50 protein-coding genes (2 of these 50 cut by a window edge) are annotated in these 57,671 nt (G+C 51.5%); 23 read left to right on the top strand and 27 right to left on the bottom strand.

The genetic code is table 11. The features are described from left to right. Positions 1–738: the 3' portion of a hypothetical protein gene (locus tag ACZ520_RS12325; protein ID WP_374033532.1), read on the top strand. Its footprint begins 522 nt before the window's first position; 738 of the gene's 1,260 nt are visible here — the last part of the coding sequence; its start codon lies off the left edge, out of view; its stop codon occupies positions 736–738. A gap of 78 nt (positions 739–816) precedes the next feature. Here ACZ520_RS12325 and gltS read toward each other — a convergent pair whose 3' ends face one another. The 5 genes from gltS to ACZ520_RS12300 all read right to left on the bottom strand — a co-directional run bounded on the left by gltS (position 817) and on the right by ACZ520_RS12300 (position 6,079). Next, positions 817–2,001, bottom strand: coding sequence for a sodium/glutamate symporter (gltS, locus tag ACZ520_RS12320; RefSeq protein ID WP_464125790.1), 1,185 nt, complete (start codon positions 1,999–2,001; stop codon positions 817–819). 39 nt (positions 2,002–2,040) lie between these two features. Beyond that, complete coding sequence (locus ACZ520_RS12315) at positions 2,041–3,573, bottom strand: methyl-accepting chemotaxis protein (RefSeq protein ID WP_464125788.1); 1,533 nt, start codon at positions 3,571–3,573, stop codon at positions 2,041–2,043. 108 nt (positions 3,574–3,681) lie between these two features. Then, positions 3,682–4,428, bottom strand: a complete 747-nt coding sequence (locus tag ACZ520_RS12310; RefSeq protein ID WP_417868665.1) for a ZIP family metal transporter — start codon at positions 4,426–4,428, stop codon at positions 3,682–3,684. Between the two features lie 34 nt (positions 4,429–4,462). Then, positions 4,463–4,969 (bottom strand): Dps family protein, encoded by a 507-nt coding sequence (locus tag ACZ520_RS12305; RefSeq protein WP_088564763.1) that lies wholly within the window; start codon positions 4,967–4,969, stop codon positions 4,463–4,465. 153 nt (positions 4,970–5,122) lie between these two features. After that, a complete protein-coding gene (locus ACZ520_RS12300; RefSeq protein WP_464125785.1) occupies positions 5,123–6,079 on the bottom strand; it encodes a hydrogen peroxide-inducible genes activator in 957 nt (318 codons plus the stop codon). A 43-nt stretch (positions 6,080–6,122) separates the two neighbouring features. Between ACZ520_RS12300 and ACZ520_RS12295 the strand changes: the two genes are divergently transcribed. Then, positions 6,123–6,800, top strand: a complete 678-nt coding sequence (locus ACZ520_RS12295; protein ID WP_464125783.1) for a protein-L-isoaspartate O-methyltransferase family protein — start codon at positions 6,123–6,125, stop codon at positions 6,798–6,800. Between the two features lie 28 nt (positions 6,801–6,828). Here ACZ520_RS12295 and ACZ520_RS12290 read toward each other — a convergent pair whose 3' ends face one another. From ACZ520_RS12290 to ACZ520_RS12240, 11 genes are all read right to left on the bottom strand, one after another. Further along, a complete protein-coding gene (locus ACZ520_RS12290; protein ID WP_088564766.1) occupies positions 6,829–7,152 on the bottom strand; it encodes a transcriptional regulator in 324 nt (107 codons plus the stop codon). 10 nt (positions 7,153–7,162) lie between these two features. After that, entirely contained in the window at positions 7,163–8,485 is a 1,323-nt protein-coding gene (locus ACZ520_RS12285) for an OmpA family protein (RefSeq protein ID WP_416480340.1), read from the bottom strand. A 174-nt stretch (positions 8,486–8,659) separates the two neighbouring features. Beyond that, a complete protein-coding gene (locus tag ACZ520_RS12280; RefSeq protein WP_374030674.1) occupies positions 8,660–9,301 on the bottom strand; it encodes a sulfite exporter TauE/SafE family protein in 642 nt (213 codons plus the stop codon). Next, a complete protein-coding gene (gene ccoG, locus ACZ520_RS12275; RefSeq protein ID WP_464125780.1) occupies positions 9,298–10,704 on the bottom strand; it encodes a cytochrome c oxidase accessory protein CcoG in 1,407 nt (468 codons plus the stop codon). The genes ACZ520_RS12280 and ccoG overlap by 4 nt, the downstream gene beginning before the upstream one ends. Before the next feature lie 3 nt (positions 10,705–10,707). Then, positions 10,708–11,277, bottom strand: a complete 570-nt coding sequence (locus tag ACZ520_RS12270) for a cbb3-type cytochrome c oxidase N-terminal domain-containing protein (RefSeq protein ID WP_464125778.1) — start codon at positions 11,275–11,277, stop codon at positions 10,708–10,710. Between the two features lies 1 nt (position 11,278). Beyond that, the gene (locus tag ACZ520_RS12265) at positions 11,279–11,443 is read right to left on the bottom strand and encodes a cbb3-type cytochrome oxidase subunit 3 (RefSeq protein ID WP_464125776.1); all 165 of its coding nucleotides are present in this window, start codon (positions 11,441–11,443) and stop codon (positions 11,279–11,281) included. Then, entirely contained in the window at positions 11,440–13,560 is a 2,121-nt protein-coding gene (ccoN, locus tag ACZ520_RS12260) for a cytochrome-c oxidase, cbb3-type subunit I (RefSeq protein WP_464125774.1), read from the bottom strand. Before ccoN ends, ACZ520_RS12265 begins: the two co-directional genes overlap by 4 nt. After that, entirely contained in the window at positions 13,557–13,712 is a 156-nt protein-coding gene (gene ccoS, locus ACZ520_RS12255) for a cbb3-type cytochrome oxidase assembly protein CcoS (RefSeq protein WP_041577808.1), read from the bottom strand. The genes ccoN and ccoS overlap by 4 nt, the downstream gene beginning before the upstream one ends. Further along, positions 13,709–15,979, bottom strand: a complete 2,271-nt coding sequence (locus ACZ520_RS12250) for a heavy metal translocating P-type ATPase (RefSeq protein ID WP_464125772.1) — start codon at positions 15,977–15,979, stop codon at positions 13,709–13,711. The genes ccoS and ACZ520_RS12250 overlap by 4 nt, the downstream gene beginning before the upstream one ends. Before the next feature lie 162 nt (positions 15,980–16,141). After that, positions 16,142–16,843, bottom strand: a complete 702-nt coding sequence (locus ACZ520_RS12245) for a Crp/Fnr family transcriptional regulator (RefSeq protein WP_374030662.1) — start codon at positions 16,841–16,843, stop codon at positions 16,142–16,144. A 41-nt stretch (positions 16,844–16,884) separates the two neighbouring features. Then, on the bottom strand, positions 16,885–17,877 hold the full coding sequence (locus tag ACZ520_RS12240) for a hypothetical protein (protein WP_464125770.1): 993 nt from the start codon (positions 17,875–17,877) through the stop codon (positions 16,885–16,887). 116 nt (positions 17,878–17,993) lie between these two features. Here ACZ520_RS12240 and ACZ520_RS12235 point away from each other — a divergent pair, with 116 nt between their 5' ends. The 10 genes from ACZ520_RS12235 to ACZ520_RS12190 all read left to right on the top strand — a co-directional run bounded on the left by ACZ520_RS12235 (position 17,994) and on the right by ACZ520_RS12190 (position 35,471). Beyond that, positions 17,994–18,842, top strand: a complete 849-nt coding sequence (locus ACZ520_RS12235; protein ID WP_464125768.1) for an HNH endonuclease family protein — start codon at positions 17,994–17,996, stop codon at positions 18,840–18,842. 98 nt (positions 18,843–18,940) lie between these two features. Next, complete coding sequence (locus ACZ520_RS12230) at positions 18,941–19,672, top strand: hypothetical protein (protein WP_464125766.1); 732 nt, start codon at positions 18,941–18,943, stop codon at positions 19,670–19,672. Beyond that, a complete protein-coding gene (locus tag ACZ520_RS12225; protein WP_374030658.1) occupies positions 19,669–19,962 on the top strand; it encodes a hypothetical protein in 294 nt (97 codons plus the stop codon). Before ACZ520_RS12230 ends, ACZ520_RS12225 begins: the two co-directional genes overlap by 4 nt. An 83-nt stretch (positions 19,963–20,045) precedes the next feature. Beyond that, positions 20,046–21,335 (top strand): putative Na+/H+ antiporter, encoded by a 1,290-nt coding sequence (locus ACZ520_RS12220; protein ID WP_464125764.1) that lies wholly within the window; start codon positions 20,046–20,048, stop codon positions 21,333–21,335. Between the two features lie 85 nt (positions 21,336–21,420). Next, the gene (locus ACZ520_RS12215) at positions 21,421–23,229 is read left to right on the top strand and encodes a sensor histidine kinase (protein ID WP_464125762.1); all 1,809 of its coding nucleotides are present in this window, start codon (positions 21,421–21,423) and stop codon (positions 23,227–23,229) included. A 249-nt stretch (positions 23,230–23,478) separates the two neighbouring features. Next, positions 23,479–27,165 (top strand): ABC transporter transmembrane domain-containing protein, encoded by a 3,687-nt coding sequence (locus ACZ520_RS12210; protein WP_464125760.1) that lies wholly within the window; start codon positions 23,479–23,481, stop codon positions 27,163–27,165. Between the two features lie 123 nt (positions 27,166–27,288). Next, the gene (locus ACZ520_RS12205; RefSeq protein WP_464125759.1) at positions 27,289–28,407 is read left to right on the top strand and encodes a Gfo/Idh/MocA family protein; all 1,119 of its coding nucleotides are present in this window, start codon (positions 27,289–27,291) and stop codon (positions 28,405–28,407) included. Between the two features lie 148 nt (positions 28,408–28,555). After that, positions 28,556–32,551 (top strand): tail fiber domain-containing protein, encoded by a 3,996-nt coding sequence (locus ACZ520_RS12200; protein ID WP_464128421.1) that lies wholly within the window; start codon positions 28,556–28,558, stop codon positions 32,549–32,551. 4 nt (positions 32,552–32,555) lie between these two features. Beyond that, positions 32,556–33,983 carry a fibrinogen-like YCDxxxxGGGW domain-containing protein gene (locus ACZ520_RS12195; protein ID WP_464125757.1) on the top strand — a complete coding sequence of 476 codons (1,428 nt, stop codon included), beginning with the start codon at positions 32,556–32,558 and terminating at the stop codon, positions 33,981–33,983. Between the two features lie 18 nt (positions 33,984–34,001). Next, a complete protein-coding gene (locus tag ACZ520_RS12190) occupies positions 34,002–35,471 on the top strand; it encodes a fibrinogen-like YCDxxxxGGGW domain-containing protein (protein WP_464125755.1) in 1,470 nt (489 codons plus the stop codon). Positions 35,472–35,550: 79 nt separating this feature from the next. On the opposite strand, the gene ACZ520_RS12185 is transcribed toward ACZ520_RS12190, so the two are convergent. From ACZ520_RS12185 to ACZ520_RS12165, 5 genes are all read right to left on the bottom strand, one after another. Further along, entirely contained in the window at positions 35,551–35,769 is a 219-nt protein-coding gene (locus ACZ520_RS12185; RefSeq protein WP_374033497.1) for a hypothetical protein, read from the bottom strand. Between the two features lie 86 nt (positions 35,770–35,855). Beyond that, positions 35,856–37,313, bottom strand: coding sequence for a sensor histidine kinase (locus ACZ520_RS12180; protein ID WP_088564783.1), 1,458 nt, complete (start codon positions 37,311–37,313; stop codon positions 35,856–35,858). Next, on the bottom strand, positions 37,291–37,974 hold the full coding sequence (locus ACZ520_RS12175; protein WP_088564784.1) for a response regulator transcription factor: 684 nt from the start codon (positions 37,972–37,974) through the stop codon (positions 37,291–37,293). The genes ACZ520_RS12180 and ACZ520_RS12175 overlap by 23 nt, the downstream gene beginning before the upstream one ends. Further along, entirely contained in the window at positions 37,955–40,072 is a 2,118-nt protein-coding gene (locus ACZ520_RS12170; protein WP_464125752.1) for an LTA synthase family protein, read from the bottom strand. The genes ACZ520_RS12175 and ACZ520_RS12170 overlap by 20 nt, the downstream gene beginning before the upstream one ends. 35 nt (positions 40,073–40,107) lie before the next feature. Next, the gene (locus tag ACZ520_RS12165) at positions 40,108–40,518 is read right to left on the bottom strand and encodes a hypothetical protein (RefSeq protein WP_088564785.1); all 411 of its coding nucleotides are present in this window, start codon (positions 40,516–40,518) and stop codon (positions 40,108–40,110) included. A gap of 92 nt (positions 40,519–40,610) precedes the next feature. On the opposite strand from ACZ520_RS12165, the gene ACZ520_RS12160 reads away from it, so the two are divergent. From ACZ520_RS12160 to ACZ520_RS12130, 7 genes are all read left to right on the top strand, one after another. Then, positions 40,611–40,853 (top strand): Sec-independent protein translocase subunit TatA/TatB, encoded by a 243-nt coding sequence (locus ACZ520_RS12160; protein WP_088564786.1) that lies wholly within the window; start codon positions 40,611–40,613, stop codon positions 40,851–40,853. Further along, positions 40,850–41,902: a selenide, water dikinase SelD gene (gene selD, locus ACZ520_RS12155; protein ID WP_088564787.1), complete on the top strand. Its 1,053-nt coding sequence runs from the start codon at positions 40,850–40,852 to the stop codon at positions 41,900–41,902. Before ACZ520_RS12160 ends, selD begins: the two co-directional genes overlap by 4 nt. Continuing rightward, a complete protein-coding gene (gene mnmH / locus ACZ520_RS12150) occupies positions 41,892–43,031 on the top strand; it encodes a tRNA 2-selenouridine(34) synthase MnmH (protein WP_464125749.1) in 1,140 nt (379 codons plus the stop codon). Before selD ends, mnmH begins: the two co-directional genes overlap by 11 nt. Positions 43,032–43,134: 103 nt before the next feature. Beyond that, positions 43,135–43,830, top strand: coding sequence for an FKBP-type peptidyl-prolyl cis-trans isomerase (locus ACZ520_RS12145; RefSeq protein ID WP_088564789.1), 696 nt, complete (start codon positions 43,135–43,137; stop codon positions 43,828–43,830). Between the two features lie 3 nt (positions 43,831–43,833). Further along, positions 43,834–44,421 (top strand): pyridoxamine 5'-phosphate oxidase, encoded by a 588-nt coding sequence (gene pdxH / locus ACZ520_RS12140; RefSeq protein WP_464125747.1) that lies wholly within the window; start codon positions 43,834–43,836, stop codon positions 44,419–44,421. Positions 44,422–44,667: 246 nt separating this feature from the next. Next, entirely contained in the window at positions 44,668–45,999 is a 1,332-nt protein-coding gene (locus ACZ520_RS12135) for a serine hydrolase domain-containing protein (protein ID WP_464125745.1), read from the top strand. Positions 46,000–46,186: 187 nt separating this feature from the next. Continuing rightward, the gene (locus ACZ520_RS12130) at positions 46,187–49,285 is read left to right on the top strand and encodes a tail fiber domain-containing protein (RefSeq protein ID WP_464125743.1); all 3,099 of its coding nucleotides are present in this window, start codon (positions 46,187–46,189) and stop codon (positions 49,283–49,285) included. A 30-nt stretch (positions 49,286–49,315) separates the two neighbouring features. Here ACZ520_RS12130 and ACZ520_RS12125 read toward each other — a convergent pair whose 3' ends face one another. The 4 genes from ACZ520_RS12125 to ACZ520_RS12110 form a co-directional block, all read right to left on the bottom strand. Next, positions 49,316–49,882 (bottom strand): GNAT family N-acetyltransferase, encoded by a 567-nt coding sequence (locus tag ACZ520_RS12125; protein WP_374030639.1) that lies wholly within the window; start codon positions 49,880–49,882, stop codon positions 49,316–49,318. Beyond that, on the bottom strand, positions 49,854–50,162 hold the full coding sequence (locus ACZ520_RS12120) for a hypothetical protein (protein ID WP_038449787.1): 309 nt from the start codon (positions 50,160–50,162) through the stop codon (positions 49,854–49,856). Before ACZ520_RS12120 ends, ACZ520_RS12125 begins: the two co-directional genes overlap by 29 nt. 115 nt (positions 50,163–50,277) lie before the next feature. After that, the gene (gene apaG, locus ACZ520_RS12115) at positions 50,278–50,667 is read right to left on the bottom strand and encodes a Co2+/Mg2+ efflux protein ApaG (protein WP_088566801.1); all 390 of its coding nucleotides are present in this window, start codon (positions 50,665–50,667) and stop codon (positions 50,278–50,280) included. Between the two features lie 51 nt (positions 50,668–50,718). Continuing rightward, positions 50,719–51,687: an endonuclease/exonuclease/phosphatase family protein gene (locus ACZ520_RS12110; RefSeq protein WP_464125740.1), complete on the bottom strand. Its 969-nt coding sequence runs from the start codon at positions 51,685–51,687 to the stop codon at positions 50,719–50,721. A gap of 117 nt (positions 51,688–51,804) precedes the next feature. Here ACZ520_RS12110 and ACZ520_RS12105 point away from each other — a divergent pair, with 117 nt between their 5' ends. Beyond that, on the top strand, positions 51,805–53,349 hold the full coding sequence (locus ACZ520_RS12105) for a M17 family metallopeptidase (protein ID WP_464125738.1): 1,545 nt from the start codon (positions 51,805–51,807) through the stop codon (positions 53,347–53,349). 160 nt (positions 53,350–53,509) lie between these two features. Next, positions 53,510–54,064 carry a hypothetical protein gene (locus ACZ520_RS12100; RefSeq protein ID WP_038449782.1) on the top strand — a complete coding sequence of 185 codons (555 nt, stop codon included), beginning with the start codon at positions 53,510–53,512 and terminating at the stop codon, positions 54,062–54,064. Between the two features lie 66 nt (positions 54,065–54,130). On the opposite strand, the gene ACZ520_RS12095 is transcribed toward ACZ520_RS12100, so the two are convergent. Then, the gene (locus tag ACZ520_RS12095) at positions 54,131–55,204 is read right to left on the bottom strand and encodes a hypothetical protein (protein WP_464125736.1); all 1,074 of its coding nucleotides are present in this window, start codon (positions 55,202–55,204) and stop codon (positions 54,131–54,133) included. After that, entirely contained in the window at positions 55,201–55,986 is a 786-nt protein-coding gene (locus ACZ520_RS12090; protein WP_464125734.1) for a TIGR02147 family protein, read from the bottom strand. Before ACZ520_RS12090 ends, ACZ520_RS12095 begins: the two co-directional genes overlap by 4 nt. Positions 55,987–56,185: 199 nt before the next feature. Between ACZ520_RS12090 and ACZ520_RS12085 the strand changes: the two genes are divergently transcribed. Together ACZ520_RS12085 and ACZ520_RS12080 are read left to right on the top strand one after the other, a co-directional pair. After that, a complete protein-coding gene (locus ACZ520_RS12085; RefSeq protein ID WP_011164950.1) occupies positions 56,186–56,407 on the top strand; it encodes a hypothetical protein in 222 nt (73 codons plus the stop codon). Then, a protein-coding gene (locus ACZ520_RS12080) for a tail fiber domain-containing protein (RefSeq protein WP_464125732.1) crosses the window boundary here: on the top strand, positions 56,400–57,671 show its beginning. It continues 2,892 nt past the right edge of the window; 1,272 of the gene's 4,164 nt are visible here — the first part of the coding sequence; it begins with the start codon at positions 56,400–56,402; its stop codon lies beyond the right edge, outside the window. Before ACZ520_RS12085 ends, ACZ520_RS12080 begins: the two co-directional genes overlap by 8 nt.

The raw sequence follows: 57,671 nt of genomic DNA, 5'->3' as shown, positions 1-57,671 counted from the left end.
TTGCAGCCGGAAAACAACTTCCAGACTTCCAATGGTGTCCGTCTGATGAACGGCTTCCTGCATTCCACGATGATGCGCGATGTGACCGTGCCTCAGTATATCGATCTGTTGCAAAGATCGGGTCTGCAATTGGCGGACGTGAATGGCTACCACATCTTCCTGCATTCTGGTCAGGAACTGGGGCGTGGCCAGTCCTACAGGGTTTCCTACAATGACATGGGTGTCGTTACCTCCGCGACTCTGGCCAGATCCTTCAATATGTCCGGTCCGGGAGGGCGCACCATGCCGGTTCACTGCGGGGAGTCCACGCCGGTAGAAAAGGGCGGGGGGATTATCAACTTCTGGCCGAATGGAAAAGTAAAGCATATTCAAATGGGCTGCACTTCCGCTGGATTTGTTCTGCGTTCAAAAGAGGCCATTGGTCAGGCGACGGCTACGGAACTGTTTTATAACGAGCAGGGCTTGCTGACTCAGATCAAAACTCTTCAGTTGGAATTCAATCATGTTGATTACAGCCTTCGTTCGACTCGTCCGGGTGGTTTTATCAACTTCTATCTCACCGGAGAGCCGGCTCAGATTTGCATCGGTAATTACTATGCCGATCACCAGCGCAGTTGGATGCGTGATGCAAATGGCGAGGGCGTGATCGTCGCTCAGTCCGGACATGACACCTTCGGTTTGACTTTGGATGGTCGCATCTTTGAGTCTGCAAAGTCCCGCTGCGGTTTTGAGCAGTAGATCCTTCAGACAGAAAAGCTCAATAAAAAAAGCCCGCTGGATTCAGCGGGCTTTTTTATTTGATGTTTTGCAGTCGTATTAGTTGCCAAACATATTGATACAGAAGGTGACCAGCGCTGCGTTGATAAAATCGATGAAGCAGGAGCCCACCAGCGGCACCACCAGGAAGGCCTTGTAAGCGTGGCCATAGCGCTGACTGAGCGAATGCATGTTGGCCATGGCATTGGCCGTGGTTCCCATCATAAATCCGACATAGCCGGCACTCATCACGGAAGCCTCATAGTCCTTGCCAGCCACCCAAAACGCCGGCCCCAGGGCCGTGACCGCGACCAGAATGGCCTGCACCGTCAGGAAAACCAAAATAGGCAATGCCGCGTTTTTCAGTTCTTCCAGCCGCAGGCTCATGATCGCCATGGCAATGAACAGGGTCAGGGCCACGGAGCCGATTTCCTCAATCCATTCCGGAGAGATTTTGAAAACTGTTTTGGCGTCTTCGATATTGCGGAAGATCGCCGCCACCACCATGGAACCAATATAGATCGGCAGGGTGATTTGCAAAGAGCTGATCCAGGAGCTGATCGTAGTGCCAATCCCCATGATCAGAGTCAGCGCCAGAAGGTGCATCAGCAGATCGCGGCCCGCGAAGGATTTTAGCATCATCGATTCCTGATGTGCACCGCTGTCCTGATCCACCGGATGCTTTAGTTTTTTCTTATTGATAAGATATGTGGCCAGCGGAGTTCCGATCAGGCCGCCCAGCACAATACCACCCATGGCCGTGGTCACACCAATCACCGAAGCTCCTTCGACACCAGCAGCTTCAAAGACCGGTCCGAACGCCAGGGCGGTGCCCGGGCCACCTGTCAAAGACACAGCGCCGGTCAGAACTCCCATCAGGGGGTGTTCACCCATCATTTTTGCAAGACCAATTCCTGCGATAATCTGCACCAGCAGGCCGCCGATGGTCAGAAGCAGGAAGAACACAACGGCGCGACCGCCTTCTTTAAGCAGGCGCACAGAGGCGGAATAGCCGACCGAGGTGAAGAAGGTGATCATCAAAGCTTCTTCAAAGGCTTTGTTGAATGTCAGCACGAAAAGGCCCTGGGCCTTCAGGGTTGAAATGATGATGGCGACAATAAATCCGCCGATGACCGGAGACGGCAGGTTGTACTTATCCAGAATCTGGATTTTGCTTTTAATAAACCGGCCGAAATACACGACCAGAGCTGCCAGGGCGACGGTTTGAAATGCTGTTAATGTCATGCCCAAAGCCTAGCGTGGCCCGTCGCCGCTGTCCACCCTTTAGCTGGCTTTCGGGCGTCCGTTAAGAACGCCTTCCACGGATTCCACCATCATATCGAGCTGCTGGGACTGACTGGACAGCTCCACCGAGGCCGCCGCGGTTTCTTCAGAAGAGGCGGCGTTGTTCTGGGTCACTTTGTCCAGATCGTGCAGAGCGCGCGAGATCTGGTCGATACCTGTCGACTGCTCCTGACTGGCCTGGGCAATTTCATTGTTTAAAGTCGAAACTTTTTGTGACTCTTGCACAATTGTCTGCAAAGTTTCACCGCCTTGCAGAGCGGATTTGTAACTGACTTCGATCTGGCTGACACTTTCAGAAATCAAACCCGATATTTCCTTCGCGGACTGCGCGGATTTCAGTGCCAACTGGCGCACGGCTTCGGCAACAACCGAGAAACCCCGTCCATTTTCACCGGCACGGGCGGCTTCCACGGCTGCATTCAGGGCCAGCAGATTTGTCTGAAAGGCAATATCGTCAATCAGACCGGTGATCTCCTGCACCTTTTTGGCCGTGACCGAAACGGTTTGCATTGAAGTGATCAGTTCCTGCATGTTTTGTTCGCCCCGCACCGCCGCCTCCATGGCAGAAGTGGACAGCAGTCGGGCATTCTGGGCATTGTCAGAATTCATTTTCACCATGCTGGTCAGTTCTTCGATGGAAGCGGATGTTTCCTCCAGGGCCGCAGCCGCTTCTGTGGCCGATGTGCTGAGGCCTTGTGAAGCATTGGATATCTCAGAACTTGTGGCGGAAAGGTGCTGGCTGGAGTTTCTGATGCTGTTGACTGCGGTGCGCAGGTTTTCCAGCGGCTTGCGCAGGACAACCCACGCGAAAAGAACGCTCAGAATAAGTCCGAAGAAAGAAAAAAGAAGGATCTTCTTCACTGAAGCCTGGCTGGCGGCATTGGTGGTGGCCAGGCTGCTGGTGATGGCAAAGACTCCGTGAAGTTTTCCATCCGACCAGTTTTCCATGTCATGTCCCAGCACATCTTTCCCATTGCCAAAAGGGCTTTGAGACGGCTGGCCGTGACATATTAAGCAGCCTTGTTTTTCAGACAGCCGTACTGGGCGATAGACGATGACTGATTCATCGCTGGTGGTGACGATTTCCTTCAGGGTCGGTTCATTGAGAAAGCGATTGTAGATCTGCATTTCATCAGTTCGAGCCAGGTTTTCCTCCCGGCGAGGCTCTGGAGAAAAGACCCTGAACTTATAACCACTGCGCTCGGACTGCTCCTGACCCACTTTGATCGAAGCGAAAATCGGAACCCGTCGCAGAATGTTCATCTTTAAATCCTTCGGGACATTTCCATCAGGATAGCGACTGCCAATATCATTGATATATTCAGCAAGCCCTCCTTGGGAGGCGACGTAATCGCGCGTGCCCTCCAGTTGATCCAGGATGGCCCGGCTCTTGTCGATCAGGTCTTTTTCGCCCTGATCGTGGACCTCGGAGCGGGAGACTTGAGTGGCGGCAACAACTGAGACAACAGCGGCAAGGGAAACAATGGCAGTAATTTTTGTGATCAGCTTCAAGCACAACCTCCTGTGCCCTTTCAGTGTAAGATGGGCCGGGGGAGAGCAATGATGATGCAGATCATAAAATAAATTATTATTCACAAGGATGATTCAGACTGAAACATCCTAGGACTGACCGATGATCCAGTTCATTACAATAACGGACAAGGCCCCGGCGACAAACTGCTTTTGCCACAGGTAAGTCATGCGGGTCTCTTTCATTTTGGCGAAGATTTCCTCCAGGGTCACACTGATCATCGCCCCACCCGCGAAAGCCAGGATGAAAGGAAGGGATGCCGATGTGATGCCGGTGAAAATGCCGCCCAAAGCACCGCCCAGAATTTCCATGACACCGGTTAATGCGGCACCAAAGAAGGCCACTTTGCGGGACATGCCAATTGAAAGGAAAGCTGCGGCAGTGGCAAGTCCTTCCGGGAAGTTCTGAAACACGATGGCGCCCACGACTGTCCAGCCGTTGGCGGCGGAAATGGAATCAGCGCTCAGCGCAGCTCCCGAAGCCAAACCTTCGGGGAGGTTGTGCAGCATCATAGCCGTCACGAAAAGCCAGGCTCTTCGGTGAACAGACCATTCGGAGGGCGACACGCTATGGATCAGATGACTCAGTCCATAGATGGAAGCCACACCGAGCGCCAGGGCAAGAGACACCCCGAAGGAGCTGTGTGTGCTTGAGTAAGCAGGGCCGATCAGATTAAAGGCCGCCGCCGCCAGCATCATCCCGATGGCAAAGTCCAGATTCAGACTGCGCCATGGATTCCAGCCGGTGGTTTTGTTTTTAAGAATGGGAAGGGCACCGAGCATTGTTGAAAGCCCGGTGATCCCTCCTGCCAATAATCCCATCAGTGCGCTGCCCATGTTCTACATCCTTTCTCGATAATTCAAATCGGGATCAGGATCTGTGACTGCGGATCATCCAAGCGGCTTTTTCATGGAAGCCGATCAGGTCCTCGTACAAAGTCACAGCACTGGTTTCTTCCGCATCCTCTGCGGTTTCCAGTCGGGATTTCAAAGCGATGGCCAGATTTGTGTGGTCCTGGCTGAGCATTTCGATCATTTGGCTGGCAGTCAGTTTGTCAGAAGCCTCCTGAATGGAGGACAGTTCTCTGAACTCTTTGAAGCTGCCCGGAGCTTTGACTTTCAAAGCGCGGATCACTTCCGCCGTGCGATCGACGAATTCAGCCAACTGGCCGTATTGTTCTTCAAACAGTTTGTGCAAAGAGAAGAACATTGGACCTTCCACGTTCCAGTGGAAGTTTTGGGTTTTAAGTTGCAGCAGATATTCCTCAGCCAAAGATTTTTTCAGCGTTTCAACAACAGCACTGGTGCCGGTTTCGACCGATTTTATATTGCTGACGGATTTGTTTTCATTCAGTGAATGGGCGTTTTGTGATCTCATAAATTCCTCCTTGTCACTGTCAGAGGGGTGCCTTACAGGAACCCCGCTCTTGCCTGTAAACAGGATAAGCCCGGTGAGGGGAGGTGAACAGTTCTCTTTTTCTATGGGACATATAGATTTTGTCTATATGCTGTCTATAGGCATAGATGAAAACTATTTGAGATAACCTAAAGGGTTGTCGATTTTCAGTTGGTTTTTACCTCGGGTGGCAGACAGTCCTTCGGGCAGGTTTTTCTTTATGGTTTCAATAAGAGCCTTTAAAAGGGCCTTCCTTTGGAAATGAGGTCCATGAACCAGGCTCACTTCCCGGGTTGGGACCGGATCCGAGAAAGATCGCAGTCGCTTTTTGTCCTGCACGTCGAGCGCGGCCAGATAAGGGAGCAGTGTAAAGCTTTCCCCCTGATCCACCAGTTTTTTCAAGGTCTCAAGACTGCCACTTTCAAAGGTGAAACTGCGATCCATCACCGCCGGACTTTTTTTGTTGCGGCAAAGGGAAAGGCTTTGCTCGCGGAAGCAGTGGCCTTCGTTCAGCAGCAGGACATCTTCTGATGACAGGTCTTTTTCATCCAGCGATTTCTGGCTTAGAAGGGGATGCCCCTTGGACAGATAAACATTGAACGGCTCATAGAACAAAACGTGATTGGCGATATTCAGATCATCAATCGGCGTGACGATGATGCCCAGATCCAGGCTATGATTGCGGATCTTTTCAATCATCACCTCGGTTTGCAGTTCTTCAAAAGTCAGATGCAAACTGCTGTGGGCGTCCTTGATTTTTTTCAGGAACAGCGGCAGCAGATACGGGGCCAGCGTGGGAATGATTCCGATGCGCAGTTCGCCGCGCAGAGATCCTTTAGCATCGTCGACGATTTCTTTCAGGTGCTGAGAGCCTTTGACTACCAGACGGGCCTGCTGCAAAACCTCTTCGCCGACGGAGGTGGCGCGGATGGGTTGTTTGGTGCGATCAAAAAGAATCACGCCCAGTTCTTCTTCCAGCTTTTGAATCTGCATACTCAGTGTGGGTTGGGTGACATGGCATTGGCGGGCAGCGTGGCTGAAACTGCCCGTGTCGGCGACGGCAAGAATATATTCGAGTTGAGTCAGTGTCATGATACAAGCTTGCCGTTCGGGAAAAAACCTTGCAAGCTTAATCATGGGCTTGTCACTGGAACACTATCAACAAAGTGTCTTGAAGCGCGCATTGCCACTGTCTGAAAAAGTGGTGGAAGCTTTTTATAGCCAGCCCCGGCACATCTTCGTGCCGGAATACACGGTCGAAGAGGCCTACGAAGATCATCCTCTGGTGTTGTTCAACAGTCCTCCTTTTGTCTCAACTATTTCTCAACCCAGTTTTGTTCTGCGCATTCTAGATTTGCTCAAACTCGAGCCCGGACAAAAGGTTTTTGAGCTGGGCACGGGCAGTGGCTGGAACACCGCCATGATGGCTGATATTGTTGGTAAAAGCGGCAAGGTGGTCTCTGTGGAAGTGATCAGTGAGCTTGCCGGCAGAGCCCAGAAAATCCTGGCGGAGCGCCATCTTTCCCAGGTCATTGTCAAAGCCGGGGACGGTTTTGAAGGGGATGCGGCGAACGGACCCTATGACCGGGTGATATTCACGGCCGGCTCTTCTGAGTTTCCACAAAAGGTTTTTGCGCAGTTAAAGGAGTCCGGTTGGATGGTGTTTGTGCGAAAGGCGCATGGTTCGCCGGATATGCTGGAGCTGATTCATAAAGTGAACTCTGAACCCCATGTGGTGACGTCAGTGCCTTGCTCTTTTGTCAGTGTGGTGCGGGAAAAAGCGGGGCCTGATTCGAAAGAAACAAATCCTTGAATCAAGCCTCCGGTGGGTGAGCAGGGTCTCATCCCAGGTAATCATCTTTTGGTTTTCGGTCACGATTCGCCGGAGCTTTGGGTTTCAGCTCCATCACACGTTCTTTCTTTTCCTCGTCAGCCTTGACCGGCTTTTCCTCGGGTTCATCATAAAGATGATAGTGTGATGCTATCTCGGCGAACTTTTCACTGGCTTCGTCGATGGCCATTCCCACTTTGCGTTCCAGCAGATCGACGATGGACTGGGCATTGCCTTTGGTGCTTTCAAGGTCATTGTCCGAAAGCTCACGCCATTTCTGCATGAGCTCCCGTTTCAGTTCCTGCCAGCCTTGACCAGGAATTTGTGATGCCATAGGCACCTCCTTACTCAGTTTCGATCACAAGATCAATACGACGATTTTGTGCTCGTCCTGCAGCCGTGTTGTTGTTACCAATTGGATTGTCATAACCCATTCCCACGGACTCGACTTTATCCGCTGGCAGAGTTCCCTGGGATACCAGGAAGTTCTGAACGGATTGAGCGCGTTTTTCTGACAACACGCGGTTGGCTTCAGCGCTTCCCACGTTGTCCGTGTGACCTTCGACGATCACTTTGGAAGGGGTGACTCCGGCCAATGCGCCTTCAACTTTTTTCAGCAGGGCCTGGTTTTTTGGTCCCAGATTGGACTGCGCAGTGGGGAATTGCAGACCTTTCAGGCGCACCATCAGCTTGCCATTTTCGGTGAAGACTTCCGCCTCGTTGGGCTTCAGTTGACTGCGCAGGGCTTGAGCGCGACTCAGCAAAGCTTGCTGGCGTTCCAGCTCCATGCGCTGACGTTCAGCTTCGCTTTGAACTGTTTGCAGTTCTTGTTCCGCACTGGAGTATTCATTACGCAAAGTGGAGATGGTGCGCTGCTGGCGTTCTGCCATCAACACCAGGTCTTCAGAATTGCCTGCATTGACTTTGCGGGTGACGTCCATCAAGTGCTGGGATTCACGGGTGGCATCCTGGGAGGCGCGGGCGATGACGGCCGGATTGCGCGGATCAGCCTTGATCAGCTTCTCGGCATTTTCATATTTCATCGCTGCCATGCCAAAGGACTTGGGTGCATTTTTGTCAGCACCGGCTTTTTTCGCAGTGTCCAGATTGTCTTTGGCTGTTCCCAGATAGGCTTTGGTGACGGACATGATTTCAAGGTCCCGGTAACGGCTGATGATTTCATCGCCGCGTTTGTCCGCCGGACTCAAGTTCCCTTTTTCAATCGCCACGGTGATCTTTTCCAGATCCTTTCCAGCCTTGTCCCATTCTTTAGGGTAAAGTTTGGGGGCTCCGGCTTTCATTGCGCCTTCGCGTGCATCGGTGATCTGTCTCATCGACGTTCGTGCGATTTCTGCGCGGGTGTTGGCTTCATTCAGCCACGCGCGGGAATAAGCAACCTGTTCCAGAATGTCAGCATTGGGTTTGTCTTTTTCTTTTTTCTGCTTGGCTTTTTCCAAAGCTTTGGTGGCGTCGGTGAAGTTCTCAGGTGAAAGAACGTCAATTTGTTTGGATCGCGCCTCGCTGATCATGGCTTCGGTTTTTTCAATCTCGGCCGTCGGATTGGCACTGGAAGAAATCGGCTGCACATTGGGTGGTTTGCTCGCGCAACCTGCGATAAATCCGGCAACAGCCACAGATGCTAGTATCTTATGAGTCCGGGAAACCATAGAACGCCTCCTTCGTAGACGTGAACGAACGTGTTAAACTCTTGATTTAACGCTAAGCCCGCGGAAGGAAGGCGCACAAGGAAAACAACCTTGGACGGTCGAATCGTTGCGATCTAACAACGGGGCTCGTCCAAAGAAAGGTCGGGTTTGTTGCGAAGCGGAAATAACTAAAAACTAATGCATCAGCATGAAGCTGCCCAAAGAATACAAACCGGCCACGATCAGCACGCCCCCGGCAATGCGTTGCTGGCGAAGGCCGGCTTGCTGCAGGCCCTGACGAATCATCATGGGAACGGCACTCAGTGCCGGCAAACCACCCAGCCAGAACAACGCCAAAGTCAGACCACCGGCCCACGGGCTTTGCGTGGCAATCGCGGCAGTCACATAAGTGTAAAGCCAGCCGCAGGGAAGAAGGGCGGTTAAAAGCCCCACGACAAAACCTGATTTGCCCACATGAAACGCCTGCAGTCGTTTAATGACACCCAAGATGGAATGAGAAATCCTGTTTGCAGACAGACGCTGCTGCCAGGACACCGGCAGAATCAAACGAGCGCCCGAACCCACAAGCACCAGTGCCAAAAGAATGGCCGAAATCCAGCGCAGGGTCACAAACTGACTGTTCAGAAAGAACTGCCCCAAAGAACCGGCCAGCACACCCAAAAGGACATAGGCACACAAGCGGCCCAGGTGATAGGAGAGCAAGCTTTTACGTGCGCTCATCAGCGTCGCAACAGGTCCACACATTCCCGCACAATGCCAACTGCCGAAGAAGCTGGAGGAAAGTATTCCCAATGCCAGAAGGGCGGAGGACATCATTGTGACCTCGGTCCCACAAGAATCAGTTCGCGGTGGGTTTTAAAGCCTTGCGGCGCCAGTTCGTCCTGCACATTCACTTCTGTTTTTAACTGTCCGCTGGCCGGGATCACAGAAACCGGAATTCTGACAAAGAAATACCATTCACGGGATTCGCCTGGAGCCAGGTGAATCGGATTTTCCGCGACCTGCACCTGAATGCCCTGATCCAGAAGTTGCTGGGGCAAAGTCAGGATATAACGCGCACGCAGAGCGCCTTGATTCTGGATATGAAGGCGGAACTGATTCAGCAAAACTTCCTGGCCGTCACTGTTTTTGACGTAAGAGTACGGTAAACCCGCCCCGCGCAAAACGGCGATGTGCACAGGCTCGCGCGTGCTGACCGCGTAAGCCAATCCGCCGATCAAAGCCACGATCGCGAGGATGTAGATCATAGAGCGCGGTTTGGTCAATGAGATCCGGCTGCCATCCAGAGTGTCGTAGCGAATCAGCCCTTTGGGCTTTTTCACTTTTTCCATGATTTCATCGCAGGCATCAATGCAGGCCGTGCAGGTGATGCATTCCATCTGCAGGCCGTTGCGGATGTCGATGCCGGTCGGGCAGACCTGCACGCAGCGATTGCATGAAACACAGTCGCCGGCTTTTTGGTGGGGTTGAGTGGTGCCTTTGCGAGGTTCGCCACGGTTGACATCGTAAACGACAGCCAGGGATTTCTGATCCAGCAGCACGGACTGGATGCGTCCGTAAGGGCACATGATCACGCAGAACTGTTCCCTGAACCAGCCGAAGTCAAAAAGAATGACGGCGGTGAAGAACAGCACCAAAATAAAATATGTCATGTTCTGGGCCGGTGAGCCTTGGGTCATTGCCAGCAGTTCACTTGCGCCCACGAAGTAGGCGATAAAGCTGTGGGCAATCACAGAAGACACGGCAAAAAACAGGAACCATTTCAAAGAAACTTTGCGGATCTTGGTCAAAGTCATCGGCCCGTCACGCAACTGACGGCGCTGAATGTAAGTGCCTTCCACCCATTTTTCAATGCGGCGGTAAACGGCATCAATGAACACCGTCTGCGGGCACGCCCAGCCGCACCAGACACGGCCCCAGATGGAAGTCACAAAAGCCAAGCCCAGCGTCAGTGTGCCGACGATATAAAACAACATCGGGGCATCGTGGGCTTTGAACAAAACCCCAAACAGAGCGAATTCCCGTTTGGGGATGTCCAGCAGAATGGTCTGATGACCATTGAAGGTTGTCCAGGGCAGAATCAGGAACACAATCAACAGAACGATCTGAGTCCAGTCACGATGACGGCGGAAACGGCCCCGCACTTCGGCGGGGATGATGTTCAGCCGGTCACCATGCTCATCAACACTTGTCAGCTTGCCTGAATCCAACCCGGACATAACTTACTCCACTGTCTCGACAGCCTCACCTTGAGGCTCTTTCGCTCCTGCCGGATTGCTGCCTTTTTTTGAAAGGATAAATGCAGACACGGCATAGATTTCATCTTTCTTCATGACCGGCCCCCAGGGCGGCATCCCTTTTTCAGGAACACCGTCACGGATAACCTTCACCACATCCATCCGCGTGGCTTTGCCATGCATCCAGAATTTATCAGTCAGATTCGGTCCGATCAAACCCTGCAGCTCCTGGCCATGGCAGGAAGCACATTTCGATGTGAACTGGGCGGCGCCCAAAGTCAGCACGCCGTCTTTATCAAATGCGGCTTGCAGGGACTCCTCCGTTTCCATCGGCGAAGCAGTTGCGGCTTTCGCCTGAACCTGCTCGATCTCGGTCATCGCCACTTTCAGTTCATCCTGCAAAGACGGGCCACCGCCCAGCTCATAGTGGATGTAATAGATAAAGGCGAAAATGATGGTGAGGAAGAAGGTCCACAGCCACCAGGTTGGCAGGGGATTATCGTGTTCGATAATCCCGTCGTATTCGTGGAATTTTTCCTTGTTGTCTTCGCTCATTTTATTCTCCGTCTTTCAAAGGAATCTGTTCCATGTGGGCATAAATCTCTGTGCTGTGTTTGCGGTAAACCCAGATCATCACTCCTATAAAGAAGAGGAAGAAGATCAAAAGGCCCATCGCAGTCAGGTGCGTGTCAGTGAAATATTTCAGTCCTTCCGATTTCATTGTGTTTTTCCTTTCTGACCCAGGGACTGCAGGTAAGCAATCAGGGCCACGATTTCCTTGTCTTCAAGACCTTTGGGCGCACCGTTGGACTCCAGATCCGCCGCGATTTCCTTGGCCTGTTTCTGAGCATGGATGTCGGCATTTGCCACAACATCGTCTGCATAAGGAACATCCAACTGTTTCATGACGGACATTTTTTTACGCAGAACCAGGAAGTCGGTTTTTTTCTCTGCCAGCCAAGGATAGTTCGGCATGATACTTTTCGGTGTCACAGCGCGCGGATCCAGCATGTGACTGTAGTGCCACAGATTCGGATACTTTTTGCCCAGGCGGGAAAGATCCGGACCAGTGCGTTTGGAACCCCATTGGAACGGACGATCGTACATGGACTCTTCCACTGTGGACGCGGCCCCGTAGCGCATCACTTCTGAGGCGATCGGACGGATCTGCTGGGAATGGCAGACGTAGCAGCCTTCCTTGATATAGACATCACGACCGGCCAGTTCCAGTGGTGAATACGGATCCACGATGTTGTTCGGATTCACATAGCGGTGCAGGGACAGGGTTGGATAGATTTCAATCACAGACCCCACGGCAATCGCCAGGAACGCCAGAACCGAGAATACCGCACCCATGCCCTCCAGTTTACGGTGACCCTTGGTCAACTCGTCATAACCGGAACGGGAGACTTCGATGTAAGCGTCATGTTGTTCTTTGGGAGCCAGCTTGATGGTTTTATAGATGTTGTAACACATCATCAGGAAGCCCACGATGAACAGGAAGCCACCCAAAGCGCGCACCCAGTACAGAGGAACGATGCGAACCACAGTTTCGATAAAGTCCGGATACACCAAAGTACCGTCTTCACCAACTGCCAGCCACATCAAACCTTGAGTGATACCCGCCACAACCATGGAAGTGTAGTACAGAAGCACACCGGTCAAACCGATCCAGAAATGGTTTTCCAAAAGTTTTTTGGAGTACAGTTCAGTTCTCCACAAACGCGGCACCAGATAGTAAACCATACCGAAAGTCAGGAAACCATTCCAGCCCAGAGCGCCAGAGTGAACGTGACCCACGATCCAGTCCGTGTAGTGACCCACGGCAGAGATCGATTTGATGGACAGAAGTGGTCCTTCGAAGGTGGACATACCGTAGAAAGTCAAAGCCGCCACGAAGAACTTGATCAGCGGTTCTGTTTTCAGCAGATGCCAAGAGCCTTTCAAAGTCAGAAGACCGTTGATCATACCGCCCCAGGACGGAGCCCACAGCATGATGGAGAAGATCATTCCCAAAGTCTGCGCCCATTCAGGCAGGGAAGTGTAAAGCAAGTGGTGCGGACCGGCCCAGATATAGATGAATACCAGCGCCCAGAAGTGAATGATACTGAGGCGGTATGAATACACTGGACGGTTCGCCGCTTTTGGCACGTAGTAGTACATCAGACCCAGGAACGGCGTGGTCAGGAAGAAGGCCACGGCGTTGTGCCCGTACCACCACTGAACCAGCGCATCCTGAATGCCCGCATAAACCGGGTAGGACTGCAGGAAAGTCACCGGGATCTCGATGGAATTCACGATGTGCAACACCGCCACCGTGATGATCGTTGCGATATAGAACCAGATCGCCACATACATGTGTTTTTCACGGCGTTGGCGCAGGGTCATAAAGAAGTTGATGGCGAAGATCACCCACACCACAGTGATGGCGATATCAATCGGCCATTCCAGCTCGGCGTATTCTTTGGACTGGGTGTAGCCCAGAGGCAAAGTGATCGCCGCTGCCAGGATGATCAGTTGCCAGCCCCAGAAGTGCATTTTGGAAAGGACATCAGAAAACATTCTGGTTTTCAGCAGTCTTTGGCTGGAATGATAAATCCCGGCAAAGATCGCATTTCCGGCAAAGGCAAAGATCGCGGCATTGGTGTGCAGCGGTCTCAAACGCCCGAAGGTGATCCATTCCAGATTGGCGTTCATGGGCCAATAAGCCAGTTGCAACGCGGCGATCAAGCCAAAAAGAAACGCAGCCCCGGCCCAGATCAAGGTCGCCAGGACGAACTTTTTGACAATATCGTCATCGTAGTAAATTTTTTCGATGAGATTTCCCGATGTGTTCACGATTTTTTCCTTTCGTTTTCGTCATCTAAAATACGGTGTGCTGGTGTCTCGAGGTCATCGAACTGACCTTTGTTGGTGGCCCAGAGAAAGGCAGAGACAAAGCCTATTCCCAGAATGAGCGCCATGGGGATCATCAATAAAATGATGTTCATCGGAAACCCCACAATGAAGAAAGAATGATGATGATGGAACTGATCGGCATCAGAATCGCGGCCATCAGCGGGTCAATAAAGCCCGCCAGGGCCAGCAGGCCGCCGACAGTATTATAAACCAATGAAATACCCAGGTTTCTTTTCAGAACTTTCTGAGTCTGCAAAGATATCTGCAGCAGATCAAAGAACGGGGAAAGCCCGCCGCGGGTGAAGTACACATCCGCGCTGTTGAGGCTTAAATCCACACTGCCTTTCACCGCAATGCCAACATCCGCGGCCTGCAGGCTGAGGGAATCATTAGCACCATCGCCGATCATGCAGGTGTTTTTATGGCGGATCAGAATTTCTTTTTTGTCTTCAGGGAACAGTTCGCCGTGGGCGTTTTCCTTGGCGATGCCACACTGGACAGCAGCCTGATAAACGCGGCTTTTTTTGTCGCCGGAAAGCAGGAAGCAGTTCATGCCACGGGCTTTCAGTGCCTGCACGGCCTGGGCAGAGTCTTTGCGCAGTTCATCCAGGAAATACAAACGACAGACACTGTGACCGTCGCACAGAACTTCAATCGCCGTTTCATCCTCGTGAGTGCTTTCCGAAAGATGACGGATTTCATAAAGCTTGCCGTCGATAAGGCCTTTGACACCTTTACCCAGAATCTCTTGAGCCTGGTCCACAGCGGGAAGGCTGGCCGGATGCGGCCATGCTTTGCGCAGAGCAAAGGCCAGCGGATGATACGAGCGGGCCTCTAATGCCAGGATGCCGGCCTGCAGACGCGGGGAGATGATCGCAGGTTCGGAGTGGGACAAAGAAAGATGTCCTTCAGTCAAAGTGCCGGTTTTATCAAAGAAAATGTTTTTAACTTCCAGCATGCGCTCAAGGCTGGTGGCATCCTTTAGTAAAATACCCAGCCGCTGGGATTTTTTCAGTGCCAGTCCGAATGTCAGCGGAGAGCCAAAGGCCAGTGCACACGGACACGCCAGAACTATCAAAGCCAAGGAGCGATTGAACGCTTCAGACATATCGACCCGGGCATAAATCAGGAAGAACAGCACCGCGATCGAGAACACAGTGATAATCAGATACTGCGCCAGACGATCGGTCAATGCGATGAAACGGCTTTTTTGCAAGGCGCCCTGATCCAGTTGTTGTAAAAGCTGACCCAGTTTGCTGTCGGCAAAAGGAACATTCATACGGATCAGGACACCGTCATCCAGAACCTTGGTGCCCGCAAAAAGAGTCATGCCGGAAGAAAAAACCTTGGGCAGGGATTCACCATTAAACAAGGACATGTCCAGAGTCGCATGAGACGACATCAAAGTGGCATCCGAAGGCAGGCTTTGACCCTGCTTCAGTTTCAGGACATCGCCCGCCTGGACGGAGGACCACGGGATCACAGCAGCTTTATTGCCGTCCACGCGCTCGTATTTTTCCATCTGGAAGAAGGACTTCATACGGGACGGGGACAGATAGTTTTGCTGCACGCGTTTCAGCAGATAGCGCGCTGACAGAATAAAGAACATGAAACTTGCCGTACTGTCGAAATAGATGTCGCCGTCACCACGGATCAGATTGGCAGTGGACAGGGTAAAACCGGAAAGCATCGCAATAGTGATCGGCAAATCGACGTTGATGACTTTATATTTCAGTGAATTCCATGCGCCTTTATAGAACGGAACGGCAGAGAACAGCAGAATCGGCAAAAACAGCATGAAGCTAAGCCAGTTAAAGACGGTGGCCCAGTTGCCGGCAAGTCCTGCATAGACCGGGATCACAAACAGCATGGTGTTTCCGGCGCAGAAGCCGGCCACGGCAATTCTTTTCAGGAAGCTGCGGTTTTCATTTTGATATCTGGCCGCCAGATTGTCCTGCGCCGCCAGCGGGGAGGGTTTGTAACCCAGTTCCGCAATGACGTGGGCGACTTGTGCCAAAGAGCCGTCTTCCGCCAGTTTGACGGTGACAGTGCTTTGGCCAAAGTTCACGCGGGCCATCTGAATACGATCATAAAACTCTGGAAGCTTTTCCAGCAGATGCACGCAGGAAGAGCAGTGCAGGCCTTCAGCAAAAAACAGATAGTTATAGTCTGCATGTGTATGGGAATAAAGTTTTCGGAATTCGGCCTGATCAAGGTACGAGAAAGGATTTTGCTGTTCGTTCAGAACCGGCATCTGGCGCACATGCAGATCCAGCATTTCACACGCAGAACAGCAGTACACCGGCTCTGTAGTTCCGGCTCGGCAGTAAGCGCATTCGTGTAGGGTGGCTGTGCTCATATTCTCCTCGACCTGATTCGAATATGCCAGTCTCCACCCCGCCCCGATATGACCGGAATCATGTTCCTGATTTTTATAGGTGCAGTAAAATGATGCGTTTACAAACGAAGATCTAGGCCGGGTGGGTAGAAAGTCGTGAAATTACGGCAGATGGGGGATGGACTAGCGGATTTCTGCGCGATCGCGCAGTTTATCTTTGGACAAAATGCGAATGCTGCGACCATCGGTTTGATCGATAAGGCCGTCTTTTTCAAATTGAGACAAAGTGCGGATGACCGTTTCCGGTGTTGTTCCCGCCCATTGAGCGATTTCTCGACGGGTCCAATTCTGATGCGCGAAGTGATCTTGCAGGAACAAGAGCGCTTCGGCGATACGCTCGGAAGCTCCTTTGTCCATTTGATCCATCCACTTTTCTTCAGCCAGACGCAGATCTTTTGAAATATGGGACAAGAGCTTCATCGCGAGTTCAGGATAGTTTTTGAAAATATTCATGATCTCGGCTTTGGGAACAAAGCAAAGTTCACAATCCTCAACCGCCACTGCAGAAGCGTGGTAAGGTTCGTTGGCAAACAGGGAGCGATAACCCAAGGTGCCTCCCGGACCCACCAAACGCAAAGTGTGCGCGGCCCCGGATGCGGATGTCACTTCCAGTTTTACCAGGCCTGATTGAATAGTGAAAATTCCCAACGGATCATTGCCGGAATAGAAAATCACCTGACCGGCCTTGAAGCGGCAGGAAACGCGCGCCTTTTCCACCATCAGCAAAACATCCGGATTTGAGCACAGGATGCTATCCAGGCGGTTGCCACAAGTTTTGCAGTTTTCAGGGGTGGATTGGGGGCTGCATTCTTTTTTGATCGACATGGAGGTAGTCTATCAGAAAAAGCCTTTTTCGTCATGAAAGTTTATTGATATTGCAGCAGGGCTGAGTGCAACAAAAGGCTGTCATCGAGACCTTGGAACAGGGGCGTATTCAAACGCTGGGCCGCGCGGTGAGCTTCTCCGGGCAATTCCCAGATTTCCAAGCTGGACTCGAACAAACGCTGAAATTCGGCCTCTGTGGCCTCGGGTAAGGCCTCAGTCATGGCCACGCCTTCGCGCCGTTTGAAGTAGCCCAAAAGGACGGCTTTAAATGTTTTTAGCAGATGCAGCGGGAAGGAATTCATATCAGACATCAGATACTCGAATTCCTTTTTGAAGACTGGATCAGACTGCAACATCACCTGAATGTCGTGGAAACCGAACACCACCATCAAGCGGCGGCTGAATTCAATTTGTGCGCGGGCTTTGACCGGGTCCGCAAAAAAGTGATCGGCGTGAATCAGATCATGCACGATGAACCCCAGCACATCGCGGCCTTCTTCAACAAACTCCTGCATTTCTTTCAGGTCCTGCAGCATCGAAACGCAGCGCTGCCCCTGTGTTTGCATGCTTAAGACCTCTTTAGGGGTGGGCACGTAAGACAACAGGCGCAATGGATAAAGGCCATTTTCCCAGGCCATCAGCGACTGGGCTACGGACAGGGGGATGGAGCGCCAGCTATGGGCACAGAAAAAGCTTAAAAGGTCGTCGGGGCGCTGAAAGCGGGTCAGGGACTTGGCCTGACGCAGGTCTTCAGGAAGCTCTTTTTGCAAAAGCTCGTAGAAGTCCTGGCAGCTCATGCGGGATTTCGCCGGAAGACTGGCAAGAATCTGATTGTGCGGGCCTCCCAGGAAGTCTTTCGGGCGGCGCAAAAAGCTGAAGATCAAAATGTAGATCGCCGCGATTTCCGCGTCAGACAAGGATTTGCTGTGCCACAGGCGCATGAAAACCTGCAGGCACTTGTGGGCCAGCGGGCTTTGTTTTTCAAGAAAGTCGTCTTCTAGCAGACGGTGGCGGAATCGGCCGACGCGTAACATAATCGAATTTGTAGCGGAGCCATTAACAGAAGTCTAACAAATAAACTCTTTGCCAAGGCCGCAATATCCTTTTCTAATAAGGAAACAACGATGCTCTAAAAGGATTTGGAGACTTCATGAAGAAAACGTTTCTTGTGATGATGTTGGTGGCCACCTCGGGAACTTCAAAGGCCCTGGCAGAAGAAAATCTCGCCAACCCCCGTTTCGATGACTATTATACAGTCAGGGAATCCTTTTCCTCTTCCTCTTCAGAAAACTTCAACGGTCCCTGGGAAGCTGCTCAAAATCTGATGCACGAAAACGAAGATTTTTTCACCGAGCTGCGCAGCCGATTGTATTCGCTGGTTCGATTTGATCATCATACTGACGGGTACGGAAATGTCGGCGAGCGCTACAACCGCGCCAAGCATTTTGGCGGCTGGCTGAACGATCACCGTGATGACAATTGCTACAACACGCGAGCAAAAGTTTTGATGCGCGATTCTGACGTGCCAGTGGGATTTGCCTCCAACGGGTGCACTGTTTCCACCGGGCAGTGGCAGGATCCCTATGGAGATCGTCAGTACTCCCGCGCCAGTGATATTCAAATTGATCACTTTGTTCCCTTGAAAAACGCCTATATCAGCGGGGCCCACAAGTGGAATCGCGCCAAGCGCTGTCTTTATTCCAATTATCTTGGCAATGAATTCCACCTGTTGGCAGTGTTTGGAAAAGAGAACGCCTCCAAGAGCGACAAAACTCCGGAAGGTTACATGCCACCGAACCCGGCTTACCGTTGCCAGTACCTGGTGCAGTGGCTGAAGGTTAAAATGATCTGGTCGCTGGGCCTGACACCACCGGAAAAGGACACGGTTTTGCGACTGGCCAGCGAGAATCGCTGTGATTTGAATGAATTCGTTTATAGCGAAGGTGATCTGCAGAATCAGCGCCGTTTTATGAATGATAATATGGCTCTGTGCGAATAGGTTCGCTCTGAGATTGTGGAAAGATTAAGAAACAAATAAGGAGTGGATTTCGTCCTGAAATCCCTCAAATCCGCGGTCGGGGTGCCGATAAGAACCCCATGAAAACAGCTCTTTTTATATTCTTCTTGTTCGGCGCCTTGGGAGCGGGAGCGCAGGAAACCTGCCCGAACTCCAAAAGCACGGTCAAAGACCTGCAAAGTCTTTGTGATGAGCTTAACAAATCCAATCAGACCCATTGCAAAGTGAATGCGCCAGCAAAAACCGAATCGGTGCCGGCCATCACTTACGGGATCTTAAGTGCTTCCGGCAAAATGAAGTCTCTGTTTGAGAAAATGGAAGGCCTGCAAAAAGCCTTTTTGACGGAAGCGGGGGGTTGTCCGGGAGGTTGTTCCCGCATTAATGCTCCGGTGGTGGAAATTTCCACGCAGCCGACGGCGGTGGTGAAACATGCTTCGTGTCCGGATCAGTACACTGCTTTGAAATTGAGTTCCTCAGAACAACAGCGCTTCGCCATCGGACAAAGCGGGGACTATTTTAAAAAGTCCTTCCGGATGCGCGCTGATTCAAAAAAATGCCAGGAAGCGGCCACCACCTATGCACAGGAAACTCTGATGGGTGAAAATGAGCTGGGTTCTTTCCTGGAGGATTCCAAGTGCAAATCGCCGTGTTCCTATTCCTCCGTGATTCGCTTGAAAACCCAGAGTGCGGGTAAAGGTGAGTGCGCTGTGGATCTGGAGCTTGCGGTGCAGTGTGGGTCTCCGAAAAAAGATCGCGAATGGCAGACCCAGGCCAAGCTGACCAAAACATTCAGCTGTGAGGTGGCGCAATGAAGACAATTCTGATTGTACTGGTGCTGTCGTCTTCGATGGCTCATGCCAAGGTCTGCAGGGACTCTGATCAGGGCTTGATCCCCGAGGCCGCTGGTAAAGTCATTTATTCTTTGGGTGATGAAAATTGCCTGGGCGACAGCTGCTATCGTCAGGTGGTGAAGGAATTTGATCGCTGTCTGGATTCGCAAAAGCTTCTGGAGTTTGCTTGTCAGCAGGGTGAAATCATCGAAAAAGAAATTCTGTGCGCACCCAACCAGGTCTGCCGCGAAGGAGCCTGTGTCAAGAAATAGCGGTTTTGGACTCAGGGCAAAATCGTATTGAGGTTTTCCGGTTCTGTTTGGCAGGGGTTTTTGTCTTTGTGTAGTATGTCCTAATGACATACACAACGATTGAACTTATCGGCACAATTCTGTTTGCACTGGCAGTCATTCACACCTTTATGGTGGGACGTATTTTAGCCTGGTCCCACCACTTTCCCAAAGATTCGCTGTGGAGCAATTTCCTTCACCTTCTGGGTGAAATCGAGGCGGTGTTTGCCATCTGGGCTGCTTTGTTCATGGCGATCTTTATTGGTCTTGAGGGCTGGACAACGGCGCTCAATTATCAGAGCGGGCTGAACTTCATTGAGCCCTTCTTTATTTTCGCCATTATGGTTGTGTGTTCTACGCGCCCGATTCTGGCGGCGGGACGCAAAGGGATCTTGTTTCTTTCTTCCGCGATTCAGAAAGTCTTCCGCACACCTGCGGTTTTGACGGATATTTTTGTGGTCCTGGTGCTGGGGCCGCTCAGTGGCAGTTTCATCACCGAGCCTGCGGCAATGACGGTGACGGCATTTATGCTGAACTCCATGTTACAGAAAGAAAGCAGTAAATTGATTTATGGTCTGATCGCCGTGCTGTTTGTGAATGTGTCCATTGGTGGCGCATTGACTCCGTTTGCAGCCCCGCCGATTTTGATGGTGGCCAGTAAGTGGAACTGGGATTTTGCCTTTGTGCTGTCTCACTTTGGCTGGAAAAGCGCCATTGCGGTGGTGATCAATACAGTTCTTTTGATTGCGGTCTTCCGCAAACAGTTGAGCGAAGGATGCATCACCTTGCGGGAAGTGGAAACCCGTCTGGCGGGATCGCAGGCGGCGATTCCAATGCCGGTGACATTTGTGCATTTGCTGTTCCTGACTGGGATTGTGGTGACGGCTCACTATCAAAATGCCTTTATGGGAATCTTTTTGTTGTTCCTGGGTGTCGCCGCCGTCACGCAGCGATATCAGGATTCTTTGCGCCTGAAAGAAAGTTTGCTGGTGGCGATGTTCCTGGGGGGGATTATTCAGTTTGGTGCTTTCCAGAAGTGGTGGCTGGCACCTCTGTTGGGAAGCATGAGTGATCTGGTGTTGTTCAAAGGGGCTGTGGGTTTGACGGCGATCACTGATAATGCGGCGTTGACATATCTGGGCTCTCAGGTCGAAGGGCTGAGTGATTCCAGCAAATACGCTCTGGTTGCTGGAGCTATTGCCGGGGGTGGTTTGACGATCATCGCCAATGCACCCAATGCTGCAGGTTATTCGATTCTTAGTCATAAGTTCCCCGGTGGCATCAAACCGTTGAATCTGCTGGTGGCGGCATTGGTTCCCACGGCTGTGGCTATTGTTTGTTTGTGGATGCTTTAGACTCTGAAATTTCTGAGGTCCTAACTTGGGAAGCCATCTTATTATGAGGTGGCTTTTTTGTTTTTTAACCTGTTAAGATTTCTCAATGGAATCCCGTTATGACGCTCTCTTTGAATTGTCCAATGACATGGTAGGTGTTTTTGGAGAAGACTGGCGTCCTAGGAAACTGAATCATGTTTGGTCCGAAGTTTTGGGTTGGTCCACCGAAGAGCTGATGCAAATACGCTTTAGCGACCTCATCCATCCGGACGATATCAATAGTATTGTCAGTCGTTATGAAAAGATTCAAAAAGGGGAAGTCATTCGAAACTTCCTTCTGCGTTATCGGTGCAAGGATGGGCAGTATAAGTTTCTTTCCTGGAACTATCAGTATGACCCCGCCAGCAACGACGCGCTTTGTGTTGCGAAGGACACGACTCCACAAAAAATATTCACCGAGATTTCCGGCCAAGCCAATGCGGACGCGCTCATCGGGACGTGGAGCGTGGATGTTGTTACCGGCAAGCACTTCTGGTCCCGCGCGCTTTACGACATTTTTGAGGTGGATCCAAAAAACTATGATCTGGACCGTTTGCGCGGCTTTGAAATGATCCTCGAAAAGGACCGGGCGCAGTTGATTGAAACTCATCAGCGCCTGCTGGATCATGGCACAGAGTATGACGTGGAGGTTCTGGTTTGCTCTGGCAAAGGGCGGGTTTTCCCTGCCCGAGTCATGGGAACGGCGTTACGTCAGGACGGGCGCATTGTTCAGGTTTACGGTTTGTTGTATGACGTTGCACAAAGACGCAGTTTCGAAAAAGAGCTGCGCTATCAACAATTTTTGTTGAAGATGTTTTTGCAGTCTTCCCCGGCCATTGTCTATGTGAAGGATCTGGGCGGTCGGTATCTGCTGGTCAGTCCCACTTTCGAAAAGCTGGTGGGGAAACCCAGTGCCGATCTGGTGGGTAAAACGGACCGGGAGATTTTTGGTGCCGAAGATGCAAAGCGCTTCTCTGAATCTGACAGTCAACTGATTGTGGAGCAGAGCCCGCGCAGCTATGAAGAAAGTCTGACCTTTGCCGATGGTTCTCAAAAATACTATCTGTCAGAAAAGTTTCCGCTGCGGGATGAAGGCGGTCATCTGATTGCCATTGCCGGGGTGTCGACAGACATCACGGAGCTTCATCGCTACCAGCAGGAGCTGGAATGCGCGAAAGAGGCAGCCGAAGCCGGAACCCGCGCCAAGTCCGAGTTTCTGGCCAACATGAGCCATGAGATTCGCACTCCTATGAATTCAATCATGGGAATGTCCGAGCTTTTGCTGGATACAGAGCTGACTCCGGATCAGCGTCAGTTCGTGACTATTTTGACCAGGGCTTCGTCAAATCTGTTGAATCTGATCAACGATATTCTGGATTTATCCAAGATTGAATCCGGTCTGATGGTGATCGAAAAAGCTCCGTTTGCTGTCCGGGAATCCGTGCGACGGGCTTTTGAAATCCTGATGATCAAAGCTGTTGAAAAGAAGCTGGATCTGAAATTGGATATCGATCCGCAGGTGCCGGAGAAAATCAACGGTGACGCCGCTCGCTTTCAGCAGGTGCTTATTAACCTGATTGGCAACGGACTGAAGTTCACCACCCACGGCGAAGTTCGGGTGCAACTGAAGGTGAGTGATGATCAATTGTGGGTTGGTGTGAAAGACACGGGCATTGGCATGGCTCCGGAGCAAATGCAGGGGCTCTTTACACGTTTTTCACAAGGGGATTCCTCTATCACGCGCCGCTTCGGTGGTACTGGCCTGGGTTTGAGTATCAGCAAGCAACTGGTCGAGAAAATGGGTGGAACTATTGGAGTTAGCAGTGAAATCGGCCAGGGATCGGTCTTCTACTTTACGCTACCTCTGGGATCATAATAAGATCCTTTTGTTTTTATTTTAGGAGGGGGCTAGACAAGCCCTTTTTCTTTGGTTAGGCTTTAAAACATCTCACACGAGAGGAGGACCACATGATTATGATGAATATCAGCTCATTGAATTCAATGTTGGGCCTTCTTCTATCACAGTTCTAAGGTCATTTGTTCGTTTAAGAACTGATCTTATTTCTTCTGCACAATTAAATATTTGACTGTATTTACGCCCATTTGGGGCAGTTATGGATTCGTTATGAATTTTTTCAGACGTTTGTTGTTCACTGATGTCACGCCATTGGTGAAATTGGCAAAAACAAAAAATATCGAGGAAAGTGATCTGCTGGCACTGCCGCAGGAACTTCATCCTCAGCATATTCAAGTTAATATGCAGGAAATCAGTTGGAAGTCCCCACGGGCTTTGCTGTTTTCGATGATCCGCGCTTTGCGTGATTTCACCAGACCATCTTACACCTGGTATCTGGCCAGTTCTGTTTTGGCGCTGCTGTCACCGGTGTTTGTGAATCGTTTTGTCGGGACTATTTCTGCGGGGGTGACGGCTGAAACGCTGCCCACGGCGTTGATCTATGGTGTGGCATTGGGGCTTTGCGGATTCCTGTCGGGCCTGTGCATGCAGCACTATTTCTTCAACTCTTTGAAGGCCTATCAGGTCGCCACCAATATTTTGAATGAGCGTCTGTTCAAGCACAGTCTAAAACTCAGTCAAAAGGCGCGCCAGAAAAATCAGGTCGGCGATATCGTCAATCACATGAGCACGGACAGTGACAACGTGTCGGACTTCCCCCTGGTTTTTGGGGACCTTATATCCGCAAGTTTCCTGATTATCGGCGTCGTGGCGATGCTGTTCTATTATATTGGCTGGTCCGCGCTGGCGGCCTTGGCGGTTCTTTTTACATTGGCACCGCTTACCAATTACGTGGCCAAAAAGTTCACGCATCTGGATGAAGAGATGATGGAACACCGGGATCGCCGTGTGACCCTGATGACTCAGGCGATGAATGCGATCCGCGTGGTGAAGTATTTTGCCTGGGAAAAGAGTGTTGCCAAGGAAGTCACTGAAGTTCGTGAAAAGGAACTGACCAGTCGTCGCCGACTGGCCAAAGCTGAAGTGGTTTCCAGCCTGGGTTATCTCGCAGTTTCCACGCTGGTTTTGTTTGTCGCTTTGGCGGTGCATGCCTGGCGCGGGGAAAAGCTGGATGCGGCGGTGATCTTCACCTGTATTTCTTTGTTTGGTTTGCTGGAAGGTCCGTTTGGTGATTTGTCACGATTGATCTCCCGTGCAACGAATGCCAAAGTCGGCGCTCGTCGTATTTTGGAATACCTGAATGAGGACGAAGTTGAAATTACTACCTCTGAGCGCACCGACACGGGGCCGGTGGGGTTGCAACTGCAGCACTTAAGTCTTCGTCATGAAGGGGCGGTTTCTGACATTATTCACGATGCGAACATCACTGTTCCGGCGGGAAGCTCACTGGCCATTGTGGGGCCCGTGGGGGCGGGGAAAAGCTCCCTGCTGATGGCTTTGCTGGGCGAGGTGGCTCCACGGGAAGGTGCCTTGCAGTTTGTGCCTGAAATGCCGGGACGTCCACGCATGGCCTATGTGCCGCAGGAAGCATACATCGTAAACACCTCGCTGCTGGAAAACCTGCAGTTCGGTGAAGAGGTTTCGAAAGAAGATCTGCGCCGCGCTTTGCACAACAGTTGTCTGAGCCGCGACCTGAAAGAATGGTCCGGGGGCCTTCGCACCGAAATCGGTGAAAAGGGTGTGAACCTGTCCGGTGGTCAGAAACAGCGTGTGGCTCTGGCTCGCGCCTTCTTGCGCAAACCTCAGATCGTGCTTTTAGACGATCCATTGTCAGCGGTGGACGCGGATACTGAAAACCTGTTGTGTGAGCGTCTGATTTTTGGCGCCTGGAAAGATGTGACCCGTATTGTGGTGACACATCGATTGGAACATTTGGCGCAGTTCGATCAGGTGATCTATATCCAGCACGGACGTGTGCAGGGACAGGGGCATTTCAGTGACCTGGTGAAGTCCTGCGCTCCCTTTGCCGAGTTCTATAAAGAACACGGTAAAACTCAAGGCGAGGAGCACGATTCCCGGCCGGCAGACACGGCTCAGGAGACAGCATCCATCAATGAAGAGCTGGAAGCCAAAACCACCCGCGTGACCGAAGACGAAGATCGCGAAGTGGGGGCGGTGAAGGGCTCTGTGTACTGGGATTACATCAGTTCTTTGGGTGGTGATGGCAAATACACCAAGCCGTTGATTCTGGCGACGCTGCTCTTGGGCGCCACGGGGGTGACAGTTCTGCCTCTGGCGCAAAAGGCCTGGCTGTCTTATTATTCCGGTCATCAGACTGAGTGGCTGGCTTTGACGGCCATTGGAATTTACGGATTGATCGGGGTGATGGTTCTGGTGGGGTCGTTGCTGAATCACTTGTTCTGGCTGGATCGCGGCATCCGTGCCGGCAAGAACATGCACGACAAAATGCTGAAAAGTGTTTTGAGTTCCCCGGTGCGCTTCTTTGATTCGACTCCGGTGGGACGTATTATTCAGCGCTTCTCGCGTGATGTGGAATCGGTGGACGTGTACCTGCAATGGAGCTTTGATTCGGCGGTTCACTGTGCGCTGCAGGTGATTGTATCGATTGTTTTGATTTTGGGTCTGATGCCTTTGATGGTGTTTGTGATTGCTCCGGTGATGGCGCTTTATTATGTGCTGCAACGGGACTATCGCCGTCCAGCCCGTGAAGTGAAGCGTTTTGACAGTGTTGCCAGATCACCTCGTTATGCCCACTTCAAGGAAAGCCTTCAGGGGCTGGTGGTCATTCGCAGCTTTAACAAGGCGCCATGGTTCATGCAGAATTTCTATGCGAAACTTTCGCACAGCAATCGCATGTTCTATTCACACTACATGATCAACCGCTGGTTCTCTTCGCGCATTCCGCTGGTGGGTGGCCTGATTTCCATGGCGACGGCCGTGGGGGTCAGCTTGTCGGCCTATTATGGAGTGATGGATGCCGGAACTGCCGGCCTTGTGACGTTGTACTCGCTGTCCTTCTGGGGGTTCCTGAACTGGGGTGTTCGTATCTTTGCGGATATTGAATCGCGCATGACATCGATTGAACGTTTGAAGTTCTTCTCGAACCTGCCGGGGGAAGTGTCCGTTCTGAAACCGATGCCTGAACCGCTGCGCCCGACGTGGCCGGAGTTCGGTGAAATCTCTGTCGAAGGCCTGAAAGTGCGCTATGCAAGTCATCTGCCGTTGGTTTTGAAAGGAATCACTTTCAAAGTTGAGGCGGGAAGTCGCGTGGGCATTATCGGACGGACAGGTTCTGGCAAAAGCACGTTCTTCCAGTCACTGTTCCGCTTTATTGAGGCGGAAGAGGGCAGCATCAGCATTGACGGTGTGAACACCGCCAGTGTGCCTCTGGAAAAACTGCGTCGCAGTCTTGCGATCATTCCGCAGGATCCGACTCTGTTTATGGGGACGATTCGCAATAATCTGGATCGTTACAACGAGTATTCAGATGACGAGGTGATGGGCGCACTGAAACATGCTTCCATGTGGGACTATGTGCAAAGTCTGCCGGAAGGCATGAACTCGGCCGTGGCCGAAGGTGGTTTGAACTTAAGTCAGGGACAGCGTCAGTTGCTGTGTCTGGCAAGGGCTCTGCTGACCAAGGCGCGGGTGATCGTGATGGATGAAGCCACCGCCAGCGTGGATGTGCAGACGGATGCTCTTTTACAGAAAGTCATTCGCACGTCCTTTGCCGGGGTGACGATGTTGATCATCGCCCACCGTCTGGGAACGATCGCCGACTGTGATCAGATCGTGGAAATTTCAGCAGGCGAGGTGAAATCCATTCGTCGGCCGACAGAATTTTCAAAGGAAGAGATCGAAGAAAGTCTGGTGTAATTTCAGTCTTTTGCAGACAAACAAAAGGCCCTCTGGTTTCTTGGCAAACCCGGGGGCCTTGTTGTTTTTATGGCCGAAAAAGCCTTTTATTATTCTGGGATGTGATCCTTGAAGGAGGTTTCAGTGGCCGTAAAACAAATTGATAAAATTCGTTATGCTGTTGTCGGGCTTGGGCATATTGCCCAGAACGCGGTCCTGCCGGGATTTACCCAGTCCAAGGCCAACTCGGAACTGGTGGCGCTGGTGTCCGGGGACGAAGTCAAGCTTCAGAAACTTTCCAAAGAATATAATGTGGACTACACCTTCGATTATTCCGATTACCGCAAGATGCTTTATTCGGGGCTGATTGATGCCGTTTATATTTCTCTTCCCAACGACATGCATGCGCGCTTTGCGGTGGAAGCGATGCAGGCCGGAGTTCACGTCCTGTGTGAAAAACCTTTGGCCATGTCGGTTGAAGACGCCAAGGTCATGGCTCAAGTCAGTGAAAAAACCGGCAGTCGCCTGATGACGGCCTACCGCCTGCACTTTCAGCGCGCCAATTTAAAAGCCATCGAAATTGCCAGGTCAGGCCAGCTGGGTGACGTGAGATTCTTTAATTCCGTCTTCAGCATGCGGGTGAAAGAAGGGAATGTGCGCACCAGTCGCACCAAAGGCGGAGGTCCGCTTTATGATGTCGGCATCTATTGCATCAACGCGGTTAGAGGCTTTTTTGGTGAATTGCCGGAAGAGGTTTTTGCCTTTGCCCATCAGGGATTTGATCAGCGTTCCACAGAGGTGGATGAAATGCTTTCGGTGGTGATGAAGTTTTCCGGCGGGCGTATGGCGACCTTTATCTGCAGTTTCAGCGGTCACCATCAGGCGGCTTTTGATGTGGTGGGAACCACCGGGTGTCTGCGCCTGGAAAATGCCTATGAATATTTTGATGACATGACCCTGCATTTCAGTCGGGTGAATGCGGCGCCTCGCAAGTACAAGTTTAAAAAAAGTGATCAGTTCGGGCCGGAGATCGTGTATTTCTCGGACTGCCTTATCAATAAAAAACACCCCGAGCCGAACGCCACAGAAGGGGTGCTGGACTTGATGGTGATTGAAGCCATCATGAAGTCAGTGAAATTGCGAAAGCCGGTAACCTTGACGGCACTTAGCAAGACTTTGCATCCCACTTTGCGACAGGCACTTCGCCGTCCGGCGGTTGAAAAACCTTTCACGATTCATGTGGAAGCCCCGTCGATGGACTAGGTCGATTCCCAATTTAGGTCGGGGTTTGTGTCTGATTCTGAGACAAAACCCTGCTGAAATATGTAACAAAGGTTCGTAAATAGCGAGATACTCCAAGGATTTTGCGAATGTAATTCAGAGTCAGATTATAAATGCCGATATGTTACGTATGAAGAACTACGGAACGTTAACGGCACTTTTCTTTGTTAGCCTCTTAACAACGGTGGCTCATGCCAGTCCGGCGGCGCTGACTTATCAGGGACGCATCGTTAAAAGCAGTGGGGCACCGCTGGAATACAATGCGGTCGCCTTCCAGTTTGAAATTCTGGCGCCGAATAAAGTCTGCGTTCTTTACCGCGAGCAACTTAATCACATCGACATGACGAATTCAGGCGGGGTCTTCGACGTTAAGATCGGGGCTTCGCACAGTTATCCGGCAGCGCCGACATTCACAATTCTGGATGCTTTTAACAACGGCAATCCTTTCACGTGTGACGGCGGTTCTCCTTACAACCCGGGACTGACTGATGGGCGTTTCCTGCGTGTGAAATTCCACGATGGGGCTCAGTGGCAGACGATTTCTCCGGACAATGAAATCCGCACGGTTCCTTTTGCAGGTTTTGCTTCTTCCGCTGCGACTTTGGGTTCGCATGTGGCAACTGACTTTGTGATGAAAACGGAAGTTAACGCTGGTGCTGATTGCGGTGCCGGCAGCTTCCTGACTTGGAATGCGGCGACCAAAGAATTTGGTTGTGCGGGTGTGTCTGGTGCCAGCGGCGGAACGGTTCAGTCCGTGGGGGCATCTGCTGGCAGCAATCCTTATCTGACAGTTTCAGCAGATACGGTGAATCCGGTGATCACGTTGAACGTGGGCACTGTGGCTGGCACCGTGGCGGCGGGTAATGATGCGCGCTTTAGTGATGCGCGTACTCCGACGGGTGCTGCGGGGGGTGCTTTGACGGGCACTTATCCTAATCCGGGTCTTGCTGACAATGCGGTGACGACTCCTAAAATTGCCGCAGGCGCGGTTTCCACTGAAAAGCTTTTTGCCAATCCGGGCATCAGCCGTCTGGTGATGACGGATTCTTCGACGGGCGCGACGCTGGCTCCGCTGTCTTGTGGTGCCAATCAGTTGCTGACCTGGTCTGTGGCTTTGGGCTGGCAGTGCACAAATCAAACTTCGCTGGCTGTGGGATCGGCAACTCAAGCGACGAACTTCCTGGGAAGTCTTGCCGGGGATGTGACGGGCACTCAGGGTGCGACGGTGGTTGGTCAGATTAAAGGTTACCCTCTGGATTTCACGGTAGCTCCAACCAACAATCAGGTTCTGAAATTCAACGGCACCAGTTGGTATGCGGCCGCAGACAGCAATGCCGGCGGTACGGTCACGAATGTGACAGGCACTGCGCCGATTTCTGTGGCGACAGGCACGACGACCCCGGTGATCTCGATTTCTCAAGCGAACACAACGACAAACGGTTACTTGTCTTCAGCGGACTGGAACACCTTTAATGGAAAACAAAATGCGCTGGGCTTCACACCGCTGAATCCAGCAAATAATTTGAGCGAGCTGACGGCAACAGCTACGACAGCCCGTACCAATCTGGGTTTGGGAACTGCGGCCGTGAAAGATGCTCCGGCGGCCGGGGACGCGACAGCGGCTCAAGTGGTGCTGGGGAATGATTCACGCCTGACGAACTCTCGTGCTCCATCGGGTGCAGCGGGCGGAGATCTGACCGGCACTTATCCGAATCCGACGCTGGCGAACGTGGTGACGGCTGGTACCGGAACGAAAATCACTTATGATGCTAAAGGGCGCGTGACCTCTTCCGCTGGCCTAGCGGCGGGCGACATCCCGAATCTGGATTGGTCTAAGATCACCTCCGGCAAGCCGACAACATTGTCAGGTTATGGCATCACCGATTCATTGGTTTCAAATGCCGGTGGTTCACCAAGCATTCAGTCCGGTACCGATGCTGCAAAACCAGCCAGTCCCGCGGCAGGGGCGATTTATTTCGCGTCTGATACGAAAGTAATTTATCAGTATAATGCCGGTTCTTGGGTGGCGATTGCTTCATCCGCAGGTGCGGGTGGTACCATCACGGCCCTTACAGGTGATGTGACGGCTTCTGGTAATGGCACAGTCAGCGCGACAGTAAACTCTGTTGGTGGCTCTTCAGCGGCAAATATCAATACCGCAACTGTGGCGGCCAATGCTGCGACAAACTTGAATACTGCAAGTACGATTGTTAAACGCGATGGGTCCGGCAATTTTGCAGCCGGAGCGATCAGCGCGGGCTCTGTAGTTCTGCGTGACACGGGCTCCAACACGGTGACTTTGCAGGCTCCAAACACTGTGACGACTTCTTATGTGTTGAGATTCCCGACAGCGGTGGGCTCTGCCAACCAGGTTCTGACGACGGATGCTTCCGGAAACCTTTCCTGGACATCACCTGCGGTGACAAGTGGTGTGGCCGTGACTTCGCCGATTGTGAATTCCGGCACTGCCAGCGCGCCGAACATCGGCATTCAGGTGGCCAACGGTTCTCAGAACGGTTATCTGTCTTCTGCGGACTGGACGACGTTCAACAATAAACTGTCTGCGACTCTGGCTCCGGGCAATATCCGCGTGGGTAATGGCTCCAGTGTGGCAACGGCTGTGGCGCCTTCAGGTGATGTGACCATGACCAATGCAGGCGCGTTCACGGTGACCAAGGTGCAGGGCACGGCCGTCAGTGCCACAGCGCCGACGGCCGCGGGCCAGGTGCTGCGCTATAATGGGACCACACAGTATGCGCCAGCCTTCTTGCAGTTGGGTGATTTGCGTTCGACGATCACTCCGTTTGGTGGCGTGTTCGCCAGCACGGCGTGTACGACTTCTCAGACGATGTATTACAATGCCGCGACCGACACGTTCCTGTGTCAGTCGATTTCTGTAACGGCGGCTAACTTTGCCAATCAGGCGCAGAACTCATTCTTCGCGGGGCCTTCTACAGGTGGTGCAGGGGCGCCAGCCTTCCGCGCCATTGCGGCTGCGGATCTTCCGACTGTGGGTACAGCAGGAACCTATCGTTCCGTGACGACAGACGCCTATGGCCGTGTGACCGCGGGAACAAATCCAACGACGGCCAGTGGGTATGGTTTGACGGATGTCTTTGTCAATGGCGGCAACAGCTTCGGTGCTGCGGCGATAATGGGAACAAACGATGCTCAGAGTCTGCAGTTTGAAACCGCCGGGACAGTGAAAATGACGGTGGACATTGCAGGCAATGTGGGTGTTGGAACCGCTTCGCCAATCACTCCGCTGCATGTGAATGGCGCGGCCATCATCGGAACCGGAAATACGACTTTCACCAATGCCTCCAACTGGGTGTTTGGCTCTTCCAACTCGATCACGAACTCGGGTGGGGGTAATGCTTCTTCCATGAATATTGTGGGCTCTAGCAATGCTATCATCACAAATTTGCTGAACTTCAGCTACAGTCTGGATGTATTTGGTCGCAGCAATACCGTGAATGCCAACTCGGGAAATTCCGTGGTGATCGGGCGCAGCAATAATGTGACTTCATCCAACTCCGTGACTATCGGTAACAGTATAACCAACAGCGTGCTTGGTTCTTTGCAAATCGGTATCAGCAATACCGCCAAGATGACCATTCTTGGCTCTGGCTACTTCGGTATCAACACAACGACACCAAGCGTGGCCCTGGAAGTAAACGGCGACGTGAAAGCTGCTTCCTATCTTTACACTTCCGATGCGCGCCTGAAAAAAGACGTTGTGACTTTACCGATGGCACTGGAAAACGTGCTGAAACTTCGTGGGGTGAATTTCGTCTGGAAGAACAACGGCGAAAAGACCATGGGTTTCATCGCGCAGGAAGTGGAAGCAGTTTATCCTGAACTGGTTCGCACTGACAAACAGTCCGGATATAAAGCCGTTCAATACGGAAATATCGTGGCAGTTCTGGTAGAAGCCCTGAAACAGGAACACGCAGAACGTCTGCAGGACAAAGAGCTTTGCCAAGGGCAGATTGCCCAGGTGTCCCGCGGTCTGGCCAGCGTGAATGAATCTTCCGACAGCCGTTTGAAAAAACTGGAACAGGAAAATCAGGATCTGAAAGCACGTCTGGAGCGTCTGGAAAAAGCTTTGCTGAACGGAAAATAAGACTGTGAAGATCATTGGAAAGATCGCCCTTATTTTAGCGTTGTCACCGTTGCTGGTGGCAATGAACACCCAGGACACAGGTCATCGGGTGAATCGTGGCACGACCAAGGCCATCAATGCCCATAGCGTTTGCAAGAAAGTGGTGAATGCCACAGCCGACAAAGACTTCTTTGTTCCCACCAAAACTGCTGCCGAGTGGACGGCGTTCCGCGCCGCCACGATCACCAACGTCTCGTTGACCAAGTGCAGTTCTTGTCTGGATATTTTGAACAACAATGGTTCTGAAGGGGATGGGATCTATTATGTCGACCCGACGGGAAGTTCCCCCTATCCCGTTTACTGTGACATGACTACGGACGGTGGTGGCTGGACTCGGGTGTTCAAACATAATATCGCAGGCGGGTATTTTACCGATGCGACCGATGCCAGCGGTAAAAACACCTCCACGCCCACGGCAAATCTTTATTCCATTCTGAACAAGATGGATGACTTCAAGACGGCGGGGAATAAATACCAGTTTCGTCTGACCTGGCCGGGAGAGAATCTGAAAAACATCTGGTTCCAGACGACGAATCCCACTGCGGACGTGGTGGTGGCGGGATACAAGACCGTTTTTGTGCAAGGGTACACGAATTATTGGGGCGGTCTTGAGCTGGGGAACGGCGCCCATGGACCTGCCCAGACTTCGTCGTATCTGGAAGGTTCGGTCAATCATGCCAATTGGTATTATGCCGTGGGGGCTTATGTGTCCTGGGGAACCACGCCGGCTGGGATTCCGGCTTCCGATGTGCTCGGCGCCAGTCATGGGGTGGCGGAAGTGAATTTGTGGATGAAGGATGACGATACACATACGGTTTATAATTCCTGCAAAGCCATTTTGGCGGCGGGAGCTTCCAAAGGTGACGGCATCTATACAATTGATATTGATGGAGCCGGGACAACTGCTCCCTATGAAGTCTTCTGCGATATGACGACGGATGGTGGAGGCTGGACTTTGGTGGCTTATTCCAACGGGACCGTGACGGGAACAACGCCGAATGATTTCTTTGTGAATACTTACAATCTGGCGGCAGCGGGTAAGCATATCGTGGCGACTCAGCAGGCTTCCGTGAATCCTGAAGCGTTTTCCATTGCGGTAAACACGACTGATGCCATGTTTGTTTCGCCGTCCTACAATAGTGGAGCCCCGATCATTGATTTGGCCGGCGGAAACTGGAACTATAATAATACAAAATGTGCGGGAAATCTGCGTCACACCAGCCGAACTGCGGGATGTGCGGGGCAGAATGCCAATGACAATTACAATACTGCCGATGCGTTTAACATTGCCGTTAATTCCGGAAATGAAGGGATTGTCCCGTCATACAAGGCCACGGAAGTCTGCTATAGCGGCAAAGGCAACGCGTGTAACTTTAAGTTTTACCTTCGTTAATATGGGGCGTGAACAATTATGAAACTGCGAATTGCATTGATGATTATGATGGCGCCATTTGTTCTGGGGATCAACACCCTGAGCGAAGGCTATCGTATTCCGGTGGGTGGTTCCACGCGTCTTTATCTTCCCTATGTAAGCTCGCAAGGTTCCTGCTATATTGTGACCAACAACCACGCCAGCAGTGATTTGTTTGTACCGACGAAGACCTCCACGGAATGGACCAGTTTTATCGGGGCCTCAAAGCCCGCGTTCATTGTCGCAACTCAGTGTTATCCAAAGTCCTGTAAAGAGATCAAAGACCTGATGGGAAGCCCGGCGGACGGGACTTATACCATCGATTCCGACGGAACTGGAGCTAACGCCCAATACTCGGCTTACTGTGATATGACGACCGACGGCGGAGGTTGGACAAGGATCTTCCGGCACAACGTGGCGGGGGGATACTTTGCCAGCACGGCCGATGCGCAGTCTAAGAATACCGGCACACCGACTGGAAACCTGTATTCGCAACTGACCAAAATTCCGGACTTTGCCACCAATGGAAAATATCGTTTCCGCCAAACCTGGCCGGGCTATTCCAATAAAAATATCTGGCTGCAAAGCACGAATCCACTGAGCGATGTGGCGGTTGCCGGATGGACACCCATCATGGCAACAGCGATCACTGACAAATGGGGAGGTCTGGAGCTGGGGAACGGAGCTCACGGTCCCATCAATAACAATCAGGCATTGTTGGATGGTTCGGTGCAGATTTCTGACTGGTGGTATGCGATCGGATCGACGGTGGCATACGGAACACCTGCCGGAATTCCCGCCGCCAGTTCCATGCTTGGGACCGGTGCGGGTGTTGCGGAAGTCAATCTGTGGATCAAAGAAGATGACACGATCACTACTTACGATTCCTGCAAAGACATTCTGGATAGTGGGGCGTCCATTGGGACGGGACTTTATACCATCAATCCCGGCGGTGCTGGGGCGATTCCAGTTTACTGTGACATGACGACAGACGGTGGCGGATGGACCCGAATTTTAAATCACAACTATTCTGACGGTGTGTTTGCTAACGTCGCTGAAACTTTAAGTTACAATTCAGGGGCTCCTTTGGCAGCTCGATATTCGATTATGGGTCGGGTGGCCGGGTTCTATCGTTCTGGAAAGCTGGAGTTAAGAATCAACTGGCCGGGGTCAGGCAGCTCGATTCGTAACTGGTGGACTCAGACCAGCAACTTCACTTCGCAACCGGTGGCCGGGTACACGGCTGTGACCATTGAATCCACGTCAAATTACTGGGGCGGTCTGGAATACAATGGTGCCAGCAATACGGCGTTGGCCGACGGTTCCGCGAATCATTCAAACTGGTTTTATGCAGTGGGGATGATGGCGCCTGCGGGATATGGTACAACGACTGTGGGGATTCCGGCGTGTGATACGGTGACGGGGCCGGGAACTATCGGTGTTCCGCGCGTGGAACTTTGGGTGAAATAATTCAACAACACATTCACGAATAAAAAAAGGGAACCCGAAGGTTCCCTTCATCACATCTTTGCGCTTTGGGCGCGAAAGATTAGTGACCAGCAGGAGCTGTAGTAGCAGGAGCAGCAGGAGCTGCAGCCGCTGCAGGAGCAGCTTCTTTAGTGTGTTTTTTCTTAGCAGCTTTTTTCTCAGCTTTAACTTCAGCAGCAGGAGCAGCTGGAGCAGCAGTTGTAGCAGCTGGAGCAGTTTCGTTAGCGTGAGCAACAACACCTGCGAAAGCGATAGTCATCAAGATAGAAGCGAATTTCATAGTAACCTCCTAATGGTTCTTTGTTAGCTTCAATTGCGAACTAGGAAAGGCTAACAAACGGGGTTAAATCTTTGATTAAAAGCAGATTAAATGTTTTTAATTTCAAAGCCGAACTTCGCACCCGTCCCTGAATGATTCTGAGCACTTAGCTTGGCATTATGAAGGATGGCGATTTTTTGCGCGATGGCTAAACCTAGACCAAAGCCTTTAACACGTGTCTCCATATTGGAGCCGCGCGAGAAGCGCTCAAAGATGAACGGCAGTTGTTCTTCCGGGATGCCGGGGCCATTGTCTTCCACCAGCAGTTCCGTTGTTTCACGTCCGTGATTAACCGTGACAGAGACCACTTCCTGATTCGGTGAATACTTGATGGCATTTTCCACGATGTTCACAATGAGATTCGTCAGCAGATCATTGTCGCCACGAATGTGTTTGTGCTCTTCTCCGGTTTCATTGTTAATTGTGACTTTCAGTTTGATGTCTTTGGACTTGGCCAGTTTCTCACAACGAGTCAGCGCTTCGAAAACCAGTTCATCAAAATCCAGGTCTTCCAGATTCAGGGCGCCAATACCCGCGTCCACACGGGCTAACAGCAGCATCTCCTGCACGATGCTGGAAAGATTGTCCACTTCCTGCAATGCACTTTTAATGAATTGATCCACATCACGCTTTTCCGTTTTTTGCAGCAGTTCCATTTCACCACGCATGATCGTCAGCGGGGTCAGCAACTGGTGTGAAGCATCCGCGACGAAGCGCTCCTGTGACTGAAAGGCCTGCTGGATACGGTCCAGCATTTCATTGAGCGTCAAGGACAGTTGTTTGATCTCGTCATTGGCATTGGGGACGGGGACTCTTTTGGAAAGCTCGGTGACTTTGATTTCCTTGGCAATGTTAATAATGTTGTTCACCGGATTCAGCGCGCGGGCCGACAGGAACATCCCGCCCAGGGTGGCCACGAACAGCACAAACGGAATACCCAGTTGCAGCAGCGTCAGACGTTTTTGAATCTGGGTTTCCATCAGGGTCATCGGCACCGCAATTTGCAGCATCAACTGGGGTTTGGCGGCGTTATCCAGCGGGAAGGAAATCAGCCGGTAGGAATCGGCCTCGGCCGAAGGGATGTTGCGGATGTGTTCAATGGTTCGATAGGTGGCTTCTTCACCTTTCCAGATGCGTTCAAAATCCTTCTTGTAGGGCGGATTGAATTCACCGAAATTCCCGACTCGCGCCAGTACGGCCCCGGAGCTGTGGCGCACCTGAATCAACGCGGTTCCCAGAGGGAAGGGAAGGATTTTACCATGATCCAGTCTTAAAGGCGGGAAGCTTAAATCGCCCTTGATGCCGATTTCGATCCCGTCAGAAACGTCGACGCAATAGTTGAAAAGCGCATCATCGAAATCCTGTTGAAGAGTGTCGATCATCATCTGGAACAGGAACATGTTAAAAAAGACCGTGGTCGCGCCGAAGATCAGCACGAAGATCAGTGACAGGCGCAGACGGATGCTGAAGCTTTGAAAGAAATTATAGATTTTCTTTAAGAACATATCCTGTGCCCACCACCGTATGAATCAGACGTTTCGGGAACGGGACATCGATTTTTTTGCGCAACAGATTGATATAGACATCAATCACGTTGCTTTCAGAATCAAAGTGAATGTCCCAGACATGTTCAGCGATAGAGACCCGCCCCAAAGGACGCTCTGGATTTCGCATAAAGTATTCCAGCAGGGCAAACTCTTTGGAGGTCAAAGAGATCTCCTGGGAATTTCTGCGGGCTTTGCGCTGGATCAGATCCAGTTCCAGATCCGCATACTTCAGAACATTGGTGGTGGTGCCGTTGATAGGGGCTTTACGGCGAAGCAGGGCGCGCACGCGGGCGTGAAGTTCGTCAAAAGAATAAGGTTTGGTCAGATAGTCATCCGCACCGGCATCCAGTCCGTGAACCTTGTCCTTCGTGGTGGACAGTGCCGTCAGCATCAGGATGGGGCCTTCATAGCCGTCACGGCGGATGTGGCGGGCGGTGTCGATACCACTTTGATCCGGCAGCATCACGTCCAGAATCACCAGATCATAATCGCCTTGAGCCATGTAAGATTCCGCAGCAGATCCGCTTTCAGCCAGGTCCACGGCATAGCCGACCTCATTGAGGCCCTTTTTCAAAAAGTTCGCCATTTTTATCTGATCTTCAACGACTAGAATCCGCATGATCCACGGGCCCTTTCTGATCTTGCTTTTCTTTCATGAAATAATAATCCAGGACACTCATCAAGGATTTGTATTTCACGGCGAGTTGTTTTTTGTGATCGGTGTTTTCCCCACGGACCAGGCGCTCATAGTGGCCTTCCCAGTCCAAAGGAATGTCGTTTTCTGGTTTGCCGGCTGTCAAAACCCCGCCGGTGCGATCGGCAATCAGGTTGAATGCATTCACCGCAAAGTCACCGTTTTTATCAAACAGGTCGCGACCCAAAGCTGAATACGGAACTTCCGACAGGGCCAGATTGTAAAGCGTCGGGGCAATGTCAGCCTGCGAGCCAAAAATTTCCGGATCCAGTTTCTTGCGAATGGGCTGTGGCAAATAAAGATAGAACGGCACCGAGCCTTTTTGCAAAAGCTCCTGTTCAGTGAAGTTCACAATCCAGAACGTATGATCGCCCGTGATGGCGACAATGACCTTGTCTTTTAAAGGCGAGTTCTTAAGCTTCGTCATGAACTTCGCCAACTGGTCAGAGGAATAACGATAAGTCTTAAAGCGTTTTTCCGCCAAGGTCGCATCGCCAATCAGACGGGACTTCAACTCATCCGGCGTTTTAAGATCCGGCAACTTGTAAGAGTTCGGAAGCTGATAAGGCGGGTGATTGGTTGTGGTCATGGTCAGCAGGAACTGTGGTTCCGTGCTTTCGTTCAAAGTCTTATAAACGTAGTCGAACAGCTCTTCATCATAAACGCCCCAGTCATGGCGCTCTTTAAGTCCGCCAAGAGCTTCGGCCATTTCGCTTTCACCTTCGACGGTGTCAAAGCCCTGCTTTATCGCAAACTTGTTCACTTCACGCCAGCCCGGATTGCCACCGTAAAGGAAGCGCGCTTTGTAGCCGGCACTCTTAAACACTCTTGCAGTGCTGGAACGGAACGGCACCTGCAGGTAATCACTTTCCGTCAAAAATTCGCCGATGGGTCTTTGTGGGGAGCCAATCATCAGACAGCTCAGGCTGCCAATCGTGGCATTGGTGCTGGAAAGGAAATTCGTCAGGTAGGTGTCTTCGTTCAGGTGCTTTTGGAAATCACCCAGCAGATTGAATTCCGGGTTGTTATAATTAAACCAGTAAGCCCCCATGGACTCCATCACCAGTAACAATACATGCGGACGGTTCTTTTCAGCCCATGCGTTTTTGGGTGTCTGACGCTTCATCAGATCCAGGGGGTCGGCCGGAACCTGATCCACAGGGATCTGATAGAAATCGGCAAAGGCCTGACGGTAATTGCCGCCGTATCCATAATGGCGCAGATTGCTGTCCCACTGGGAAATCTGCTGGGCTTTCAGTTCCACCGCGCGGCCAAAGGCGCGCACGCCATTGAAGCTGAGGTGATTCACAAAAATGCTCTTGGAAATCCCGGTGTCCATTTCACTTAATGGAAACAGGGCCAAAGAACCCCGGGCTCCGATGCCGTTCAAAACAAACAGTGCAAAGAAGAAAAGCACAAACACCGGGTAAGAGATTTTTTGCACTCGCCAAGGAAGCCATTCACGCCCTTGAGTGAAATTGATTTTTAGACCTTTCCACAAAAGATAAGTGAAAAGTCCCAGGCCCAGGAAGATCCACACTGCCGGATAGTTGCGCCAGATGGTTTTGGTGATGGCGACGGTGTCGTCCTCGAAATATCCAAAGATCAAAACGTTGATGCGGTCCTGATAGAAGCTGTAAAAACCAAAGTCCACCGCCGTGATAAACATCACGATGAACAACATCACGGTGTAGTACGGCACCAGGAAAGCGGTGAAGCGGGAATAGATGCGGGTCAAGCCCGCTTCAAAGTCCTTCCAAAATGTGAAGAGGCTTAAGAACAGCAGAATCAGCAGGGGAACGGCATTCACGTAAAACAGCACCGTGCTGTCAAAGCGGAAGCCCAGAATGAAGGCCTGAATCACATGCGGGGTCAGTTGCGAAAGTTCGCGGGCATCGCCAAAAGTGGCCATAAATGCCCAGCGCCAGATGGAACCGATAATCAGGAAAGCGACATTCACGATCAGAATGCGCTTGAGATATAGCCAGGATTGATTGAACCAAAGTGCCCGAGTGTTTTTCATTGAGGAAGTGAAAATCTCACTTCCCGGGCTTAGGATCAATCTGGAATTTTACCGAAATCCCATTTCTTGTTTGGGTCGTCAGGCACAATCACTGTGGATTTCGGGGCGGCGGAAGCCTCCACGGATTTGATGCGTTTTTCACCATCGGCCGAGACCTGCACCGGAGGGCCCCCCGGCTTGCGGGACTTCTCAAGGATCTTCAGCAGTGCGCCATATTGCGGCAGGGAGCGGGGCAGGGTGTAGGCACCCTTGGCTTTTTCGCCCTCAAAGAAGACCTCCACTTCATCGGAAATCTCGCGAACAACGCGGACTTTGGCGGAAAAACTCTCTGTTTTCTCCTCTTCCGCTTCCTGCTCATAGATGGAAGTGTTCATTTTCTTGGCTTTAGGTGGGTTCTGGGCCTGTGCATTACCGGCCAGAGCCAGCATCATGATGAAACTCAGCATCGTATTTCCCCTTTCTCAATATAATGCACCTCCTTTTGTTGCCGCGCAATAGGCCTTATGCTAGGGTTTCGGTGTTCTAACGAGGAGACCTTATGAATTTGGGTTGGACAGAAATCCTGCTTATCGGTGGTATCGCTTTGCTTCTTTTTGGACCAAGCAAGCTTCCCAATTTGGGACGTTCTTTGGGTGAATCCATCCGTGGTTTCAAGAAGGGCTTGAATGAAGATCCTTCTTCCGACGAAAAGGAAGCGAAACAGCAGATCACTCAGAATCCGCAAAGACCGGTGAATGAGCAGCATCAGACTGAAGAGAAAAAAGAAACTCACAACTCATGACTTCCCCAAAAATTTCCCTGACCCAGACGGTGCAAAAAGGGGGCTGTGCTGCGAAAGTGGCGGCTTCCGAATTGCGTGAGATCCTGAAGCAGGTGAAATTTCCGGCGGCTCATCCGGCCTTGATGGTGGATGGCGGCCTGTTTGACGATGCGGCGATTTATCGTATTAACGATGAAATCGCCCTGGTGCAAACCCTTGATTTTTTCACTCCCATTGTCGACACCCCCAAACTGTTCGGAGAAATCGCCGCAGCCAATGCGCTGAGCGACGTTTATGCCATGGGTGGAAAACCCAAAACCGCGATGGGTATTTTGGCGTTTCCTCTGGCGACTTTGCCTAAGGAAGTGATCGTCGATGTCATGCAAGGGGCCAGTGACAAGATCGCGGAAGCTGACGCCAACTTCGTGGGCGGACATTCCATTGATGATGACACTTTGAAGTTCGGCCTTTCCGTGACAGGATTTGTGAACCCGCAACAGGTCTGGACCAATGCGGGTGCGAAAGTCGGGGATCATCTGATTCTGACCAAACCTTTGGGTACGGGCACGTTGACGGCAGGATTGAAGCGTCAGGAAGTGCAGGAGGCGGACATCATGGAGGCTTTGCAGAGCATGGCCACCGTGAACAATGCCGTGGATTACATGACTCCGGTTTTGAAGTCCGAAGTGCATGCGGCGACTGATATCACCGGCTTTGGTTTGTCAGGTCACGGAATGCAACTGGCCAACGCAAGTCAGGTCAGTCTGCGGATTTCATTCAGTCAAATCCCGCGTTTTGCCAAGGCATTGTCGTTCCTGGAAAAAGGTTTCCTGACCAAGGCGCACCGTTCGAATGCCGAATACACGAAAGAATCCATTTCTGTGACCGGTCTTGAGTCGTTGCAGCAGCACTTGCTGCATGATCCGCAGACCAGTGGTGGGCTGCTGTTGTCGGTGTCCCGCGAGGTCAGTGCCGACATGGTTCAAGCCTTGCGCGCAAAATTCAAATCTGCTGAAATCATTGGAGAGGTTTTGCCTCGCCAGGATAAAGCGGTGATCTTTGAGCCTTAAAAATATCAAACCCGATGAGTTAAAACGACTGTTCCAGCAGAACATTCCGTTGATGGATGTTCGTGCTCCGGTGGAGTTTCAACAAGGCTCTATTCCTGGGGCCGTGAATCTGCCCATAATGAATGATGAGGAGCGCGCGCGAGTTGGGACGGTTTATAAAAACCAGGGCAACGAGGCCGCAGTGAAACTGGGGCATGAACTGGTTTCCGGTCCCGTCAAAGAGCAGCGGGTGAACGCCTGGAAAAGTTTTGTCCAGGCAAACCCCGAAGCCGTCTTTTACTGTTTTCGTGGCGGTCAGCGTTCGCGCATATCTCAGTCCTGGCTGAAAGTGGCCGGAATTGAGCGCCCCCTGCTGGTCGGTGGGTACAAAGCTGCCCGCAACTATCTGATCAAGCAGATCGAAGAATTTTCTGTCCGGCAGCCGCTGATTGCGGTGTCGGGGCCGACGGGCAGTGGGAAAACGCATTTTCTGCGCAGTCTGAAAGACTATCCGGTCATTGATCTTGAGGCTCTGGCTCGTCATCGGGGTTCGGCCTTTGGCAACTGGGAGGTTCCACAGCCCACCCAGGTTGACTATGAAAACAGTCTGGCCCGGGAAATCCTGCTTCTTGAGGACAAAATACAAGGAAAAATCAAACCTGTGGTGGAGGATGAAAGCCGTTTGATCGGGCGCATCTCGCAGCCAGCCACGTTCTTTATTCGTCTGCGGTCTTCGCCGGTGATCTGGATTGATGAGCCGCTGAATGTCCGGGTGGATAATGTTTTTGACGATTACATTTTGAATTCCTCGATCGGCAAAAGCCTGGAGGCGGCGCCCCGTTGTGCGGAAGAAAGCGACATCCTTCGTCGCCAAGCCCTGGATCTTTTTGTCCGCTATCGCCAGTCTTTGACGGCCATTCACCGGAAGCTGGGAGGTCTACGAACCCAGGAAGTGATGGCCGATCTTGAAAAGGCCGAGCTGGAATATCTGAATCATGCGGAGCTATCCGGCAATAAAGTGTGGATAGAAAAGTTGCTGCAATATTACTACGATCCAATGTATCTGGGATCTTTGGATCGGCGCCATGTGACGGTCCTGTTCAAGGGAACCCGCGCTGAGGCGGAAAAGTTTCTGCTAAGTCAGGTCTGAACTTAGCCTCATTTCCCTGCGCGTTATCTATTTGAAAATAATAGAAACGAGCGCAAGATAAAGCCTTTAGTATTTAAAACAAAACCCCTTAAGAGGAGACAGCATGAATAAATTGGTCCTTGGTGGTCTGGTTGTTGCGGCGATGGCCTTCACAACAGCTTGCCAAAAGAAAGTTAAGCTCGACACTGATATGAAAAAAGCGAGCTATGCTATCGGTCAACAAATCGGTGGTAACTTGAAACAACAAAACATCGACTTCGATGCAGATGCATTGGCGATGGCTTTGAAAGACGCAGCAGCAGGTAAAAACGAAATGTCTAAAGAAGACATGCAAGCTGCTATGATGAAACTTCAAGAAATGGCGATGAAAAAACAACAGGAACAAGCTGAAGGCAATGCTAAAGCTGGTAAAGACTTCCTGGAGAAAAACAAATCTGCAGCGGGCGTGAAAACAACTGCTTCCGGTTTGCAGTACATCGTTGAAAAGGAAGGCACTGGCGCTTCTCCTAAAAAAGAAGACGTAGTAAAAGTTCACTACAAAGGGACTTTGACTAACGGTGAACAGTTCGACTCTTCCTACGATCGTGGTCAACCTGCTGAATTCCCAGTTGGTGGCGTGATCCCAGGTTGGACAGAAGCTCTTCAGTTGATGAAAGTTGGCGGCAAAGCCAAGCTTTTCATTCCACCTGAGCTGGCTTACGGTCCATCCGGTCGTCCTGGCATTCCGCCAAACTCTGTACTTGTTTTCGACGTTGAGTTGATCGACATCGTTAAACAAGACACTAAAAAGAAAAAGTAATTAATGTTCGACATTAACAAAGACCCTTTTGAGCATTTTGACCGCCTGATGAAAGAGGCGGTCGCAAAGATCCCGGAAGCCAACGCCATGTCGGTGGCGACCGTGGATGAAAAGGGTGTGCCCTCCGTGCGCATCGTCTATCTTAAAGAGGTGAGCAAGGGGGGCTTTGTTTTTTATGGGAACTACAATTCTCATAAAGGCAAAGACATCGAGACAAATCCCATTGTCTGTCTGAATTTCCACTGGCCCGCGATCTGGCAACAAATCCGCATTACTGGCAAAGCTGAAAAAATCTCGGCGGCAGAAAGTGACACTTACTTCGCGACACGCGCCCGCCTGAGCCAAATCGGCGCCTGGGCAAGTCATCAAAGTGAAGAAATCCCGGACATTGAGTGGTTGTCCCGCCGGGTGCAGGAATACGAAAAGCAGTTCGACGGCCAAGTTGTCCCGCGTCCCCCCCACTGGGGCGGATGGAGAGTTATCCCAACCGAAATCGAATTCTGGTTCGGCCTGAATGGCCGTCTGCACGAACGTTACATCTACCAGCGCACCTCAGAAGGCGGCTGGAAGACATTCTTGCGAAGCCCTTAGCTCCTTCTTTTAAATAGAAAGCCCCTACCTGCCCCCTCGGCTGCGAACAGTCCTCGCGGACGCCATCCCGTTGGGATGAACTGCTGCGGGACTTGCCGATGGGACAGGTAGGGGCTTTCTATTTAAAAGAAGGGCGTCAGACCTTGTACTTTGTCGACGCCCCGAAAAGGTGTGTCTGCAGCGATCCTGTTATTTAACTGATCACGTGGCAAAGCTTTATCTTCTTTTTTATCGCAGGTTTACTGAATGTGGTGGGGGAGGGGGCTTGTGGCGCTTAATTGGATTGTGTTCTTGAGTTTGATTTTTTCGGTGTCGGTTTTTTCCAAAGAGCCTGCAGCGAAGTTCCCTGATGCTGTGGAAAGTGATCCGATCAAAATGAAGTGGATGGTGGGATCTCCGCCTCCTACGGATCGCATTGTCAGGTTTGACGATGGTTCTTTTTTTAACTTTCCTCAGATGCGTTGGAGTGTGTCCCACTTTCGCCAGTTAATGCCGACGATCGGTGTTTCTCGAGGGACGGGACCTGCGCGTGGTATGCCAGCGAGTCTTCGTCGCGACATTGACAGGCTGACTTTTAAGCCCGCTGGCCAGGCCGCGGAAATGTCCTGGGAACAAAGTCTGCTGGACAACTACACCGATGGGATTTTGATTCTGCACAAAGGAAAGATTGTCTACGAAAAATATCTGGGCAGCCTTACCCGGGAGGGACAGCACGCGGCGATGTCGATGACGAAATCTTTTGTCGGCACGGTTGCAGAGATTCTGGTTGCTGAGGGGACGTTGGACAGTGAAAAGCCTGTGGTAGCCTACGTGCCAGAGCTTCAGCAATCCGGCTTTAAGGATGCCAAGGTTCGTGATCTGATGGATATGACGACGGCGATTCGCTTCAGTGAAGACTATGCCGATCCGAAGGCTGAAGTCTGGCAGCACGCCAAGGCCGGCAACCCCTTACCCAGGGCGCCGGATTACAAGGGGCCTCGAAGTTATTTTGAATTCCTGCAGACCATTCGTCCCGAAGGTGTCACGGGAGCTGACTTTCACTATAAGACCGCCAATACGGATGCGCTGGGGTGGGTGCTGGCCAGAGCCAGTGGGAAAAATGTGGCTGAACTGATTTCAGAAAAAATCTGGAGACCGCTTGGGGCTGAGCAGGATGCCTATATGACGGTGGACTCGATCGGAACTCCGTTTGCAGGCGGAGGTTTAAATCTGGGCTTGAGGGATTTGGCAAGATTTGGCGAGCTTATGCGAAATCGCGGGCGTCTGGGAGGAAAACAGGTGATCCCGGAAAAAGTCGTTGCAAGTGTGCAGAAGGGTGGCGATCCGGAAAAATTCAAAAAAGCCGGATATGATCATCTGCAAGGCTGGTCTTATCGAAGTATGTGGTGGGTGACACACAATTCGCACGGGGCTTTTATGGCCAGGGGAGTCCACGGGCAGGCCTTGTATGTGGATCCCAAAGCTCAGATGGTGATTGCCCGGTTTGGTTCTCATCCGATAGCGGCGAATTCCGCCAACGATGCGGTGACGTTGCCGGCTTTTCGGGCCGTGGCCGATCATTTGATGAAGGCGAAGTAGTTTTTGGAAAGGTACCTAAGCAGACGGACTCAATTTGAATATGGTTCGCTTTTTTATTAGCTGCGATTTACACATGAATGGTTGCCAATGAATTTGAATGTGACATCGATTTCATGTTTTGACCCTTTTGGCATGTGATCAGGCTGCCGAAGGAATTAGCACTATGGTGCGACACTTCGGAACGTTCATGATATTGTGTCTCTTTTTTGGACCGTTGACGTTGTCTGCGGCTCCGCAGTTTCTGACTTATCAGGGGCGGGTGCTTAAGAACAACGGTTATCCTCTTGAATATGAAAATGTCAGTTTTAGTTTTGAAATCACAAATCCTGACGGGCTTTGTGTGATTTACCGTGAGCAGGTTAATGGCATCAACATGGTGAACTCCGGAGGAGTTTTCGATGTCGCGATTGGTTCAGGGGCCCGGCAGTATCCAGCGGATGCGGGATTTAATTTGCTTGATACCTTTAACAATGCGACTCCTTTTGTTTGTGATGGCGGCAGCCTTTATTCGCCAGCCTTCAATGACGGGCGTCGTTTGCGGGTGAAATTTCACGATGGAACCGGATGGAAGACAATCACGCCCGATTCTGTGATTCGCACAGTTCCTTATGCCGCCTATGCGTCTTCCGCAGCGAAGCTGGGGGCCTATTCCGCTTCTGATTTTTTATTGAAAAACGTTTTGCCTGTGTGTGGTTCGGGATCTTTCCTTTCCTGGAACGGAAGTGATCTTGTATGTGAAGGTGTCAGTGGTGCTAGTGGCGGTACTGTGACCCAGGTGTCCTCCGCCAATTCTTATTTGACGGTGGCCAATGGAACTTCAACACCACTTTTGACGTTGAAGGTGGGGACGGTCAGTGGGACTGTTGCGGCCGGTGACGATGCAAGGCTCACGGATGCGCGCACTCCGAAAGGGGCGGCAGGAGGAGATCTTTCAGGCACCTATCCGGCGCCTTCCGTGGTGGCCTTGCAGGGAGTTGCGGTGTCGAACTCGGCACCGGCTTCTGGAAGCTACTTCAAGTACAATGGTGCGCAGTGGGCTCCGGCTGGAATCAATACCAGTGATGTTAATGGGCTGTCTGCGGCACTGAGCACATATCTGACTCAGTCCGCATTTAATGCGGCCGTCAGTTCTGCCAGTTGTGGTGCGAATCAGGCGGCTTATTGGAATTCTGTATCCTCTAATTTTCAATGTCAGACAATCAACGTGGGTGTGACCACAGTGTCGGGAACCGCGGGGCAAATTGTGGTCAGTAACGGCAGCACAACGCCAACATTGTCTTTGGCCAGTGTCGGTACCAGCGGAACTTATTTTAAAGTGACGACGGATGCTCAAGGGCGCGTGACTGCGGGGCAAAGTTCACTGGTCAGTGCTGACATTCCGGCACTGAGTTGGACGAAGATCACTTCGGATCTTCCCACCACATTGGCGGGCTATGGTATCACCAATGCCGTCACTAATGTCGCCGGAACTCCCAGTGTGCAAACAGGTTTGGATGCAAGTAAACCCGCGGTTGGAACTGCCGGTCGTTTGTACGTGGCTAGTGATACCAAACGAATCTATCGCGACACGGGAAGCGTGTGGGATCTTATTGCCTCTGCAGCTGGTTCTGGCGGCACGGTCACCAGTGTGGCCACAGGCACGGGTTTAACTGGCGGACCGATTTCCACGACGGGAACCATTTCATTGGCGAACACCGCAGTGACGGCGGGCTCATATGGTTCCGCGACGCAGGTGCCGACATATACGGTGGATGCTCAAGGCCGCCTGACGGCGGCTTCCAACGTCACGATTTCCGGAGTGAGTCCGGGCGGAGCCGCGGGCGGAGATCTGACTGGCAGTTACCCGAATCCGACTCTGACTGCGACGGGGGTTGCGGCCGGGACCTATCCGAAAGTCACCGTTGATGCCAAGGGACGGGTGACGGCTGGCGCCGCCCTTGCGGCTGCGGATATTCCTGCACTGGACACGTCAAAGATTTCGACTGGCACCTTTGCTGCCGCAAGAATGCCCGCATTCACAGGAGATGCAACTTCAGTGGCGGGAGCCACGGCTTTGACACTGGCGGCTTCGGGAGTCACTGCGGGGACCTATCCGAAAGTCACCGTTGATGCCAAAGGACGGGTGACCGCCGGGGCCGCGCTTGCTGCTGCGGATATTCCGGTTTTGGACACTTCCAAATTGACGACAGGCACATTGCCGATTGCTCGGGGAGGAACTGGTTCAACCACGGGATCTATTACTGGCTCTGGTGCACTGACCTTTGCTGCCGGTGGAACGAATCAGAATATCACGTTAACTCCCAGTGGAACGGGGCGGACTGTATTGAATGGGAATGTGGGGATTGGCACGACGACTCCCGCTGCAGATTTGGAAATCAAAAGAGCATTTGGAGCTGGGGGACAGATGCGAATCGGGGATGGCTATGATGCCAACTCTTTTGCATCCCTTGGATATTCAGCCTACGGGGCCAACCTGATTATTTCGTCAGGGTCTTATTGGAACGGAAGTGATTGGCAGGCCACACACACTTCAGCTTCGCATGTCTCTGTCGGGCCGGATGGGGTGATGTTTAAAAATACCAAGGGTCTGACAATTGGTGGCTCCGATCCTTTGAAAAACATGATGCTGGTCGGTGGCATTCAGAATCGTCTGGAAGTTTATCCCCAGGCGGCGACCACAGAGGGCGGAGAGATTTATCTTCAAGCTGCAGGAAATGCAGGGGCCACATCAGATGTGGTGCTGGATAACTATAGCAACCGATTCCGGGTGATCGTGGGCGGGGCAGAACAAATGGTTGTCGCAAGTTCCGGAAATGTTGGAGTGGGCCAGACAAGCCCTTCCTATAAGATGCATGTCAATGGGACTGTTGCCGGAACGGCGGCGTATGTGAATACTTCGGATCAAAGACTAAAGAAAAACATCACTGTGATAGAGGGGGCGCTGGAAAAAATTCTGCGTTTGAACGGCGTGTATTTTGACTGGCGCAGTGAGGAATATCCTGATTGGAACTTTGAGCAGCGCCACGATATAGGCGTCATCGCGCAGGAAGTTGAGAAGGTGTTTCCGGAGGCGGTCCGTACGGACGACCGGGGATTTAAAGCCGTCGCCTATAGCAAACTGGTACCGCCGTTAATTGAGGCCGCGAAAGTGGTCAATACGAAATGTGAGATGAGCCTTGTGCAGATCAAGGAACTGCAGGATAAAGTCGCTGAGCTTCAGAGAGAGAATGAAATGCTGCAAAAACGCCTGAAGCTCGTCGAACAAAAGCTGGGGTTGAATCAGTAGAATTTTTGGAGCCGCACAAGCTGGCGTCGTCTAGAGTTCCTCTTTGGTCAGGGCCCAGATCTCCATGTCCTGCCACTTTTTATGAACCAGCAGGCGGCGTTTGCTAAGCCCTTCTTTGCGCATTTTCAAAGCCTTGGCGACCTTGATGGATTTTTTGTTCGTCGGCGCGATGCCGGCTTCCACACGGTGAAGTTTCAATTTTTTAAAAGCGATGTCGATGCAGCCGCGGGTGGCCTCTTGGGCAAAGCCATAGCCCCAATAATTGTTGAAAATACGATAGCCGATATAGGCGTTCTGGAAAATCGCGCGGGAAATATCCATCAGGGTGACAAGACCAATCAGCGTGCCGTCGTCTTTCAAAAATACACCGAAAGAATAAAAGTGATCACGTGCGCGCTGGTCTTTTTCTGATTTCAGAAGTTCTTTGAATTTCTTGGGGGTCAGTTCGGATTCTGCCCAGTTGGTTTCATCCCACTCGTTTTGCGGAGGACGCATACTGGAATAGGCCTGCACCCAGTTTTCATAATCAGTGGCTTCCAGGGGGCGCAGGATCAGGCGGGATGTTTTTTTAACGATGGGCAGATCTATAGACTTCATTGCTGACGAGTCTAAGCGGGATGCGCTCCAGGTTGCAATAGTAATAGGTCAGATTGTGCGAGCTTTTCACCACGGCGGTGTGAGGCTCATGGCCGATCATTTTCACGGTGATTTTGACCGGATGGTCCTTTTTGATTGCGACCAGTTTTGGGGTGAAATAGTTGGTTCTTTGGCCTTCAACCCAGATCTCGGCACCTTCTTGTTCAGACACGACCATGCACAGGCACATATCAGGTTTTTCAAGGCCCAGGAGTTCTTTGAGATTCTTAAACCACGTCATAAAACGCCCCCAACGAATTGCCAGAGGGTTTAGCACGGCTTTCTTCGCAATTTCCAGCCAAAAACTGAAAACTGGACCAGGTAATGTTCAAAAACGAATTAGGAACAGCAGGGAATTAATGCAGCGCCAAAGGAGCGATCAAATAGAACTCTGGCACTTCCACCGAGAAGCTTTCGCCACTTTCGCCGACGAAGAAATAACGGCCCACCATGCTGCCGGTGGACGTCGTCAGCGGGCAGGCGCTGTCGTATTCAAAGGTCTGACCCGGTTGAATTTTGGGCTGTAATCCGACAACACCGGGGCCACGAACTTCTTCTTTTTTGCCCAAAGCATCGGTAATGATCCAGTGACGGCTCATCAGTTGGGCAGGAGTGGTGCCGGTGTTGGTGATGGCAATTTTATAGGCAAAGAAATGGTAGCCTTCAGACGGGCGCGACTCTGTTGGTACATAGACCACTTTCGCAGTGATTTGGAAATCCGGGATCGAAGTTTTTTGCATTGCCATAGTGACATTCAGGATAAATTTGACCGTGAAAAACGTCAATATGTTGGCTTCTTATTTCAAAGGAAGCTTCTCAATTTCGAACACCAGTGGATAATGATCCGAGGGGAGACTTAATTTGGCATCCATATTGCGGGGAATGTCGTGAGCCATGCCGAACTCGTCTTTGTAACGATGCACATAAGCTGACGCCGGCTTCAGATAGGGCTGCAACAGAGGTGGGATAAAAACAAAATCAATCTGTCGTCCGTCGGCCCGCGAGGAGTTTCGGACTTGATAAAAGGTCGCACGCTGCTCGGCTTCCAGTTGCGCCACTTCCAACACGTCGCGCAGTGAGGTGAGGGTGTAAAGGTCTTTAAACTCCTCATCCGTTCCGGTGATGCTGGCGTTTCCGTTAAAGTCCCCGGCGACCATGACGGGCACTTGTGGATGGGTCTTTTCCAGTTCCTGATAGATTTCGATCAAAGTGCGCAGCTCGGCCTGACGGCGCTCAAAACCGTTCGGATCAATGCGTTCTGGATCCAGGCGGGATTTTAGGTGCGTCAGCAGGATGATCATGAAGGGTTTGTCCCGGTCAGTTTTGAAAAGCTTCAGCTCTACGACATCCCGGGAAAACTTGTGGCTGGTGGTGATCTTGCCGCCCTTGACCGGATAGCCGTGGGTCAGGCTTTCGCGTTCGTGCGGGTACAGGTAATTGATCAGGCGGTGCTTGTTGGATTGAAGGTCAAAATAGAACGGCAGTCCTTTGCGGATCAAAAAACCCACGTCGATATTGCGTTCCGAGTTTCCCTCAATCAGACAAGGGGAATAGGCCTCATCCATAAAGAGAAGGTTGAAGTTATTCAGTGACTCCAAACCGCCCACTTCGCACAGCATGATGATGTCGGCATTGATCTCTTTCAGGGCTTTGGCGATATCCTGAGTCTTTTTCAGGGGTTTGTTTTCATAAACCGAGGTGGACAGACGCTGCCAGTGAGCTTCTTTCAGGTTCAGAGCATCCTTGGAGGGGATTCCATCAAACATCAAAAACAGGTTCTCTGCATTGAGTAAGCAAAATTTTAGGTTTGTGGTCTCTGTCCACGTCATATTATGATTCTACGGAATATCACCCTAATCACAAACTAAAAGTGAGGATTTAAAGTGGCTAAAAAAGCGACTCCAGCAGCAAAGGCGGCGGGGAAGCTTCAATTCCATTCCTGGATTGAAACTTTCGACTTCGGAAAAGAACTTAAAGTAAAAAATGAAATGACAGGCTTTGTCTATTTCCTGGGAGTGGATGACTCTGCAAAGTTCGCTTCTTTGATTGAAGAACACGCGTTGGACTGGCAGGCAAAGTCCCTGAAACAGAACGACCGTGAGGTCGTTTATTTCGCAGGAAGCAAGGGCCCGGTTTGGATTCTGCGCCCGCGTAAAAAAGCGAGTGTTGGCCATGACGGTCTGATTGATGAAGCGGCTTACTCCTGGGCCCGCGATCAGTTCGGAACTTTGGTAAGTCAGTTGAAAGCGCACCACCTGAAAGGTGTTCAAATGGAATTCCATGGCACCGAAGGGGCTCAGGATCTGGGCGCCTTGGTGGGGATGGATGTGGCAGTTTACAACTTCCGTCAGTTTGTTGACGGCAAGCAACTGACCGATCTGCCAAAAGTGGCTTTGAGAAAATCCCTGGGGTCCTGGGACAAGGCTGTGGTGAAGGATGCGATGCTGCGTGCCCGCGCGGTGAACGTGGCCCGTCACATGGTGAACTTGCCACCGAACGATCTGAATCCGAAATCTTTCGCGGAAATGGCGACCAAACGCCTGGGCTTCCCGAAAAACACCAAAGTCACTGTTTGGGACACCAAAAAACTGGTTTCTGAAAAAATGGGTCTGCATGTAGCCGTGGGACAGGGCGCGGAAAACGGTCCTTGCATGGTTCATCTTAAATACCGTCCGGCGAAGAAGTCTTCTTTGAAGCCGGTGGCCTTTGTCGGTAAAGGGATCACCTTTGACACGGGCGGTTTGGATATCAAACCAAGCTCTGCAATGCGCCTGATGAAAAAAGACATGGGTGGCGCGGCAAGCGTGATTGCTCTTGCTCAGTGGGCAGCGGAAAGCAACTATCCGGGGCCTTTGGATTTCTATCTGGCGTTGGCTGAAAATGCGGTGGATGGAAAATCCTTCCGTCCGGGTGATGTGATCACGGCCCGCAGCGGGATGAAAGTTGAAATCGACAACACTGATGCCGAAGGCCGTTTGGTTCTGGCGGATGTTTTGGATGTGGCCTGCACGCAAAAAGGTGCGGAAGAAGCGGAGCTGGTGATTGACGTGGCGACCCTGACGGGCGCTATCAAGGTGGGCCTAGGGGCCGAAATCGCGGGTCTGTTCTCGAACGATGATGAACTGGCTTCTGCTTTGACTAAAGCGGGTCAGCGTTCCGGGGACCTGAACTGGCGCATGCCTTTGTTTGAAAAGTACTGGGGTGACCTGTCTTCACCATTTGCGGATTGCAAAAATTCCGGTGGTGGATTTGGTGGGGCTATCACTGCGGCCTTGTTCCTGCAAAAATTCGTGCGCGGAAAGAAATGGGCGCACTTGGATGTGTATGCGTGGACGGACAAAGCTCATGGGGCTTTGCTTGCCAGCGGCGGCAGCGGTCAGCCGGTTCAGTGTCTGATTGAGTTCCTGAACTCCCGCGCGTCCAAGTAATTTTATCTTGAAAAAGTATGTAAAAAGCAGCGTGCAGAAATGCCGCTGCTTTTTGTTTTTGGGGGCACTCTGACACCGAAAGCGTTGGCCCTGATCTTGCTCTGGTTGTTTTCACCTTCTTCGATGGGGCGAAGAGGTAAAACACCTGGGGGTCTTTGTGATGTCACTTATTAGAAATTCTTTGGTATTGGGTCTGTCTGCTGCCTGTTTCCTTTTTGCTAACAGCGCAGGTGCGCAGGAACGTGGTCAGGAACGCTCTTTGGAGCGCATCCGCATCCTTGAAACCCGCGTGAATCAGCTGGAGGGCATCATCAGCCAGATCAACCAGCGCGTTTCCAATCTGGAGTACAATCAAAGACCGGAACCTTACCCTCCGGTGGCTGCGGAGGTGGCCTGCATGGTGACCGACACCGGATACAGCAAAGTCTTTTTAGGTAAGGGGCGTATAAAGCTTGAAGCGGAAGCTGCGGCTCGCGAAGCCTGCGGCAAAGCGGTTCATTCCAGCTACTGCCAAGGGGCGGTGAAGTGTTCTGACCCACGTCAGGATCGTCCGATTGCAGGCGCTATTTGTATGTTGACTGATACAGGTTACGCAAAAACTTTCAAAGGGGAGGGGAAATCATTGATAGAGGCTGAATACAATACTCGTAAACAATGTGGCGATCAGGTGCACCCATCTTACTGTGTGGGGTCTATCCGCTGCGAGACTTTCTAAAAAATTAAATGATAAAATGGCAGACATGGAAAGGATGTCTGCCATTTTTTTTTTTTTTTAGGCTTCCTAGTCTGCGTCCGCCAGATAAGCATCATTCAGAGATTCAGGGACCGAGGATGCACTTGTCAGTTCCCCATTTTCATTAAATTCAAGTTTGTTCTTTCCTTTGTAAGAGCATTGGGTCTTTAGGTATCCCGGAGTGTAGCTGTGCGGGACGTTTCCGTCTGTCGACTGAAACACCATTTTTTTTATTTTCCCCGAAGGGTAAAACTCTACAAAGCTTGGAAACTTCTCATTGATAAAGCTTTCGTTGCAGACTCTGTGGAAGATGTCTTCGCCAATGCGAACCATAAATGAATCCGCCAGGGGAGCCACGCGGATTTTGTTAGAATCAGGGAAATAAATAATAGGTGCCAGACGAACACCCGTGAAGTTTCCGGTGGGTGTTCGGACAAAAAGTCTTAACGTCACACCATTATAGTCGCCACGTGAAAAATGCAGCGAACGTAGCAGCTCCAGCAGATCCTGCTGGTTGAGGTCTTCAACTGAATGAAAAAGCCAGGCATTCAAGTATCTTGCGGCGACGGAGTTGGCGTGGTTATTTTCGCTAAGTAGGGCTTCACGGTAGATCAGCTCATGCAGTAGCAGGTAAGCCCGGTCCAGGGTGGAGGCTTGTTCCCACAGGTTTTGATTGAACAGGAAACGCAGTTTGGATTTTCCAGGTGTGGTGATGAATATGGCTGCCTGCTCCTGTTTGCAGTGCTCCGGAATCATGGTGGTGCTGCTATCGGGCAGGGGAATGAAGGTAAAGTTCTTTACAAACTCCCGAGAGCTTAAAAGTTCCTGAAGCCACTGGGTGTACAGGTTGGCTCTGGTTGGATTTACAGTGTGCAGCTTGTTCAGGATATAACGAACCACTTCGACTTCATCTCGCAAAAGCTTCAGTGATTCGGCGGCAGGCAACGTATGCAGGTAAGTGGCTTCGATGTGATCCACCGAGAATACGCCAGCTCCCAAAAAGCTCTGGCTTGAGCAGGTCATCAAAAATCCACCATTGCCTCTTTCATAGCCCTGTGGACGGGAATCGAGGGCCAGGGACTTGCTGGAGAAGGCCAACAAAATAAAAATCAGACTTTTCATAGAGACTCCTTCGACGGTGTATCTGAGCTGACAATCGGAAAGAACTGGATGCTGATCTGATGAACGCTTTTTTTGGAACCCTTTTCCATGATGCGCACGAAGTTCCTGCGGAAATCACGGATCAACTTTTTTGCCTTGTGAATGTCCTTGGGATCCATGGTCAGTGTCATGGAGCTGAAGTCACGCTCATGGACATTGAGATTCTTGATTTTTTCTTGAGCCAGGTGCAAGTCGGCAATAAGTCCCTGCATTCGCGCGTGGCTGGGAATGTCGTACCCGGTCGTAGCCTCTTGATGCGTGGGGCGCCAGCCGTCGCCGTCCCACTTGGCCAGGCCCGCCTGCTCTAGGGCCCCAAGTAAAACTGTGATCTCTGCAGAAGGCAGATTCATTCGTTTTGATATTTCTAGGACTTGTGCTTCGCTGGTGCTGTTTTGATGACGAATCGAGGAATAGATAATTGTCTGAAGGAAACTTAGCAGGGCATAGGGTTTCCAGTCGGCGAGCTTTTCGACAATATGCTCTTCCAAAATGGGGCCAAAAGCCTGCTTATCCAAGGGCTTTGCCATAGACGTCTTCAACTCATTGACGTCCGATTCGGGCAGATTTAGTGCAGCGCAAAATTTATCCGCGTAATAGGTGGTTAGGGGGCGTTTCTGACTAAGAATTTCTGAAAGTCGCCCCGAGGAAATACCCATTCTTGCAGCAATACGTCGCAACGACACCCGAGGATTGTGGGACTGCTTCTCTTTAATAATTCTTTTTAAAATCAAATGAGGCGCCATTGATTCTTTTATAGTTAAGGCGACCGACGATGTCATTACTTTGTTGGAAGTCACAGATGATGGTGCTCCCACGTTTTCTTGGGGGGAGCGCAATTTGGGGGCCAAGCCTCAGATACCATGAATACCTTTCCGATACATTTATGTGAGGTGGCTTATGGACGTTTGCAGCAGGGCCGATTTCTTTAGATGCATTACTGCGATGATTGCCGCAGCTTTTCTTGTTGGTTGCGGAATCGAGGCTTCGATCATCGACTTGAATAAAAACTCAGTTGTGGATGCCCAAAGAGTCGAGCCGGATTTTGTGGCGTCCGAAGTGGTGACGACCGCGAGTGGCGTTGTTGTTCGCGGAGCTTTTGGCGAAATTTCCGAGCAAAAGGTGCTGACAAATAATGTTGTTATTGAAGGGGCGTTCTATGAATAAATTCATTCATTGGTGTGCCATTGCAGTCTGTTTTGCAGGTCAATCCACGCTGGCTGCGGGGGGAACCCATAAAGGCATCAGCTTCCAGGGGGTGATCAAACTTCCCAACGGGGACTATCCTTCTGCCGCAGGTGTCAGCGTGCGGGGATTGGTCCTGTCTGCGAACAATTGTATTTTACGAGAAGAAGAGTTCAGTTCCGTCAATATCGTCAATGGTTACATCAATCTGGTCATCGGTCAGGGAGTCACGGATGGAGATGATCCTGGTTTCACGATGACCGAGGTTATGGATAATTCCAAGATTCGAAGTGGATTAAAATGCATAGAGGCCGGGGGCGGGCGTGTCAGTGGAAGTTTCAATCCTGGTGCAAGCAGTGGGGTTCGAAAATTTCGAATTGATTTGGCTGTTAATGGCATCCCCGTGCTTGCTGATTTTAATATGCGTGCGATGGCTTATGCCGTGAATTCCGAAACCTTGAACGGTAAGGAGGAAAGTGATTTCCTGCAGGTGGACCCGCTGAAAGGGGTTACACAGACCAATCTTGAAAAAGTGCTGGCGCAAACGACGAAACTTGAAAATCTATTATCCAACGTAAATCCGGATGGAACAGTCACTGCCACCAGCGCTTTGACGGCGGTCGTGGCGCAGAGTCTGGATAGTGGTTACACGGTCCCCGTGTCCCAAGGGGGTACCGGAGCCACAACCTCAATGGCGGCCTTGCAGAATCTGCTTCCCATTCAAACCGGAAAGACCAACTATTATTTGCAAACGGATGGAACGAACGCCTCGTGGCAGCCCGTTGTTGCCGGTGGCGGAACTATCACCGCCGTCGTGGCGGGGGCCGGTCTGGCCGGAGGTGCCACCGCAGGAGCAGCCACTCTGAACCTTGAAGAACTTAATACGCAAGGAACTTATACCAAAGTTACGACTGACAAATATGGTCGTGTGACGACGGGAACGACCTTGGCTGACAGTGATATCCCGGCGCTACCTGCGAATAAAATCACCTCAGGTACCCTGACTGTGGATGTGCAGAGCACGAATGTTTCGGCTACGAATCTTGCCGGACAAAACCTAAAAATCTGGAATGGATCAAATTATTTAACCTTCACTTATCCCTCGGGCGGGGCTGGATACAGTCTTGAATGGCCCGCGATGACAAATGCGGCGAACGCCAACATGGTTTTACAGACTGATGGTGCTGGTAAATTGCAATGGGTGGCCTTTCCGACGGGGGCTTTTCAGGAGTCTACCAGTTTGGGG

It is taken from the genome of Bdellovibrio sp. BIS2, from assembly GCF_055398295.1.
Note: the sequence above shows the minus strand (reverse complement) of the source record. Positions and strands in the feature narration are given on the sequence as shown.

Bases quoted from the DNA above. Each gene is read 5' to 3' on its own strand.
- ACZ520_RS12130 (WP_464125743.1), top strand. From the start codon at position 46,187: ATGATATTGTGTCTCTTTTTTGGACCGTTGACGTTGTCTGCGGCTCCG.
- ACZ520_RS12190 (WP_464125755.1), top strand. From the start codon at position 34,002: ATGAAACTGCGAATTGCATTGATGATTATGATGGCGCCATTTGTTCTG.
- ACZ520_RS12300 (WP_464125785.1), bottom strand. From the start codon at position 6,079: ATGACACTGACTCAACTCGAATATATTCTTGCCGTCGCCGACACGGGC.
- ACZ520_RS12240 (WP_464125770.1), bottom strand. From the start codon at position 17,877: ATGTTACGCGTCGGCCGATTCCGCCACCGTCTGCTAGAAGACGACTTT.
- ACZ520_RS12120 (WP_038449787.1), bottom strand. From the start codon at position 50,162: ATGACGTGGTTTAAGAATCTCAAAGAACTCCTGGGCCTTGAAAAACCT.
- ACZ520_RS12280 (WP_374030674.1), bottom strand. From the start codon at position 9,301: ATGATGTCCTCCGCCCTTCTGGCATTGGGAATACTTTCCTCCAGCTTC.
- ACZ520_RS12265 (WP_464125776.1), bottom strand. From the start codon at position 11,443: ATGAAATCGGAAGGACTGAAATATTTCACTGACACGCACCTGACTGCG.
- ACZ520_RS12245 (WP_374030662.1), bottom strand. From the start codon at position 16,843: ATGTCGATCAAAAAAGAATGCAGCCCCCAATCCACCCCTGAAAACTGC.
- ACZ520_RS12295 (WP_464125783.1), top strand. From the start codon at position 6,123: ATGGGCTTGTCACTGGAACACTATCAACAAAGTGTCTTGAAGCGCGCA.
- ACZ520_RS12285 (WP_416480340.1), bottom strand. From the start codon at position 8,485: ATGGTTTCCCGGACTCATAAGATACTAGCATCTGTGGCTGTTGCCGGA.
- ACZ520_RS12165 (WP_088564785.1), bottom strand. From the start codon at position 40,518: ATGCTGAGTTTCATCATGATGCTGGCTCTGGCCGGTAATGCACAGGCC.
- ACZ520_RS12175 (WP_088564784.1), bottom strand. From the start codon at position 37,974: ATGCGGATTCTAGTCGTTGAAGATCAGATAAAAATGGCGAACTTTTTG.
- ACZ520_RS12125 (WP_374030639.1), bottom strand. From the start codon at position 49,882: ATGAAGTCTATAGATCTGCCCATCGTTAAAAAAACATCCCGCCTGATC.
- ACZ520_RS12215 (WP_464125762.1), top strand. From the start codon at position 21,421: ATGGAATCCCGTTATGACGCTCTCTTTGAATTGTCCAATGACATGGTA.
- ACZ520_RS12100 (WP_038449782.1), top strand. From the start codon at position 53,510: ATGTCACTTATTAGAAATTCTTTGGTATTGGGTCTGTCTGCTGCCTGT.
- ACZ520_RS12095 (WP_464125736.1), bottom strand. From the start codon at position 55,204: ATGAAAAGTCTGATTTTTATTTTGTTGGCCTTCTCCAGCAAGTCCCTG.
- ACZ520_RS12110 (WP_464125740.1), bottom strand. From the start codon at position 51,687: ATGTTTGATGGAATCCCCTCCAAGGATGCTCTGAACCTGAAAGAAGCT.
- apaG (WP_088566801.1), bottom strand. From the start codon at position 50,667: ATGGCAATGCAAAAAACTTCGATCCCGGATTTCCAAATCACTGCGAAA.
- ccoS (WP_041577808.1), bottom strand. From the start codon at position 13,712: ATGAACATCATTTTATTGATGATCCCCATGGCGCTCATTCTGGGAATA.
- ACZ520_RS12085 (WP_011164950.1), top strand. From the start codon at position 56,186: ATGATTGCCGCAGCTTTTCTTGTTGGTTGCGGAATCGAGGCTTCGATC.
- ACZ520_RS12180 (WP_088564783.1), bottom strand. From the start codon at position 37,313: ATGTTCTTAAAGAAAATCTATAATTTCTTTCAAAGCTTCAGCATCCGT.
- ACZ520_RS12250 (WP_464125772.1), bottom strand. From the start codon at position 15,979: ATGAGCACAGCCACCCTACACGAATGCGCTTACTGCCGAGCCGGAACT.
- ACZ520_RS12290 (WP_088564766.1), bottom strand. From the start codon at position 7,152: ATGGCATCACAAATTCCTGGTCAAGGCTGGCAGGAACTGAAACGGGAG.
- ACZ520_RS12185 (WP_374033497.1), bottom strand. From the start codon at position 35,769: ATGAAATTCGCTTCTATCTTGATGACTATCGCTTTCGCAGGTGTTGTT.
- ACZ520_RS12135 (WP_464125745.1), top strand. From the start codon at position 44,668: ATGTGGTGGGGGAGGGGGCTTGTGGCGCTTAATTGGATTGTGTTCTTG.
- ACZ520_RS12210 (WP_464125760.1), top strand. From the start codon at position 23,479: ATGAATTTTTTCAGACGTTTGTTGTTCACTGATGTCACGCCATTGGTG.
- pdxH (WP_464125747.1), top strand. From the start codon at position 43,834: ATGTTCGACATTAACAAAGACCCTTTTGAGCATTTTGACCGCCTGATG.
- ACZ520_RS12220 (WP_464125764.1), top strand. From the start codon at position 20,046: ATGACATACACAACGATTGAACTTATCGGCACAATTCTGTTTGCACTG.
- ccoG (WP_464125780.1), bottom strand. From the start codon at position 10,704: ATGTCCGGGTTGGATTCAGGCAAGCTGACAAGTGTTGATGAGCATGGT.
- ACZ520_RS12310 (WP_417868665.1), bottom strand. From the start codon at position 4,428: ATGGGCAGCGCACTGATGGGATTATTGGCAGGAGGGATCACCGGGCTT.
- ACZ520_RS12160 (WP_088564786.1), top strand. From the start codon at position 40,611: ATGAATTTGGGTTGGACAGAAATCCTGCTTATCGGTGGTATCGCTTTG.
- ACZ520_RS12225 (WP_374030658.1), top strand. From the start codon at position 19,669: ATGAAGACAATTCTGATTGTACTGGTGCTGTCGTCTTCGATGGCTCAT.
- ACZ520_RS12090 (WP_464125734.1), bottom strand. From the start codon at position 55,986: ATGGCGCCTCATTTGATTTTAAAAAGAATTATTAAAGAGAAGCAGTCC.
- ACZ520_RS12145 (WP_088564789.1), top strand. From the start codon at position 43,135: ATGAATAAATTGGTCCTTGGTGGTCTGGTTGTTGCGGCGATGGCCTTC.
- ACZ520_RS12170 (WP_464125752.1), bottom strand. From the start codon at position 40,072: ATGAAAAACACTCGGGCACTTTGGTTCAATCAATCCTGGCTATATCTC.
- ACZ520_RS12270 (WP_464125778.1), bottom strand. From the start codon at position 11,277: ATGAGCGAAGACAACAAGGAAAAATTCCACGAATACGACGGGATTATC.
- gltS (WP_464125790.1), bottom strand. From the start codon at position 2,001: ATGACATTAACAGCATTTCAAACCGTCGCCCTGGCAGCTCTGGTCGTG.
- selD (WP_088564787.1), top strand. From the start codon at position 40,850: ATGACTTCCCCAAAAATTTCCCTGACCCAGACGGTGCAAAAAGGGGGC.
- ACZ520_RS12305 (WP_088564763.1), bottom strand. From the start codon at position 4,969: ATGAGATCACAAAACGCCCATTCACTGAATGAAAACAAATCCGTCAGC.
- ACZ520_RS12200 (WP_464128421.1), top strand. From the start codon at position 28,556: ATGAAGAACTACGGAACGTTAACGGCACTTTTCTTTGTTAGCCTCTTA.
- ACZ520_RS12230 (WP_464125766.1), top strand. From the start codon at position 18,941: ATGAAAACAGCTCTTTTTATATTCTTCTTGTTCGGCGCCTTGGGAGCG.
- ACZ520_RS12235 (WP_464125768.1), top strand. From the start codon at position 17,994: ATGAAGAAAACGTTTCTTGTGATGATGTTGGTGGCCACCTCGGGAACT.